This is a genomic window from Nonomuraea sp. NPDC051941, assembly GCF_044593615.1.
In genome coordinates this window covers 147,806-204,268 of record NZ_JBIUCF010000008.1, presented here as the reverse complement: position 1 = coordinate 204,268, position 56,463 = coordinate 147,806, and the positions used below count along the sequence as shown (strand labels likewise).

The window sequence follows — 56,463 nt, the reverse complement described above, 5'->3', positions numbered from 1 at the left end:
CACCTGCCCACCACGCCCGCCAGGCGGGGCACCATGCCTGGCCAGCACGCCCGTCTGGCGGCCAGGCGGAGCGCCGGACCTGGCCGCAGTATCCAAAGCACCCGTCAGGCCGCGAAGAGCGCTACGTCTGACCGTCGCCGCCGAAATCAGTACGGCCACTGCAGCCGAAACACCCGTCGGGCCGCATAGCGTGCCGCATCCGACGGCCGAAGCCACACCAGGCCGCGGCGGGCATGTGAACGTTGGGTCCGCAGTACCCGGCTGGCTGAGCGGCCGCCGGCTTCGGTGATCCCGACGCGTATCCCCCGTCCGCCCACGACCCTCGGCCGGAGGGAAGCCGCAGGTGGACGTTGCGAGCGACTTTCCTGCCCTGGCGGCCACCCCAGAGGAGTGCGGCGGCCGTTACGCTCGCCCAGCTTCCAAAGGTGAGCCCGGCTGCGCTCGGTTGCCCCGGTCATGTTGCAAGGCTTCTACTAGGACAGTTCGATCTGGTATCTGATGAAACCTCGATTCTCAGCCACCTTGTCGTACAAGCGGCGTGCTGTCGCGTTGGACTCATGCGTGTTCCAGTACACGCGGGAGCAGCCGCGCTCCCGGGCCCAAGCGGTCACAGCCTCGATCAGCGCGCGAGCCACGCCTCTGCCTCGCGCTTCTGGAGCGGTGAACAGGTCCTGCAGGTAGCAGACGTCGGTGTCAGGCGCCGAGGTGTTCGCGTGGGTGAAGAAGTGCGTGATGCCGACGAGCCTGCCGTCCAGCCTCGCGCCGAAGGCGTGCAGACGGGTGTCCGCCTGGAACTCCTGCCATGCGCGGTCGTACATCTTGTCCGGTTCGACACGCTGGTAGAAGTCGATGTACGCGCGGAACAAGTCCTCCCAGACATCCCGGTCGGATGGAAGGAGCTTGCCTATGTCGATCATGAAGCTTCCTCATGCTTGGACATCTCCGAGGAGCACAGGCCTGCTGTGACTTGGTGGGGCAGTGCGGGATATGTCCTGGAGAGTGATTGATGTCGGAGTCGGTGCCACCAACTTAGGGAAAAGTGGCCCAGTGAGGTACGGCCACTCGGCGGTGATATCAGAAGACCACTTGCGCCTGATGGTTGGTCGCCACGCGCACTGACGTGGATGGCAATGCGCGGTACAACAGTGCGCCCCATCGCGCCGCAGCGAACAGCAGTGCATCCGTCGCGCGCCTCGAATGGCAGCGCACCCATCGCACGCGGCCGGTCGAAAAACTGCAGTCCACTGCACGGCTCGAACGGCAAGGCGCCTGTTGCACGCCTGCAAGGTGAAGGGTCAGTGCACGTCCCGAACGGCGACGTATCCGCCCGCTCTCAACGACCACGCCGCTATCAGGCCCCTTAAAGCATCGCGGCCGGCCAGGCCGCCTCAACCAGGCAACGCGGCCATCCCGCCTCCAAAGCTCACGTTGACCGCAAGCCTCGCACGGCAGCGACCAGCCTCCACCTCACTAGCAAGGCTGCCTTGAGAGACATCGCGGCCACCATGGACCTCGACAGCCCGCCCATCGCATGCCCCACAAGAGAGCCTTCCAGCGGACTCAGCCGCCGACCAGCCAGGCCGTTTCACGCACGCAACGCAGCCACCGCAGCTCCAGGGCCGCATCCACCACTGGACTCAAACGACTGCGTACCCGAGCGACAGTGCAGGCGCCGCTCGTTTCGAAATCCCGCGCCCATCGCGGGCCTCACGAGGTAACGTGCGACCAGGAGCCTCACTGATCAGGACCGCTCAAGGGGCAGCGCACTCACCGGACTTCCGAGGTCTGTGCCCATCGCAGACGCCGGACGGTGCGGATGCGTCCAAAGACCGGGTCGGCAGCCGCGTTCGGCCAGGTCAAACCACTGGTCAGGGCGCTGCCGCAGTCCCAAGTACGCGAATTGGAAGAGGTCGCCGATATGTGCTCGGGGGTACACACATCGACGACCTCTACCGGAGAATCGGTCCCTCTTACACCGGCGTTACAGGGTTTCTCCGATAATTTTCTGCCATCGCAAAGTTGGGGCTCCAACGACCATCGATGACGGTCGGTTACCTGCCGAATACGGCAACATGGGGCAACGCCTCACACGAACCCCCAGGGATGGACTAGTGGCCACCTCAGATCCGGTCTACCTGCGTGTCGTCGAAGACATTCGGCGGCAGATCACCGACGGCACCCTTCCCCCCGGCGCGCCGATCCCATCACGAGCGCAGCTGACCCGTAAATATCAGGTCGGAGAGACCGCCGCCCGGCACGCGCTACGCGTGCTCGCGGGTGAAGGCCTCATCATCGGCCGCGTGGGCTCGGGCCATTACGTCAGGGAACGCCCCGACCTCACCCCGCTCTACCGATGGCGCTTTCTCGATCACCCCGCCCCGTTCGCGGCCGATCTGCAGTCACAGGGCAGACGCGTGACATGGGACTGGCACAGCGAACCAACCGAAGCGGGGCCCGACATCGCCAAACGCCTGCGCCTCAGCGAGTCGACCACGCTGACCAGAACGCACTACATCTTTCGCGGCGAGGGCAAACCACTGCAGCTCGCCACGTCGTACGAGCCGCTGGAGTTCACCCCCCACTCCGAGGAGGAGCGGCGGAGCCTGGTCGCCAGGATGTACGCGCACGGCATAAAGATCACTGAAGTCGTCGAGAGCGTGCACACCCGGGTTCCGCGCCCCGCGGAGAGCGACGCGCTCGATCTGGCGGCTGGCGTCCACGTGCTGCACATCGAGCGCACCCACTGGGCAGGTGACCGTCCCGTCGAGACGAGCGACATCGTCGTTCCAGGCGACCGGTTCAGAGTCACGTACAGCATGCCCGTCTGAGCTCTCGGACGCGGGCGTCTCCGGGCGAAGCCCCTTCTCGCCCGGAGCCCCTCAGCCCGGGCATTGCGGATATCACCTCCTTTCGGACGGACAGGCCGGTTCCGATGGTGCGGTGAGCCTCCTCAAGGCTCACCAGCGAGTCAATCCGGTCCACAATCGGGCGTATTTGCCCTGATCTACGAATTCTGCGAGCACGGTGGGAGCGGGCGCACACGCCGGGTCCGTCGGCAGCTCGAACCTCATCCCATCCGCAGACCCGGTCACGCTCCGGCCTCCGCGAGGGAGCAAGTGACGACGGTACGCACCCAGCGAACCGCCGTAGGCGTTGAGGATCGCATCGAAGTCCTCGTCCGGCCTGCCGCGAGCCGCATCGTCACTCAGGTAGGCGGCGCCGAGATCGCGGCGGCACTGCGCGTTTACGGCGCCGGCAGTGACCTTGGTGCCCGTGGCCTGGCTGAGTTGGAGCAGGAGGCTGCCCACACCGTCGCCGACGAGCAGCGGACCGCAGGCGTACAGCGCTGATGCGCCCACGGCAACGATGGGCTGGGCGGCGCCGACCAGGATGAGACCAATCCATGGCGGAGGCCTCGCTGAGGTGACAGTGACGTAGTCGGGGCGGCGGTGCCCGCTGCTACGGGACGCGCTGGTCGATCTCATCGAGGAACGCGGGTTCGAACGCCCCACCGTGGGCGAGATCACCGAGCGAGCGATGGCGAGCCGTGTCGCTTTTTATCGGAACTATCGCGGTAAATACCACCTCGTGGAGCAAATCTTCGACGAGGCCATTGCGGCGCTGCTGGGCAGTATGGGCGATGACGGCGAGCGGCCCTCGATCGAGCACTGGGCCGCGTTCTTTGAATATGTCGCCGAATATCAGCCTTTGTTCGGCGCATTGTTCGGCAAAAAAGGCGGCCCGTGGTTCGCGGCGAAGAAGCGGTCCTCGCTCTCGAACATGGTCGCCCAGCACCTGGTCCCGCTCCCCACGTCGAGCGGCCTGGTCGCAACGCTGGCCGGCGGGATGTTCGTACAGGCGATCACGTGGTGGCCGGAGAACGGGCGGCCGATGTCACCGTACGAGATCGCCACGCGGGCGGGGCGACTCGCCTCCACCTTGATCACCGAGGTCGACCGCGCGCCGGGCTGACACATTTATCCCATCCGGCGACAAACGCTGGATTCCCGGCAAAAGCCCAGGTCAGAGATTGTCGGTGCGCGCTGATACAACGGACGCGGAGGTTGCCGATGCGAGTCAAAGACCTGTCCAAGAGCGACCGGCCACGCGAACGGCTCATGTCCAGCGGCGCCGCCGCGCTGGCGGACCGCGAGCTGTTGGCCGTGCTGCTCGGCTCGGGATTTCGCGGGTCGAGTGCCCTGGATCTCGCCAGCCAGGTGATCAAGCACTGCGGAGATCTCGATGGCCTCCGCCGTTCGGACCCGCATCGGTTACTCGCCGTGCCCGGAGTGGGCCCCGCCAAGGCCGCGCGAGTCGCCGCGGCCTTCCATCTCGTACGCCGTGCGGACGCGTGGCCGGAGCGCGAGCGGATCACCAGCACATCCGACCTCGCCAACCACTGCGCCCCGCTGCTCCGGGGCCGCAAGCAGGAGCGGCTCGTCCTGGTGGTGTGCGACACCCGTGGCAGGGTGCTGAAGCATTCGATCCTGACCGAAGGCGCGTCCGACCACACGGCGGTGCCGATCCGGGAGGTGATCACGGAGGTGCTCACCGCGAGCGGGGCCATGTTCGGCCTCGCCCACAACCACCCGGCCGGCTCCCTCGAACCGAGCCAATCCGACCTCGAGGCCACCGCCCAACTCATCCGAGCCGCCGAGACGGTGGGGCTACGGCTCCTCGACCACCTGATCATCACGGATGCCGCCTGGCGGCGAATCCCTACATAAATCAATTCCTCTAGGGACCATGAACCCACCGAACACCAAAGGGAATCATCCTGTGTATAGCGCCGAACTACAGTTTTCCAAGGGACGGCCATGAGAATCTAATACCGCGGGTAGGCCGTTACGGACGTCAGCCGGCCATTACTCGCAGCGGCATGGTCCCTTGCCTCCGGAGGGCTCGGGACCATGCCCGACACTCGCACCGATCCCAGGCGAAGCCCGGCGCTCTTCGGCGGGCGTTCGGGCAGGCGCGTCGCCTGGGATCGCAAGGTGCGCCCCCGATGGCACCTGCGTTGTGCCATCACCTAGGGTGTCCGGTTCGCGCGCTCGGCGGCCAAAGCGCGAACCGGACACCTGTCCATCCTCTCCAGGCCCGCGGCAAGCGCTGAGAGCCCTATCCGCTGGGTGTGGCGTGACGGGCAAGGCCATCCCGTACGGCATTTACGACCTGACCTCCGGCAGCGGCCAGGTCGACGTCGGCGCTGACCACGACACCGCCGCGTCCACCATGGAGTCCATCCGCGACACCGCCGACGTCCTAGATGCCTGGCTGCGCGCTCACCCGACGTGCAGGTCGTCCGCCGGGACAGCTCGGACGCCTACGCCGAAGCGATCCGCCGCGCACCTCCGGATGCCATCCAGGTCGCTGGTCGGGGGCACCTGCGGCACAACTTCGGCGAGGCGGTTCTGAAAGAAGTCACCGCCCAAAGCAGGGCCGAAGCGTACTCATGTGGTGAGACCGAGTAGTTGAAGACCGTCGGCAGGGTGGCTGCGGTAGTGGTCGATGGCTGCGGTGATGTTGGTCCAGCCGATGAGGCGGGTCAGGCCGACGGCCAGGTTGCGGAGGCCGGCCAGGATCCAGGGCGCGCCGCCGGTGCGGACCTTGCAGGCGTCTTCGCGGTGGGTGACGTCGCGGATGTGGTGCAGGGCCTCGACGCTCCAGTGCCCGCGGATCAGCGCGGCGAGCTGGGCATGGGTGATGCGGCCCGGTGGCAGGCTGGTGATGGCGTGGATCGTGATGATGGTGGTCTTGCCGGTTTTGAGGTCGGTGCGGCGGCGTTTGATCTGGATGGCCTGGGCGGCATGGGGAAAGGGCAGGTCGGGGCGGGTGGTGCAGATCTTCAAGCGGCGGATCTCGCGGCGGCCGTGCCCGCGCTCGTCGGTGCGGTCGTTGAGGACCGTTTCGCGCCAGGGCAGCGCCTTGAGCCTGCGGTGGAGCGTGGGCTGGTTGGCCTTGACGATGAACAGGAAGTGGCCGCCGGCGGCGACGATCTGCCGGGCATGCTCGTGCTGGGTGTGCAGGGCATCGGCGGTGATGACCATCGCGGACAGGTCCAGGCCGGACAGCAGGGGTGTGAAGGCGGGGATCTCGTTGCTCTTGGCCTCGACCTGCCGCTGGGCGAGCACGGTCTGGGTGTCGTGCCGGACGGCGGCCAGCAGGTGAGTGACACCGTCGCAGGTGCGGCTGCCGCGCAGGGTCTTGCCGTCCACGGCCAGGCCGAGCAGGGGTGTTCTGGCGGCAGTGGTCGTCTGGGTAGTCGTTTCTGGCGGGTGGCAGATGGTGATCGCGGCGAGGTAGGCGCAGGTCGCGGTGTCGAAGGCATCGCCGTCCAGGCGGGCCAGCAGCCGCCCAAGGGTGCTGGCGGCCAGCCGGATGGTGGCTGGGAGCCCGAGCTGGATGCGCAGGTCGGGGTCGTATCCGGCGATGAATCGGGTGATCTTCGCCAGGGATGTCGCTCTGCTGAGGACGGCGAGCAGGGATAACGCGAGCAGTGGGCCGAGTCGGTAGCGACGTCCTCGGCGGTGGCGTGGGTCGGGTACGGCATCCAGCACCTCGGCCAGGGTGGGCAGGTCGGAGACGGGGTAGGTGAGGGCGACGTGCTCCAAGTGGCGGGAGAGCACGTCGATCGTGGATGATGGCACGCGAACGCGGCCCCTGTTCTTGATCGACTGGCTAGACACCGACGATCATCAGGGGTCGCGTTTGTCATCTCCGCACTGGGGCGCCCCTACTTGCCCACCCGGCTCAGGGGTACAGCAGTCTCACCAGCCGAGAACGCAACGGCCCTGCCGCCCAAAGCGCCTGCTGCGGCCAAGACCGGACCGCCCCTGCAGAACGGGTAAGCACCTCTCTACCGCTACATTCACCCAAGGCCGCAGCGTCGAAGTCGACCGCCTGCCCATCTCCCCTCGCCGCTTTGCCCGGCTGCTGCTCACCCGGCCCGGCACCCTCAGCGAAGAGCACCGGAGCCTGCTGGACGGCCCCACCGTCGCCTGCCCGGAGATGATCGACCTGGCGGGACCCATCCGCAGTTTCGCCGACCTGCTCCGGCCACGCGAAGGCAATGTTGACCGTCTCGATGCGTGGATCCCCGCAGCCAGCGCCACCCATCTGCCTCACCTGCACTCCTTCATCCGCGGCCTTGACCAGGACCACGATGCCGCCACCTTGCCCTTTCACAACGGTGCGCCCGAGAGTGTGAACACCAAGACCAAGAGCATCATGTGACAGATGCACGGCCGTGGCGGGTTCGACCTTCTGCGCCCCCGCATCCTGCTGCAATGGAGCACCCAGCGCCACCACCGATTACGGGACAGAACCGTTGTTCTTACCGTCCCGTGCCGTCCAACAGGCTGGTCCAGATAGCCAGCACGCTTGCCTGGGTGTTCCAGAGGCTTTCCTCGATCACCACCTTTTGACGAAAGCGACGAGTTCTGCGGATGAAGTACTGGCCGCCGCTCTGGCACAGCTCGTAGAACGTCGGCTTACAAGCGCACGTGTAATCCCGGACCCTCACACGTACGGCGCGCGGCGACGAGGGATACCACTTGATGACGGCGTGATCGGGCTGTGGGTCCGGCACGTGGACCGCAATCTGGCAGCAGGGCCAGTCGAGGGGCTTGGGCACGGTTGAACAGTACGTCTGGTCGTCTCCTCTTGTCTAGCAAGTAGGGATGCTCTGTCTATATAGACAGCACAATATGGGAGGTCTTGCACCTGTTGGTCTAAGTTGCAGGCGTGCTCGACTATGACGGGGACACCCACATCTACCTCCAGATCGCCGAGATCCTTCGGCGACGAGTCTCCGGGCTCGCGTCCGGACACCCGGTGCCGAGCGAGGCGGACATCCAGCAGGAGTTCGGCGTCGCCAGGACCACTGCCAGGCGGGCGGTGCACGTACTTCGCGAGGAAGGGCTCATCTACACCGTTCAGGGCGAAGGGACTTTTGTCGGCGGACCAGACGAAGCGCCTCGTAAGCAGCGGAAAGTTCCCCTATACCAACAGATCGCGACGGACATCGCCGAGCAGATCAAGGAGGGACATTTCTTGCCTCGGCGCTCCATACCGGGTGAGTCGGCGTTGGTGGAGCAGTACGACGTGGCTCGGGAGACTGTGCGGCGCGCGATGGCGCTCCTGCGGGAGCAAGGGTGGATCTATACCGTTGCGCAGCGGGGCAGTTACGTGTCGCCGAAGGAGTCGTGGCCCCAGGGCTGACTGTGCTCGCCTGCTTGTATCCAGACGTCTACGCTGTGAGCATGCTCGACCGCGACGGGCCGGTCCCGATCTACGTACAGATTGCCGACGCGATCCAGGAGCAGATCGTCGGCGGGCGGTTGCGAGCCGGCGAGGCCGTGCCGAGTGAGGCGGCGTTGGAGGCGGGGTTCGGTGTCGCGCGATCGACCGCACGCAACGTGGTTCGGGAGCTGCGCGAGCGTCGTCTTGTCCACACCGTGCAAGGCGAAGGCACCTTTGTTGGGCCTGTCGGTGTTCCTCGGGTAAGGGCGAAGAGGGCCCTCTATCTGGATATCGCTCATGATATCGCTGCGAAAATCAGGCGCGGTAAGCTCCGGCCGAACTGTTCGATAGCGAGTGATGCGACCTTGATGCTGCGGCATGGGGTTGCCAGGATCACGGTCCGGAAGGCCATTGCGCATCTCAGGGAGCAGGGTTGGGTGTTCACTGTTCCTTATAGAGGGACTTATGTGAATGAGCCCGGAAAGTGGCCCTCGCACGAGAGCGTCCGATAGCCCCACTGCGGCTTGTGCTCCGCTGCGCATTGTGCCCTACTGCGCCTTGTGCCTCGCTGCGTCCTTGGGTAGGTGCGGCGCCTCACTAGGCGAGGGAGGTCGCCGGGGGCATGTTGCCGGCGTCATGGAGGAGGGGCGCCTTGTGACTGGACCCAGTGAGCGATGTCGGGGACGGGGGACGGGCTCATACGGCGGCGAGTGAGGGAACCGATCTCCGCTCATACGACAGTGGACGGGGGAAGGGATCTTCGCCGCGGCTGGCCCAGCGAGTCGCCGGGGGCGCGTTGCCGACGGAATGGAAGAGGGTGGCGTTGCAGCGGGCCCAGCGGGTCGCCGTGGATGCCCAGCGAGTCGCCGCAGCTGCCAGCAAGCCCCCGCTGCCGATAAGTCCCCCTACTGGCAAGTCCCCTGGCGGCAGGCCCCCTGGCGGCAAGCCCACACTGCCAGCAAGTCCCCACTGACGATGAGTGCCCGAGTCCGACGAGTGCTCATGTCCAGCAAGTGCCTGCGTCCCGTGAGTGCCCACTGCCGGCGAATGCCCGGTGCCGGCGAGTCGCCACCCAGCTGAGTTGCTTCGATTTCGTGATGCGCGATCCGGAGTCACCGGTTTCTGTTGCTTGGTGGTAAGGCCGGGCGTGGCGATCGAGGAGGCACCGGCCGGAGTCACCGATAGTGCTTCCCGGATAGCCGTCGGTTCTCGCGTCATGCTGGGTCCGTATGTTTAGAGCACGTATCCACCCTTCCACTAGACGTTTTCCTTGTGCAGGTCTGTACGGTTTCGTCTACGATCCGTACCGTGTTAGATCGCGAAGGTCCCGTGCCTATCTACAAGCAGGTCGCTGACCTGGTCCGCGATCAGATCGAGCGGGGTGAACTCAAAGCCGGCGATCCGGTGCCCAGTGAGGCGACGCTCGAGAAGGATTACGACATCGCCCGCACCACAGCCCGGCGGGTGGCTCGTGAACTGCGGGAGCAGGGGCTGGCGCACACCATTCAGGGCGAGGGGACGTTCGTCGGCCGGCCGGGGACGCCGCGTTCACCCAGGAAGGTGCCGCTGTATCAGCAGATCTCCACGGAGGTCTCCACGCGTATCGTCCAGGGCGAGCTCTCGCCGAACCGGGCTATTCCCGGCGAGAAAGTGATGATGCGGCAATACGGCGTAGCCAAGGTGACGGTGCGGCAGGCGGTCGCGCATCTCAGGGAGCAGGGATGGGTGTTCACCGTCCCTTATAGGGGCACTTTTGTGAATGAGCCGGAAAAGTGGCCCAGGAATAGGGATTCTTAATCCCCCTCCCATGTCAGGCCGCTTGTATATCATTGAAACGTGCTGGATCGCTCGGGGGACACGTACCTCTATCTTCAGATCAGCGAAGTCCTCAAGTCACGCATAACCGGCAAGCTCTCCCCAGGGGATCTCGTGATCAGCGAGGCGGGGATCCAGCGGGAGTTCCGGGTGGCCCGGACCACGGCGCGCCGGGCGATTCGGGTGCTGCGCAACCAAGGGCTGGTCCACACTCGCCAAGGCGAGGGCACATTCGTCAGCTCCCCCGGCGAAGGGGCCGAGCAGATTCCGCTCTACCAGCAGATCGCCGACGAAATCAGGAAACGCATCAAGGCCGGCGAGCTGGCCGCGCACCGGCCGCTGCCGCGCGAGGTGACGCTGGTGCGCCAGTACGGCGCCGCCCGCGAGACCGTACGGCGGGCCATAGCGCTGCTGCGGGAGCAGGGATGGGTGTTCACCGTCCCGCACCGCGGCAGTTACGTCGCGCCCGAGGAGCGCCGGCCGCCTTCCTGATCCACGACGCGAAACCACAGGCACACCACCATGGTCGAGTCGTCCACCTCGTACCCCTGGCTCTTCCAGTAGCGGCGGTGCCCCTCGCGCCAGTGTTCCACCGAGCGGAAGCCCTCGCCTTCGGCCTGGGCGAACTCCCAGGTGACCGCCGCGAACGGGGTCAGCTCCACCCGCGTCATCTCTATCTCGGCCACCCGCGCACCCGCGTCGTCCACGAGGACCAGGCGCTCGCCGACGTGCTCCACCTCCTCCCCCTCGGCGTGGTAGTCGAGGGGCAGCAGACCGGCCGTGGCCGTTTTCTCGCCCGCCAAAGTAAGGTCGGTCAACTGGGTACGGAACTCGCCGGGCGTGCCCAATTCCAGAACCCTGAGTCCGTCGATGCGTGGCCACATAGGACGCATATTAGAAGACCGGGATGATGTCCTCCGGATCGATGAAGTCCACTTCTACGCCTTCCAGGTCCAGCTCGGGAATGGCGGGGAAGGCGATGCCCCAGCGTTCCACGATCGCGCGGATCCTGGCCATGGCCACGCGCCAGTTCTCCGCCTGTTCCTCGTAGGACAGCACGCCCAGGCCCGCCTGCCTGGCGTGGTCCATGAGAACGCGGTGGTTGGGCAGGAAGTACGGCGGCAACTCCCAGAAACCCCCGGGCGGCTCCCACAGAATCATGCTGAGGAACACGAAGCCCGCTCTGAGCTGGCGGGTGATGAGGGTGCGGGTCTCGTCGGTGAGCCCCGGCCATTCGTTCTCCAGAATGGTCATGCAGATTTGCAGATGGCGGGACTCGTCCCTGCCTATTCGCTGGAACATCTCGCTGAAGACCGGATGTTGCGTGCCCGAGGACATTCCTCTGAACAGCGTCGAGGCGGCCATTTCCCCCATCATGAAGCTGGTGAAGAGGACCGGCAGCGAATATTTGCCGACGGCGGAGGTGTAGCCGGTCCAGTAGCGGCCGCCGTTGTGATAGAGCCAGCCGATGTTGTTGTGGGCGGCCCTTTCGAGATCGTCCGATGGGGTCCAGTCGAGCGGGCCGCCGGGCCACAGTTTGGCGATGGTGCGCTGGCAGCATTCCTCGTGGTTCATCTCGTCACGGGTGATCGAGAAGAAGCACTTCCTGACCGGGTCCTCTTCGTGCTTTTCGAAGGCCTGGATCGTGGCGCGGGCGAACACCGCCGGCCCCGAAGCGTCGAAGTTCGCCAGGACCGCGAACCAGTACATGATTCCCAGCCGCTGCTCCCGGGTGAAGTCGTCCGGGTCCAGGCCGTCCCAGGGCAGGTCGGCCGGGTTCCAGACCACGCGCTTGGACTTCTCGTAGATCGCGGCGAGTTTCTCGGTCTCTACCCGCCACTCCATGGGATAGATGTTGGGCTGCGGGATCTCCGGCGCGGGCCAGAAGCCGCCCTCTGGGATTGTGAGGTCCGCCATTGGTGTGACACCTCCTCTCCCATCCTGCGTGCAGGCGTCACGCCTTTCAAGTACGGGCACGCTGGGTGACGGCCACGCACACGAGCACGGCCAGTGCGGTGGCCACCGTGGCCGGGCCGAACCGCTCCCCCATCAGGAACCAGGCCCAGAGCAGGGTGAGGAGGGGCTGGGTGAGCTGGGTCTGCCCGGCCCGGGCGATGCCGCCCCGCGCCAGACCCGCGTACCAGGGGATGAAGCCGAGGAACATCGAGATCAGGGACACGTACGCGAAGCCCGCTATCGCGTGGGGAGTCGGGGTGATGGGGGTGAGGAGGGCCAGCGCGACGGTCACGGGGACGGTGAGGGGGAGCGAGAGGACGAGGGTGTGGGAGATGACCTGCCAGCCCGGGGTCCGCCTGGACAGCCGCCCGCCCTCCGTGTAGCCGATCGCGGCCGACAGCAGCGCGCCCACCAGGAGCAGGTCGGGCCAGGTGGGCGTGCCCTGGTGCTGGGTGAGCGTGAAGGCCGTGATGGCCAGGGCGCCCGCCGCGCAGGCCACCCAGAAGAGGGGACGGGGGCGTTCCGCCGCCCGGACGACGGCGCAGGCGGCGGTGGCGGCCGGGAGGAGGGCTATCACGACGGCGGCGTGCGACGTGCTGGCGCCCAGGGCCAGGGCCAGGCCGCTGAAGACGGGGAAGCCGAAGACCACACCCAGCGAGATAAGCGCGTACGACGGCCAATCACGCTTTTGCGGAATTATCGGGATTTTTGCAAATTTAAGGCAAATCAGCGCGATAAATCCGGCTACGCCTGCGCGGCCGATCGCCACCAGCCACGGATGGAAGCCCTCCATGGCAAAAACGGTGGCGGGGAAGGAGCCGGAGAAGGCCAGAACGCCCAGGAAAGCCAGCGAGGTGCCCTGCGCGGCGCGATCCAGAACGGGAGGGAGTGCTACTCCATCAGGAGCAGTAGCGCTATTCTGTCTCTTCATGGACAACGATAGCAGTATCGCCCAGATCGCCGCGATACTGCGCGAAGAGGCCGGCCGGGCGGGGCCCGGGGCGCGGCTGCCGTCCAGCCGGGAGATCATGCGGCGGCACAACGTCTCCCCCGTCACCGTGTCCAGGGCCATCGGGCAGCTGGCCGCCGAGGGCAGGGTGGTCGCGCGGCCCGGCAGCGGGGTGTTCGTGACCCCTCAGATGGCCGCCGCGCAGGAGCCGGTCGACCTCTCGTGGCAGACGGTGGCGCTCGGGGATCGGGTGGTCGACGAGGAGCCCGTGGCGACGCTGCTGGGGGCGGCGGCCGAAGGGGTCGTACCCCTCACCGGCGGGTATCTGCCGGCGGGCATGCGGCCGGACAGGCAGCTGGGGGCCGCGGCGGCGCGGGCGGTGCGCAGGCCGGACGCGTGGGCCATGCCTCCCCTGGCGGGGCTTCAGGAGCTGCGAAGGTGGTTCGCCAGGCAGACCGGGGGCGACGTGACCGCGGCCGACGCGCTGATCGTGAGCGGGGGGCAGGCGGCGCTCACCCATGCGTTCCGGGCGCTGGCGGCTCCGGGCACGCCGGTGCTGGTCGAGACGCCCACCTACCCGGGCGCGCTCGCGGCGGCCAGGGCGGCCGGGCTGCGGCCCACGGCCGTGCCCGTCGACCGGGACGGCGTACGTCCTGAGCTGCTGGCCGAGGCGTTCGCCGTTACGGGGGCGAGGGTCTTCTTCTGCCAGCCCACCCTGCAGAACCCGACGGGGGCCACCCTGCCGGTGGAGCGCAGGGAGCAGGTGTTGCAGGTGGCCAGGGCGGCGGGGGCGTTCGTGGTCGAGGACGACTTCGCGCGGTACCTGACCGAGCAGGCGCCGGCATCCCTGGCCTCCATGGACCAGCACGGCACCGTCGTCCACGTGAGATCGCTGACGAAGATCCTGTCGCCGAGCATGCGGGTGGCGGCCGTGATCGCCAGGGGGCCGGCCGCGCGCCGGCTGCGGGCGAGCCAGCTCGTGGAGTCGTTCTTCGTGGCACGGCCGCTGCAGGAGACGGCGCTGGAGTTCGTGGGGTCGCCGGCCTGGCAGCGGCATCTGGCGGCCGTGCACAGCGAGATCAGGACCAGGCGCGACGCTCTCGCGGCGGCGCTCGCCACCCACCTGCCACGGGCGGAGGTGCACCTGCTGCCCATCGGCGGGATGCACCTGTGGGTGCGCCTGCCCGCCGAGGTCGACGAGAACGCGCTGGTCGAGGCCGCCAGGCGGAACGGCGCGCTGGTGAGTCCGGGCAGGCTGTACTACCCGTCGGAGCCGCCGGGGCCGAGGATCCGGGTGACGCACATCGCCGCCGCCCATCTGGCCGAGTTGCACGAGGGGGTGCGGCGACTCGCCGTGGCGTTGGCTGAGGTGACTCGAACCGGCTGAGGAAGCTCTGGGCGAGATCGGCGGCGAAGAGGGGTTCGCGTCGTCTCCAAGGGTCAAACACCGATACGGTGTAACTCGTGCCTTGTGGCATGGACGGCAGGCGAAGGAGCGGGCCGAGATGGCAGACGTAGGCGTCCGGGCGGCCCGGCGCGAGGATGTGCTCCAGGTTGCGAATTGTCAGATCCGCGCCTGGCGCTATGGCTATCGGGATTTCCTTCCCGAGGGGCCACTCGAGCAGATGACAGGCGCGGCGGCCGAGAAGATGTGGCTGCGCCAGTGGGACGAGGCGATCGTGGCCCCGCCCACCCCCAGGCACCGGGTGCTGGTGGCGGTGGAGACCATCCTCGACACCGAGGGCTTCCCTGCCCTGGGCGCGGGTGGCAGCGCCGCCCTGACCACCCCGCGGGGTGGCGAACGCGTGGTGGGGCTGGCCTCACACGCTCCCGCCGAGGATCCCGACCTGGATCCCACCGTGGTGGCCGAGATGCTGACGCTGCTGGTCGACCCCGATTTCGTACGCCGGGGCCACGGCAGCCGGCTGCTCAACGCGACCGTCGACTACCTGCGTGAGGACGGCTTCCGGCAGATCGTCACCTGGGTGTTCGCCGACAACTACGCGGTGCTGGGCTTCCTGGAGTCGGCCGGCTGGGGCGAGGACATGGCCGAACGCGTGCTCGACATGGGCCGTCCGATCCGGATGATCAGGCTCACGACGGACATCAGCTAGAGGACGAACGACAGACATGGCAACCCCTGGCCAGTGGATCGCGGGCGCCCGCCCGCGCACCCTCCCGAACGCCGTCGTGCCCGTCATGGTGGGCACGGGCGTGGCGATCGGCGAGGGCGGCTTCGTGTGGTGGCGGGCGGTCCTGGCGCTGTTCGTGGCGCTGTCGCTGCAGATCGGCGTCAACTACGCCAACGACTACAGCGACGGCGTCCGCGGCACCGACGACCAGCGGGTCGGCCCGATGCGGCTGGTGGGCTCGCGGGCGGCGAGCCCCCGTGACGTGCTGGTCGCCGCGCTGGGCTGCTTCGCGGTCGCGGCGGTGCTGGGGCTGATCCTGGTCGTCGTCACGCGGGCGTGGTGGATCCTGCTGGTGGGAGCGGCGTGCATCGCGGCCGCCTGGTTCTACACCGGCGGCAAGCGCCCGTACGGCTACCGCGGGCTCGGCGAGATAGCCGTGTTCGTGTTCTTCGGGATCGTCCCCGTGGTGGGCACGGCATATGTGCAGACCGAGTCGCTGAGCTGGCCGGCGTTCTTCGCCTCGATCCCGGTGGGGCTGCTCTCGTGCTCGATGCTCGTGGTCAACAACCTGCGCGACGTCGGCACGGACGGCCAGGCCGGCAAGCGCACGCTGGCCGTGGTGCTGGGGGCCGAGCGCACCCGGGCGCTCTATGTGGCCTGCCAGGTGGTGCCGTTCGTGGTGGCGCTGGCGATGATCCCGGTGACGCCGTGGGCCGCGCTCGTGCTGCTGGCCGCGCCGCTGGCGATCCCCCCGATCAGGACCGTGCTGGGCAAGGCCGTCGGCCCCGCGCTGATCGCGGTGCTGCAGCAGACGGGCAAGCTGCAGATGGCGTACGGGCTCCTGTTCGCCGTGGGGCTGGCGATCGTCTTCTAAGCTTGGGCGTGTGAAGGACTTCATCGCGGGACTGCCCAAGTGCGAGCTGCATCTGCACATCGAGGGCACACTGGAGCCCGAGCTCAAGTTCGAGCTGGCCGGTCGCAACGGCCTGGAGCTGCCGTACTCGTCCGTCGAGGAGATGCGGGCCGCCTACGCCTTCGACAGCCTGCCGTCCTTCCTCACGGTGTACTACGAGGGCATGCAGGTCCTGCGCACCGAGCCCGACTTCTACGACCTGGCCATGGCCTACCTGCGCAAGGCCGCCGAGCAGAACGTCCGCTACGCCGAGATCTTCTTCGACCCGCAGGCCCACACCTCTCGCGGCGTGCCGTTCGACGTGGTGATCCGCGGGCTGCGGCGGGCGCTGATGGACGCGGAGGCGCGTCTCGGGGTGCGGGCGCAGCTCATCATGTGCTTCCTGCGTGACTTCCAGGCCGAATACGCGATGGCGACGCTGCTGGAGTCGCTGCCGTACAAGGAGTGGATCGCGGGCGTGGGGCTCGACTCCGACGAGAAGGGCAACCCGCCGGTCAAGTTCGCGGCCGTGTACGAGCGCGCCAGGCAGGAGGGCTACCTCCTGACCATGCACTGCGACGTCGACCAGGAAAACTCGATCGAGCACATCCGCCAGGCCGTCGAGGACATCGGCGTCAACCGCATCGACCACGGCGTCAACATCCTGGAGGACCAGCGGCTCGTGGAGGTCGTCCTGGAGCGGGGCATGGGGCTGACCTGCTGCCCGATCTCCAACGGCTACGTCACCGACTCGATGAAGGCCGAGGGCATCCGCAAGCTGATGGACCTGGGCGTGCGCGTGACGATCAACTCCGACGATCCCGCCTATTTCGCCGGTTACGTGGGGGAAAACCTCGAGGCGCTGCACGGCGCGCTCCAGCTCAACCGCGAGGAGCTGGCCCAGCTCGAACGGAACGCCTTCGAGATCACCTGGCTCCCCCGGCACCTCAAGGACGCCTATCTGGCCGAGGTGGACGCGTACGTCGCCGCGACCGGCTGACCAATCCTCAATCGGGAAACGGGAAAGCGGGAAAGCGGGAAATGGTCACGGCGCACGAAAGTTAAGCTGACGCGGTGCCCGGTCAATGTGCTCCCCAAAAGGGAATGTCATGGTGAATTATGCCCGCATAAGTCGGGATTTCTCCGCTCTGGGTGTTAAGCCGGGGCAGGTCGTGCTGCTGCATTCCTCACTCAGCAGCATCGGCCGGGTCGAGGGCGGGGAGCACACGGTGGTCGCGGCCCTCAGGGAGTCGCTGGGTCCGGACGGCACGCTCACAGTCCCCACCGGCACCTCGGCCAACTCCGACACCTCTCCGGTCTACCGCGCCGCCGTGGCCGGGATGACGACGGAGGAGATCGAGGCCTTCCGGTCGAGGATGCCCGCCTACGACCCCGGCTCCACCCCGTCCGTACGGATGGGCCGGATCCCCGAGTGCGTCCGCACCGCACCGGACGCCCGCCGCAGCGCGCACCCGCAGACGTCCTTCGCCGCCGTGGGCCCGCAGGCGGCGCACATCATCGGGGATCACGCCCGCGACTGCCTCCTGGGCGAGCGATCTCCGCTGGCCAGGCTCTACGAGGCCGGCGCACTCGTCCTGCTGCTCGGCGTCGGCTACGACAGGTGCACCGCGTTCCACCTGGCCGAATACCGCTGCCACCCGGACCCGCCGCGCCGCAGCTACCGCGCCGTGGTGGACGACGGGGAGGGGCGGGCGTGGTGCGAGTTCGAGGATGTGCGGGTGGACGACAGCGACTTCGCGCGCCTGGGGGCCGACTTCGAGCGGGCCGTTGACGTACGGTGTGGGCCGGTCGGCGCGGCGCAGGCCCGGTTGTTCCCGCTGGCCGCCGCCGTCGACTACGCCGCCGCCTGGTTCGCCGCCAACCGCACGCCCTCCCCCTGATCAAAGCCTGCCTAGTGGCGCATCACCACGCGGGGCGCGATCTCGATGCCCAACTCCCGCTCGTGTTCCACCAGCGCGCGCAACTCCGGGCCCCACTCCTCCTCGGGCAGCACCGAGAAGCCGTGCCGCGTGTACCACGGCGCGTTCCAGGGCACGTCGCGGTAGGTCGTCAGCGTCACGGCAGGCGCTCCGGCGGCCCGCGCGTGGTCGAGCACCGCCGCGACCAGCCGCCCGCCGATGCCCTGGCGCATGTGGCCGGGATGCACGGCGAGCTGGTCCAGGTGCAGGTTGCCGTCCACCCACCCGATCAGCGCGAACCCCGTGGGAGGTGTCCCCTCGACCAGGACCCTGAGGGGGTCGTCGACCTCTTCGATCATGGTGGTGCCGGGCGGGAAAACGATGTCGACCTGCTCGAAGAGCTTGTCCGCCGCCAGCTCGATCGCGGTCAGCCCGGGGAGCTCATCTGTTTCGGCCCATCGCACCATGCCGACACGATCTCATGGTGGAGCCGGATCCCGCCGCTCATATTTTAATGTTGATGATCGTAAGGCCCGGCTGTGCGGAGCCGGAACCCTCTCCTCACGACGTGCCCGCGACCGTACGGTTGTGGGCACGTCGTGTGCGGCCCCAACCGAGGTCGCTGGCGAGGTCCCTGCCGAGGTCAGGAAGGTCAGAGGTCGAGGAGCGGTTCGAGGCCCACGGTGAGGCCTGGGAGCTCGCGTACGCGGCGCACCCCGAGCAGCACGCCCGGCGTGAACGACGCCCTGGTCATCGAGTCGTGCCGGATCGTGAGGATCTCGCCCTCACCGCCCAGCAGCACCTCCTGGTGCGCGATGAGCCCGGACAGCCGCACGGAGTGCACGGGGACACCGCCGACGTCGGCCCCTCGGGCGCCGTCGAGCGCCGTGCTCGTGGCGTCGGGCATCTGGCCGAGCCCCGCCTTGGCGCGCGCCTCGGACACCAGCTCCGCCGTGCGGCGGGCCGTGCCGGACGGCGCGTCGGCCTTGTTGGGGTGGTGCAGCTCGACGATCTCGACCGACTCGAAGTAGCGGGCCGCCTGCTGCGCGAAGTGCATCATGAGCACGGCCGCGATGCCGAAGTTGGGCGCGATCAGGCAGTGGGTGCCCGGTGACTCGGCCAGCCAGCCGCGCACGGTCTCCAGCCGCCCCGCGTCGAACCCGGTCGTGCCCACCACCGGGTGGATGCCGTGCCGGATCGCCCATTCGAGGTTGCCCATGACGACATCGGGATGGGTGAAGTCGACCACCACCTCGGCGCCTTCGAGGCCCTCGATGGGGTCGTCCTTGTCGATCGCGGCCACCAGCTCCATGTCGGAGGCCGCCTCGACCGCCTTGCACACTTCGACGCCGACGCGCCCGCGGGCGCCCAGCACACCTACCCTGATCACAGGCCAACCCTATACCAGCGGGAAAACCCGCCCATGGGACCGCCGGCTCACTGTCGTGGCCGTTCAGGACCCATGTGGCGGGTTCATCCTTACGGGCGGACGGCCTCGGTGAAGTCCTTGTCACCGTACGGGCCGATCACGGCGAGCGTGAGCGGCCGCTTGAGCACGTCCCGCGCCACCTCGTCGATCTCGTCGGGAGTGACCGCCTCGATGCGGGCCAGCACCTCGTCCACCGACATCAGCTCGTCGTAGACGAGCTCGTTCTTGCCGATGCGCGACATGCGCGAGCCGGTGTCCTCCAGGCCGAGCACGAGCCCGCCGCGCATCTGGCCCTTGCCGCGCATGATCTCGTCGGCGCTCAGGCCGTCGGCCACCACCCTGGACACCTCGTCCCGGCAGATCTTGAGCACGTCGTCGATCTTCGACGGCAGGCAGCCCACGTAGATCCCGAACTGGCCGGTGTCGGCGTAGGCGGAGGTGTAGCTGTAGGCGGAGTAGGCCAGGCCGCGCTTCTCCCTGATCTCCTGGAAGAGCCTGGACGACATGCCGCCGCCCAGTGCCGCGTTGAGCACGCCCAGCGCGAACCTGCGGTCGTCCGTACGGGACAGGCCGGTCGTGCCGAGCACCAGGTTGGCCTGCTCGGTCGGCCGGTCGAGCACCCGCACGCCGGAACGCATCTCGGCCCCGGGACCGCTGGTGCGCGGGGCCGCGAACTCGGCCGGGCCGCCCAGCGCGCCCGCCCGCTCGTACGCCCTGGTGACCAGCTCGACGACCTCTTCGTGCCGGATGTTGCCCGCGACGGACACGACCGTGCGGCGGGGCCGGTAGTAGCGGTGGTAGTACTCGGCGATCCGCTCGCGCCCAAGGGCGTTGATCGACTCGACCGTGCCCAGGATGGGCCGGCCGATGGCCGAGTCGCCGTAGAGCGCGGCGGCGAACTGCTCGTGCACCACGTCAGAGGGGTCGTCGTCGTGCATGGCGATCTCTTCGAGGATCACGCCGCGCTCGGACTCGACGTCCTCCTCGGTCACCAGCGAGCTGGTCACCACGTCGGCCAGCACGTCGACCGCGACCGGCAGGTCCTCGTCGAGCACGCGTGCGTAGTAGCACGTGTACTCCTTGGCGGTGAAGGCGTTGATCTCACCGCCGATGCCCTCGATGGAGGCGGAGATCTCCATGGCGTCGCGCGTCGGGGTGCCCTTGAACAGCAGGTGTTCGAGGAAGTGGGTGGCCCCCGTGTGCTCGGGGGCCTCGTCACGCGAGCCGATGCCGACCCACATGCCGACCGCGACGCTACGCACGGTCGGCATGGTCTCGGTCACCACGCGCAGCCCACCTGGGAGGACGGTGCGCCTCACCACCCCGGCTCCGTCCCGGCCGGGGTGCAACGTGGTGGTCGTCACGAGTTCCGGTCGTCCCCGTCGGAGCTGCTGCCACGCGTGCGGACGCGGGTGCGGGTGCGGCGGGGCCGCTCCGCCTTGTCCTCGGCGGGCGCGGCGGCGGCCTCCTCGGCCTGCGGGGCCTCGGCGTCGTCGTCGCCCTCGGCGGCGGGAGCGGCGGCCGCCTTCGCCTCCTTCTCCGCGGCCTCCTTCTCGATGACCTCGACGGGCACCAGCGAGAGCTTGCCCCGGGCGTCGATCTCGGCGATCTCGACCTGGATCTTCTCGCCGACGCTCATGACGTCCTCGACGTTCTCGATGCGCTTGCCGCCGTGCAGCTTGCGGATCTGGGAGACGTGCAGCAGGCCGTCCTTGCCGGGCAGGAGCGAGATGAACGCGCCGAAGGCCGCGATCTTGACGACCGTGCCGATGTAGCGCTCACCGACCTCCGGCATGTGCGGGTTGGCGATGGCGTTGATCGCCGAACGGGCCGCCTCGGCCGACGGGCCGTCGGTGGCGCCGATGTAGATCGTGCCGTCGTCCTCGATGGTGATCTCGGCGCCCGTGTCGTCCTGGATCTGGTTGATCATCTTGCCCTTCGGGCCGATGACCTCGCCGATCTTGTCGACCGGGACCTTGATGGTGATGATGCGCGGCGCGGTCGGGTTCATCTCCGCCGGAGAGTTGATCGCCTCCTGCATCACGTCGAGGATCGCCAGGCGCGCGCCCTTGGCCTGCTTGAGGGCGGCCGCGAGCACGCTCGCGGGGATGCCGTCGAGCTTGGTGTCGAGCTGCAGGGCGGTGATGACGTCCTTGGTGCCGGCGACCTTGAAGTCCATGTCGCCCATGGCGTCCTCGGCGCCGAGGATGTCGGTCAGGGTGACGTACGTGTCGCCCTCACCGATCAGGCCCATCGCGATGCCCGCGACCATCTCCTTGAGCGGCACACCCGCGTCCAGCAGCGCCATCGTGGACGCGCAGACCGAGCCCATCGAGGTGGAGCCGTTGGAGCCGAGCGCCTCGGAGACCTGGCGGATGGCGTACGGGAACTCCTCGCGGGTCGGGAGCACCGGGATCAGCGCCCGCTCGGCCAGCGCGCCGTGACCGATCTCGCGGCGCTTGGGCGAGCCCACCCGGCCGGTCTCACCGGTGGAGTAGGGCGGGAAGTTGTAGTTGTGCATGTAGCGCTTGGTCCGCTCAGGGTTGAGCGTGTCGATGACCTGCTCCATGCGCAGCATGTTGAGCGTGGTGATGCCCAGGATCTGGGTCTCGCCGCGCTCGAACAGCGCCGAGCCGTGCACCCGGGGCACCACGTGGACCTCGGCCGAAAGGGCGCGGATGTCCTTGGTGCCGCGGCCGTCGATGCGGATGCCCTCCTTGACGACCCGCTCGCGCATGAGCTTCTTCATCACCGAGCGGAACGCGGCGGAGATCTCCTTCTCGCGCCCCTCGAACTCGGGCAGGAGCTTCTCGGCGGCCAGCGCCTTGACCTTGTCCAGCTCGTTCTCGCGCTCCTGCTTGCCAGCGATGGTCAGCGCGGCGGTCACCTCGGTCTTCACCGCGGCCTCGACCGCGGCGTAGACGTCCTCCTGGTAGTCGAGGAAGACCGGGTATTCGGCCGTCTCCTTGGCCGCGACCTGCGCGATGCGCGACTGGGCCTCGCACAGCACCTTGATGAACGGCTTGGCGGCGTCCAGGCCCTGGGCGACGGTCTCCTCGGTGGGCGCGACGGCCCCGTCGGCGACCAGCTTCAGCGTGTCCCTGGTGGACTCGGCCTCGACCATCATGATCGCGACGTCGCCGTCCTCGAGCACGCGGCCCGCGACGACCATGTCGAACGTGGCCCGCTCCAGCTCGTGGTGCGTCGGGAACGCCACCCACTGGCCGTCGATCAGGGCGACGCGCACGCCGCCGATCGGGCCGGAGAACGGCAGCCCGGCGAGCTGGGTGGACAGCGACGCGGCGTTGATCGCCACCACGTCGTAGAGGTGGTCGGGGTTGAGCGCCATCACCGTGGCGACGACCTGGATCTCGTTGCGCAGACCCTTGACGAACGACGGGCGCAGCGGCCGGTCGATCAGGCGGCAGGTGAGGATCGCGTCCTCGGAGGGACGGCCCTCACGCCGGAAGAACGAACCGGGGATGCGGCCCGCGGCGTACATGCGCTCTTCGACGTCGACGGTGAGCGGGAAGAAGTCGAAGTTCTCCTTCGGGGACTTCGACGCGGTGGTGGCTGAGAGCACCATCGTGTCGTTGTCGAGGTAGGCGACGGCGGAGCCAGCCGCCTGGCGCGCGAGACGACCGGTTTCGAACCGGATCGTGCGCGTGCCGAATGAGCCGTTGTCTATGACGGCTTCAGCGGTGTGGACACCCTCCACGGGGGACCTCCTTGTGGTCGGTCTCCCGCGCCCTTTTTCTCACCGGCACCCTCGTTAGGTGCAGCGCCGGTCTTCGATCGAAGCGCCCGGTCTCACTGTCAAATTCCTACCGGAAGCCACTACCGAGGACCGGCCCGCAGGCGTCGCGGGTCGCATGGTGCTGAACGGACGCGGGGGCTGTGTGTCTCGGATCTTCAGTTGTAGGTCAGATGTGACAACGTATCCACATCGCCACATATCCGACCATATGGCTCTACCCATATGAGAAGGGAGCGGCGCGTTCGCCGCTCCCTTTCATGCTATCGGCGCAGGCCCAGCCGCTCGATGAGCGAACGGTAGCGCTGGATGTCGACCTTCTGCAGGTACTTCAGCAGGCGGCGCCGGCGACCGACGAGCAGAAGCAGGCCACGACGGCTGTGGTGGTCGTGCTTGTGCGTCTTCAGGTGCTCGGTGAGCTCGCTGATGCGCTTGCTCAGCAGTGCGATCTGCACCTCGGGCGACCCGGTGTCGCCTTCGGCCGTCGCGTATTCGCCGATGATGGACTTCTTGGCAGCGGTGTCGAGGGACACGGCTCTCCTTTGAGCTACGGGCACGCGTGAACGATGATGAAAGATGCGAACGACCGTGCGTGCCTACAGTCGCCGCGTGAAGGCCGTCATGGGCAGCGCGCAGCGGCGCCGCTACTGAGCCGACATGCAAGGTTACCACTTCACGCGCAGTGCTCGGGCGCTCCTTTCCCGGGCTTTAACCGCGTCGCGATTTCGCGGATTTTCAGCTCGTGAGGCGGCGGGCGGCGTCGACATCGGCGTGAATCTGCTCGATCAACGCGTCGATGGAGTCGAATCGCGTGTTGCCACGTAGCCGGGCGTGGAATTCGACCGCCACATGCACCCCGTAAAGCTCTAGATCATCCCGATCAAGCGCATAAGCCTCGACCGTCCGCGGCACTCCCTCGAACGTCGGATTCGTACCGACCGAGATCGCCGCCGGCCACCGCTCCCCCTGGTAGAGCGCGGGCAGATTGGCCATCGCCACGCACTCCAGCCACCCCGCGTAGACCCCGTCGGCCGGGATCGCGGTGTGCTGGGCGGTCTCGACGTTCGCCGTCGGGAAGCCGAGCTGGCGTCCGCGCTGGTAGCCGCGTACGACGACGCCTTCCACCCGGTGCGGCCGCCCGAGCTGCTCACCGGCGCCCTCGACGTCGCCCGTGACGATCCGCGCGCGGATCGAGGCCGAGGAGACGGCGTCGAGCAGGGGCACAGCCTCCACCTCGAAGTCGTACTTGTCGCCCAGCGTCCGCAAAGTCTCGACGTCCCCGCTGGCCTCGTGGCCGAACAGGAAGTCCTCGCCCACCACGACGACGGCCGCCGCCAGCCGCTCGGCCAGCACGGCCTGGACGAAGTCGTCCGGGCTCGTCCGCGACAGGTCGAGCGTGAACTCCACCACGTCGATCTCGTCCACCCCCAGCCCGGCCAGCAGTTCGGCCCTGCGCCGCGGGCTGGTGAGCCGCAGCGGATGCGTCCCGGGCCGCACGACCTCGTCGGGGTGCGGCTCGAACGTGACGGCCACGCTGCGCAGCCCCCGCTCGCGGGCGATGGCGACAGCGCGTTCGACCACCCGCCGGTGCCCGCGGTGGACCCCGTCGTACACGCCGATGGTGACGACAGACCTTCCCGAACCCTGCACGCTAGGCCCCATTCGCTTGTGGCGGATCAATCCCCCACAAGCCTGCCACGCGCGTCACCGTTCGCTCCAATCGAGGGCGATAGGATCGGGCATCATGCCTCGTTACGCGCTTCTGATCCTGCCTGCCTTCAACCGGGTCTACGGGGAGAGCTCCATCCGGCTGACCAGGAGTGAGCTGGCGGTCTTCAGCAGGTACGGCTTGGACGGGAAGGTCCTCGCCAGCGAGGAGACCACCATCGGCGGTGTGCCGTATGTGACTTTCGAGACATCCGAGCCGCTGACGCAGCCGGATATTTCTCTTTTGTCGAATCTTTCCTCTGTTTATGCGATTTTCGGGGTTGAAGGGGAGCTGCTCCGGCCGCTCTCCATGTCGTCGCTCGACCGGCTGAGCAGCGACCTGATCACCATCCAGAAATACGCCGGCAAGACCAACGAGCACTTCACCAAGCTGCTGCTCAACGTCACCCTGCTGGCCGGGGCCAAGGGGCTGGGCGAGCGGCTCTCGGTCTTCGACCCGCTGTGCGGGCGCGGCACGACGCTCAACCAGGCCCTCATGTACGGCTACGACGCGTACGGGCTCGACGTCGACGGCAAGGACTTCGAGGCGTACTCCGGGTTCATCAAGACCTGGCTGCGCAACAAGCGGCTCAAGCACACCGCCGAGACCGTGCCGGTGCGGCGCGAGCGGGCCCTGGTCGGGCGGCGGCTCAACGTCACCTTCGGGCTGTCGAAGGAGGCGGTCAAGGCCGGCGACGTGCAGCACCTGGCCGTGGTCAACGCCGACACCCTCAAGAGCAGGGACTTCTTCAAGCCGCGTTCGTTCGACGTCCTGGTGACCGACACCCCGTACGGGGTCCAGCACGGCAGCAAGGGCGGCGGCGGGCTGTCGCGCAGCCCGATGGAGCTGCTGCGACAGGCCGTGCCCGGCTGGGCCGAGCTGCTGCGGCCCGGCGGGGCCATGGGGATCTCGTGGAACACCTACGGCGGCAAGAGCTCGGAGCTGGCCCAGATCCTCGAGGGGGCGGGGCTCCAGGTGATGGACTACCCCGACTTCGAGCACTGGGTCGACCAGGCGATCGTCCGCGACATCATCGTCGCCCGCAAACCCGTATAACCCCTTACGAAGCCCTCAGAGGGGTCTAGGAGACGAAGACGGCGAGGGGCTTGGCCACTCGGCCCTGCTCCTCCATCAGCGCCAGCAGCTCGCCCTCAGGCCCGAACACGCCGATCGGCCCCTTGCCCAGCCCGGCGGCCGCCAGCCGTCCCCCGTGCCCGATGACGCGTGCCTCCTCGGCCGTCACGTCCCGGCGCGGGAAGGCCGCCGCCACCGCCTCGCCGATGGGCAGGATCACGCACTCCTCGGTGAGCTGGTCGATGGTCCTGGCCAGCGACAGGCCGTAGGGCCCCACGCGGGTGCGCCGCAGCGCCGTCAGATGTCCTCCGACCCCGAGCGCCGCGCCCAGGTCGCGGGCCAGCGCGCGGATGTAGGTGCCGCTGGAGCAGGTCACGACCGCGTCCACGTCCACGACGTCGTCGTGCGCCCGGATGTCGAGCACGTCGAACGTCCGCACGGTGACGGGCCGGGCCCGCAGCTCGACCTCTTCGCCCGCGCGGGCCATCTTGTAGGCGCGCTGCCCGTTCACCTTGATGGCGCTCACCTGCGGCGGGATCTGCATGATCTCCCCGGTGAGCGCCGCGACGCCCTTGTGGATCTCGGCCGCCGTGACGCCGGACGCCGGGGCCGTGGCGGTGACCTCGCCCTCGGCATCGTCGGTGTTCGTGCTCACGCCGAGCCTGATCGTGGCCTCGTACACCTTCTCGGTCAGCGTCAGGTGGCCGAGCAGCCTGGTGGCCTTCTCCACGCCGACCACCAGCACGCCCGTCGCCATCGGGTCGAGCGTGCCCGCGTGTCCCACACGGCGGGTGCCCGCGATGCGCCGCATCTTGGCCACCACGTCGTGGGACGTCCACTCGCCCGGCTTGTCGACGATGATCAGCCCGCTCTCGACCATCCAACCTTCCCAAGTTCGCGCCGGAAGGCGTCCATGGTCGCCTCCACGGTCTCGTGCGAGGTGTAACCGGCCGCGTTGTGGTGCCCGCCGCCGCCCAGGGCCGCGCACGCGGCCCCGACGTCGGCCTTGCCCTTGGATCGGGTGGACACCTGCCAGTCGCCCTGGTCGTCCTCCTTGAGCACGACCGCGACCTCGGCCTCGTCCGTGCGCCGGACGATGTCGATGATGCCTTCCAGCTCCGCGTACGGGAGCCCGTGCGCGGCCCGGTCGACCCGCGTCACGTACGTCCAGACCAGCCCGTCCTCCAGCGCCGCCCGGTCGAGGGCGGCGGCCAGCACCTTGAGGTAGCCGAACGGGGAACGGTCCCACAGCTCACGGGCGATCTCGTCGGTGCGCAGCCCGGTCGCCACGAGCCTGGCCGCCATCTGGTGCACGGCGGGCGTGGTCGAGGAGTGCCGGAACGACCCCGTGTCGGTCACCAGCCCGGTGTAGAGGCAGACGGCGATGTCGCGGTCGAGCCCTCCGCCGAGCCGGTACATCAGCTGCTCGGCCAGCACGGCCGTCGCGGCGGCCGTGGAGTCGATGAGGCTGAGCGTGCCGAACCCCTCGTTCGAGGGGTGGTGGTCGACGACGATGACCTCTCGGGCCCTGGCGGTGTTCTCGCGCAGGAGCCCGAGGCGTTCGAACGTCGAGACGTCGAAGGTGATCATCAGCTCCGGCGCCGCCGGATAGTCCGCCGGCGGCACCAGCATGTCCTGGCCGGGCAGGAAGCGCAGCAGCCGCGGCACCACGAAGTGATGGTCGCCGAACGACGCGACGACCCGCTTGCCCAGCGACCGCAGCACGAACCCCACGGCCAGCATCGACCCGAGGGCGTCGCCGTCGGGCGTCACGTGACAGGCCAGCGCGATCTCGTCGGCCCGGCCGATCAGCCGCAGGGCCCGGTCCCATGCGGCCTCGGGGATCGCGCCGCCGGTGACCGTACGGGAGTCCGCACGGAACGGGCGATCCGCTCTGTCGCGCACGTCGGGCGTCACGCCTGGTCGTCCTCGCTCAGGTCCGCTTCGCCCTCCTCGGGCTTGCGGTAGGGGTCGGACTCGCCGGCGTAGGAGGCGTTCTCGGCCCGGCGCGCCACCTCCGCGTCCCGGGACCGGGCGGCGGTGATCAGGTCGTCGAGGTGACGCGCGGAGTCGGGCAGCGGGTCGTGCTTGAACGTCAGCGTCGGGGCGAAGCGCACGCCCGTCTGGCGGCCCACCTCGGAGCGGATGATCCCCTTGGCGCTCTCGAGGGCGGCCGCGCTGTCGGACCGCTCGGCCTCGGAGCCGTACACGGTGTAGAACACGGTCGCCTCGCGCAGGTCGGCGGTGACGCGCGTGTCGGTCACGGTGACGAAGCCCAGGCGCGGGTCCTTGATCCGGCGCTCCAGCATCTCGGCGACGATCTGCTGGATGCGGTCGGCGAGCTTCCGCGCTCGTGCGGCATCCACCATGTTCGCTCCCCCTCACGCACGATCTGACCGTGCAGTCGTTCAATCTTCGTCGTTGTAGAGCCGGTGCCTGGCCGACAGCAGCTCGATCTCCGGGCGGAAGGCCACCATCCGCTCGCAGGCGTCCATGATCTCGTTGCAGTTACCCGCGGAGGAGGAGACCACCGCGACGCCGACCTCGGCCCTGCGGTGCAGGTCGAGATGGCCGACCTCGGCCACCGCGATGCTGGGATAACGGCGCTGCAGCTCGGCGATCAGCGGCCGTACGACAGAGCGCTTCTGCTTCAGCGACCTGACGTCGCCGAGCAGGATGTCCAGGGTCAGAGCACCCACATACATCGTTGGTAACCACCGCTTGATCTGGTGTGGTGAACGCACGCCCGGCCTGCTGCGGTGGGGACCAGGCCAGGACGTGCGAGAGGCGCCCGGCGGATCTCCCGCCGGGCGCCGCGCCGCGCGTTAGTCTCGCGGCTTCTCCCGCATCTCGAAGGTTTCGATGACGTCGCCTTCCTTGAGATCGTTGTAGCCGATGCCGATACCGCACTCGAAGCCCTCGCGGACCTCGGTGACATCGTCCTTCTCCCGCCGCAGCGAAGAGACGGTGAGGTTGTCGGTCACGACGACACCGTCGCGGATGAGGCGGGCCTTGCTGTTGCGCACGATCCGGCCCGAGCGGACCAGCGAACCGGCGATGTTGCCGATCTTCGGCACCTTGAAGATCGCGCGGATCTCCGCCGTGCCCAGCTGGACCTCTTCGAACTCGGGCTTGAGCATGCCCTTGAGCGCCGCTTCGATCTCCTCGATCGCCTGGTAGATGACCGAGTAGTAGCGGATGTCGACGCCCTCGCGCTCGGCCAGGTCGCGCGCCCGGGGCTCGGGGCGGACGTTGAAGCCGATGATGACCGCGTTGTCGTCGGCCACAGCCAGGTTGACGTCGTACTCGGTGATCGCGCCGACCGCGCGGTGCAGGACACGGAGCCTGACCTCGTCGCCGACGTCGATCTTGAGCAGGGCGTCTTCCAGGGCCTCGACCGAACCGGACACGTCACCCTTGATGATGAGCTTGAGCTCGTCGACGCTGCCCTTCTCGAGGTCCTTGAAGATGTCCTCGAGGCTGCGGCGACGGCTCGACTTCGCCATGTCGGCGCTGCGCTTGCGCGCCGCGCGCTGCTGGGCGATCTGGCGGGCCATCCGGTCGTCGGTGACGACGATGAAGTTGTCACCGGCGCTCGGCACGGCCGTCAGACCCATCACCAGGACGGGACGGGACGGCGTGGCCTCATCGACCGGCTCGCCGTTGTCGTCGAGCAGCGCCCGGACGCGGCCGAAGGCCTCGCCACAGACGATGGAGTCGCCGACGCGCAGCGTGCCGCGCTGGACCAGGACGGTCGCGACGGGGCCGCGGCCACGGTCGAGGTGAGCCTCGATCGCGATGCCCTGGGCGTCCATCGTCGGGTTGGCCCGCAGGTCGAGCTCGGCGTCCGCGGTCAGCAGGATGGCCTCGAGGAGGTTGTCGATGCCCGTGCCGTTCTTCGCCGAGATGTCGACGAACAGCGTGGAACCGCCGTACTCCTCCGCCACCAGACCGTACTCGGTGAGCTGGGCCCGCACCTTGTTGGGGTCGGCGCCCTCCTTGTCGATCTTGTTGACCGCGACCACGATCGGCACGTCGGCCGCCTGGGCGTGGTTGAGAGCCTCGATCGTCTGCGGCTTCACACCGTCGTCGGCCGCGACCACCAGCACCGCGATGTCGGTGGACTTGGCGCCTCGGGCACGCATGGCGGTGAACGCCTCGTGACCCGGGGTGTCGATGAAGGTGATCTTCCGGTCGATGCCCTCGTGCTCGGCGGCGACCTGGTAAGCACCGATGTGCTGGGTGATGCCACCCGCCTCGCGCGCCACCACGTTGGTCTTGCGGATGGCGTCGAGCAGCTTGGTCTTACCGTGGTCGACGTGACCCATGACGGTCACGACCGGCGGACGCGCGGCGAGGTCGTCCTCGTCGCCCTCGTCCTCGCCGAACTCGATGTCGAAGGCCTCGAGAAGCTCGCGGTCCTCCTCCTCCGGGCTGACGACCTGGATGTTGTAGTCGAGCTCGTTGCCGAGCACCTGCAGCGTCTCTTCGTTGACCGACTGCGTCGCGGTGACCATCTCGCCGAGGTGCAGCATGATCTGCACGAGCGAGGCGGGGTTCGCGCCGATGCGGTCGGCGAAGTCGGACAGCGACGCGCCGCGCGGAAGGCGGATCGTCGCGCCGTTGCCGCGAGCGACCTGCACACCACCGATCGCCGGCGCCGACATGTTGTCGAACTCCTGGCGCCTCTGCCGCTTCGACTTGCGCCCGCGGGCCGGACGGCCGCCGGGACGCCCGAAGGCTCCCGCGGTGCCGCCGCCGCGACCGCGACCGCCGCCACCGGGACGACCGGCGAAACCACCGCCGCCGCCACCGGGACCACCGGTGCCGGTGCGCTGGCCGGTGCCACCGCCGCCGCCGGGACGACCGGCGAAGCCGCCGCCGCCACCGGGACGACCGCCGCCGCCACCGCCGGGACGGCCACCGCCGCCACCGCCGGGACGACCGCCACCGCCGCCACCGCCGGGACGGCCACCGCCGCCACCACCGGGACCGGCAGGACGACCCTGCGGCATCATCATCGGGTTGGGACGCGGACCGCCGGGACGGGGACCACCCGCACCGGGACCCGGACGCGGACCGCCCGCACCGGGCGGGCCCGGACGCGGACCGGGACGGGGACCGGCGTCACCGGTGCCACCGCGGCCCTGCGGCGGGCGCGGCATCGCGCCGTCGCGCGGCGGGCCGTCGCGGCGCTCGCGGCGGTCGGGACCGCCGCCGTCGCGCTGGCCGCCGGGACGCGGCGGACGGGACTGGCCCATGCCGCTGGCGGTCGAGGAGAACGGGTTGTTACCGGGACGCGGACCACGCGGGCCCGGCTTGGGACCCGGACCGGGGCGGGGACCGCCACCGGTGGGCGCGCCGGGACGCGGCGCCTGCCGGTCGCCCCGATCGCCGCGATCGCCGCGATCGCCGCCGCCGTCCCTGGGGCCCGGACGGGGCGCGGGACCCGGCTTGGGGCCGGGACGGCCACCGCCGCCGCCACCACCAGGGCCGGGACGCGGACCCGGAGTCGGGCGCGCGGGCGCGCCGCTCTCGAACCGTGCCTGAGGAGCCCCGGACGTCTCACCGCGAGCAGCCTCGGGCTGCTGCGGCTGCTGGTGAGGCATGGGCACCGGCGGGCGCGGCTGACCGCCGCCCGCGGGACCCGGACGCGGACCCGGACCGGGCCTGGGGCCCGGCCCCGGACGCGGGGCTGAGGGGACCGGCGCCTGTGCGGCGCCGTTTCCGGCCTGGCCTTCTGCCGGCCGGGGGGCAGCCTTGGGCGGCTGCGGCCTGTTGGACGGCTGTCCGCCGCCTCTGGAGGGCCCACCCTTCGATGCGCCCAGAGCTTCGGTGAGCCTGCGGACCACCGGCGCCTCGATGGTCGAGGACGCCGAGCGGACGAACTCTCCCATCTCCTGGAGCTTGGCCATGACGACCTTGCTCTCTACGCCGAACTCCTTAGCGAGCTCGTATACCCGGACCTTCGCCACTGCACTCCCTTACTCGGCCCGGGAGGCTGGCTATGCCGTCCGGACCGTCGCTAACTTGACGTCTTCATCGCCGCGTGCTCATCAGGCGCTCATAGCAATCTGACTCCGCCCATCAACTCGGCGTCCTACATGACATTTGCGTGGTCTCCCTCCAGTTGCGCCCGCACGCGCGAGACGTCAAGCGGCCCCGCCACGCGGAAAGCGCGCGGAAACGCTCGGCGACGCTCGGCAAGCTCCAGACAGCTCAAGGACGGATGCAGCGATGCACCGCGGCCAGGAAGCCGTCCTCGCAGGTCAGGGACCACATGGTCCTCGATCCGCACCAGACGGAGCAGCTCGGACTTAGCCGTACGAACCCTGCAGCCCACACAGGTGCGCTGTGGGGTCGCTTGGCCACCATATTCCAGCTTACCGTGTTGACGCATCTACGGAACCGGCGGCATCTTCGGCCTGAGTATCCGGCCGGATGTCGATCCGCCATCCGGTGAGTCTCGCGGCAAGCCGGGCGTTCTGGCCCTCTTTCCCGATGGCCAGCGAAAGCTGGTAGTCGGGCACGGTCACCCGTGCGACGCGCCCCTCGAGATCGAGCACCTCGACATGGGAAACGCGCGCTGGTGACAGAGCATTCCCCACGAACTCGGCCGGATCTTCCGACCAGTCGATGATGTCGATCTTCTCGCCGTGCAGCTCGGTCATCACGTTGCGCACCCGCGAGCCCATCGGCCCGATGCAGGCGCCCTTGGCATTGACGCCGGGCTTGCGCGACCTGACCGCGATCTTCGTCCGGTGGCCCGCCTCGCGCGCCACCGCGGCGATCTCCACGGTGCCGTCGGCGATCTCGGGCACCTCCAGCGCGAACAGCTTCTTCACCAGCCCGGGATGCGTGCGCGACAAGGTGACGGAGGGGCCCTTGTGGCCCTTCTTCACCTGCACGACGTAGACGCGGATGCGCTCTCCGTGCACGTAGTCCTCGCCGGGGACCTGCTCGGGGTGCGGCAGCACGGCCTCGATCTTGCCGAGGTCGACCAGCACCACCCGCGGGTCCTTGCCCTGCTGGATGACGCCGGAGACCAGCTCGCCCTCGCGGCTGGCGAACTCGCCGAAGTTGATCTCGTCCTCGGCGTCGCGCAGCTGCTGCAGGATGACCTGCTTGGCGGTGGTGGCGGCGATCCGGCTGAAGTTGCTGGGCGTGTCGTCGTACTCCCTGACGACCTCGCCCTCCTCGTCCAGCTCGGCGGCCCAGATCGTGACGTGACCGCTGCTGCGGTCGAGCTCGGCGCGCGCCTTGGAGGCGGCGCCGTCGGTGCGGAAGTAGGCGATCAGCAGCGCGTCCTCGATCGCCTTGACGACCAGGTCGAAGGAGATGTCCTTTTCTCGCTCGAGGCTGCGCAGGACGCTCATGTCGATGTCCACGACGGCTCCCCCTTAGCCTTCGTCGCCGTCGACGTCGTCGATCCGGCGGAACTCCACCTGTACCCGTCCCCGGGTCAGGTCCTCGTAATCAAGTCTGCGTGCGGCGCCCTCGACGTCGAGGTCGACACCGGCCTCGTCCGCGGCCAGAATGCGGCCCTCCACCACCGTGCCGTCTCGCATCTCGGCCTTCACCAGGCGTTTCGCGGCGCGGCGCCAGTGGCGTGGCTCGGTGAGCGGGCGGTCGACGCCCGGCGAGGAGACTTCCAGCGTGTAGGCCGCCTGGCCCATCGAGTCGTCGTCGTCGAGGGCCGTGGAGACCGCCTGGCTCACGTCGGCCACGTCGTCGAGGCTCACGCCGCCGTCGCGATCGACGATCACGCGCAGCAGCCGTCTCTTGCCGGCCTGGGTGACCGTGATGTCCTCAAGATCGAGGCCCTCCGCGCTGACCACAGGCTCAAGGAGCTTCATCAGGTGGTCGCGGGGTGATGCGCTGCCCATATCGACCTCCCCTATTGTCATGTCTCAGCCGGGCGGACCTCGCCTCTGGCTCTCCGCCGTCTGGCCGCTCAGCCAGCGACGACAGTTGACACCCTATCTGTATGGGGGCACGGAAAGAGCGCCACTCGTCATGGTCGAATGGCGGAGCGTCGCCTGACAGCGATCGCGGGCACCAGCCCGTACGATGCTACCGACGAGGAAGCCCCCGAAGGGCCCGCCGCCGCGGCGTCGATCGGGTGCGCCTGCCCATGGGCGGCTTTCCCGTCGGTCGGCTCCACCGTCACTGGAGGTTCTAGCCCGTGCGCCCGCGTCACCTCTCCCGGCGAGCCTTGCTGGCGGGCGGAGCGGCCGCTCTCACCGCCTGCAGCGCCACCGGCCCGCCGCAGCCGTCCGTCCGGGCCTCCGACTCCCCTGAGACCACGCTGCTGAAGGACCTGATCGCGGAGAAGGAGCGGACGATCGCGCTCTATTCGGCGCTGATCTCCAGTGGGGCGCAGAAACTGGTGCCATTCCGTGATCGTCACCAGGCCCACGTGAACGAGCTTCGCAAATACGTCACCCTGGCCTCGGCCCCGCCTGTCACCTCCACCCCGACCTCCGCCCCCAAGCCGTCCCTGTCGCGCCTGCGCGATCTGGAGCGCAAGGCGGCGGCCCTGCGGATCCGCCAGCTCGACCGCGTCTCACCGGGCGTGGCCCAGCTCATCGCCAGCATCGGGGCCTGCGAGGCGGCCCACGTACTCGCTCTGCCGAGGTCGCTGTGAACCCCGACGACGTCGAGAAACTCCGCAAGGCGCTGGCCGCCGAGCATGCCGTGCTGTTCGCGTACGGGCTGCTGGGGGCGCGGACGTCGGGGCCGCTGCGGGCCAGGATGAGCGCGGCCTTCGACGCCCACCGGACGCAGCGCGACCAGCTCCGCACGTTGATCACGGCGCGGGGCGGGCGGCCGGCCGAGCCCGACGCGTCCTACGCGCTGCCGTTCTTCCCCTCCGGGCCGGCGCTGGCGGTCAAGCTGGCGGTGCACCTGGAGACCGGCGTCACGGCCGCCTACCTCGAGCTGGCCGCCGCGCAGGATGTCTCGCTGCGCCGCTACGCCGCGCAGGCCATGCAGGAGGCGACGACCCGCTCGTACGCCTTCCGCCCCGCCCAGCCCCCGGCCTTCCCCGGCATGCCCGCGGCGGCGCCGCCCCCGTCCCCGCCCTCGTCGCCCTCGGCGTCGCAGGAGGGCGGCTGACCCTCCGCACTGCGCGGGCTCTTCACCGGTACAGGACGGAGAGCAGGTCGGGGCCGAGGCGTTCGACGGCGTCGGCGTCGAGCTGGTAGTAGACGACCGAGCCGCGCCGGTGGGTGTGCACGAGCTGGGCCTCCCTGAGCCTGCGCAGGTGCCTGGAGACCTGGGGCGCGGTCATGCCGAGCTGGATGGCCAGCTCGGAGGTGGCGACGGGGTTGCGCAGGATCGCGTACGCCAGCCGCAGCCTGGTCGGATCCTGGAGCGCGGCGAGCCGGCGCCTGGCCGTCTCCAGCGTCGGCGTGGTGGCGCCGTCGGCGCTGTACTGGATGACGACCGGGTAGCCGGGATAGTGCTTGATCACGAAGTGCGGCCGGCCGTGGACGGTCGGGACGAGCAGGCAGGGCCGCCCCTCGTCCACGCGGGCGGTGGCGTTGTAGAGCTTGTCGAACACGATGCGCAGCGGCCCTCGCGCGCCGGACGACGTGGACGCGGTCGGGAGGTCGGCCAGGACCAGGGCGCCACGCCGGTGCAGGTCGCGTACGCGTTCGGCGCGGTCGCGGTCGAGGGCCGGCCGCAGCGACGGCCATTCGGCGTCGAAGGCCGCGGCGGCGAAGTCGGCGAGGAAGCCGAGCAGCTCGCCGCGGAACGCCTCGGGGTCGGCGCGCAGCCGGGCGCCGATCTCCATGCGGCTGGTGGAGATCAGCCGCAGCCGCTGCAGCACCTCGTCGCTGAGCCTGGGCGCCAGCTCGGTGTCGTTCTTGCCGATGAGGGCCTGCACGGTCATCGCCACGAAGTCGCCGATGGGCAGCCCCGCCACCTCCCGCAGCTCGCCGGCCAGCGTACGCGCCGGTCCCGCCGACAGCGGCAGCAGGTAGCGGGCGCGGAAGGCACTCCAGAGCGGCGCCCAGGCGGCGGCCGTGGCCAGCAGTTCGCTGTCCAGCCCGGCGTGCGCCCTGGCCACCCAGCTCGCGCTGCCGGGGTGGTGGCCGGGCTCGTCGAGGACGTGGAGGCAGGCGCACAGCTCGGCCAGCGGCGACCGCTGGACGGCGACGGATCCGGTGCCGGGGGAGTCGAGGAGGAGCGTGACGGCCACCCTGCACATTACCGCGTTGACGACAATCTGCTTGAGAGTCACCCGGCGTTTGCCCAGGCTGTGGCGTCATGGCTGAGGAACTGCACGTGGTCAAGCATCCGACCGGCTTCTATTCGGCGGGTGCGACGACCGTATTCGCGTCGAGGTACGACCAGAGGCTCTCCTACTGCTTGTACGTCCCGTCGGCGCACGACCAGGACGGCGCTCCCCTGCCGCTGGCGGTTCTGCAGCACGGCACGGGACGGCGCGGCCCGCAGTACCGGGACAACTTCGCCGAGTGGGCCGAGAAGCACGGCTGCCTCGTCCTGGCCCCCCTCTTCCCCGCCGGCATCGGCGACGACCCCTACGACCTGCACAGCTTCAAGTTCCTCAAATACGGCGACATCCGCTTCGACCACGCGCTGCTGGCCATGGTCGAGGAGATCGGCGAGCGCTTCAACGTACGGACCGAGCGGTTCCTCCTGCACGGGTTCTCCGGCGGCGGCCAGTTCGTGCACCGCTTCGCCTACCTGCACCCCGACCGGCTCACCGGATTGTCAATCGGTGCACCAGGGCGGATAACGTACATCGATCACAGCAGCCCGTGGTGGATCGGGCTGGAGGGGTTCGAGGAGGAGTTCGGCAGCGCTCCCAGATTCGAGGAGCTTCGTGACGTGCCGGTGCAGATGGTCGTGGGCAGTGCGGACGTGGAGACCTGGGAGATCAACAACCAGGGCGACTCCAACTGGATGGACGGCGCCGACGCCCACGGGGTCACCCGCATCGAAAGGCTCAAGGCGCTGCGCGACAACTTCAAGGCCCATGGCATCGACGTGCGGTTCGACGTCGTGCCTGGCGTGGGTCACGACCCTATGTCGGTGCTCGAGCCGGTCAAGGACTTCTTCGCATCGATCCTCACCCCCCGGGAGTCATCATGAAGATCAAGCTGTTGGCCGCCGCCGCGGTGGCCGTGACGCTCAGCGGCTGCGCCGTGGGCGAGGCCACCGACTCGGGTGGCGGCTATCCCAGCAAGCCCTTGTCGATCATGGCGCCGGGCAGCCCCGGCGGCGGCTGGGACACGCGGGCGCGCGGCATCGCCAGCACGCTCAGCGAGTGCAAGGTGGCCGACGTGGACACCACGGTCACGAACGTGCCCGGCGCGGGCGGCACCATCGGGCTGGCCCAGTTCGCCAAGAAGAAGGGCGACCCGTACCAGCTCATGGTCATGGACAGCGTGACCATGCTGGGCGGCATCGTGAACAACAAGTCGCCGGTCGACCTGGCCACCCTCACCCCCGTGGCCGGGCTGAGCCGGGGGCCGACCGCGATCGTGGTGGCGGCGAAGTCGCCGTACAAGGACCTGAAGTCGCTGCTGGACGCCATGGAGGCCAAGCCCCACAGCGTGAAGTGGACGGGCGGCTCGCTCGGCGGTCCCGGCCAGATGACGGTGGCGGGCCTCGCCAAGGAGCGGAACGTCGCCGCCAAGGACGTCAACTTCGTGCCCACGGCGGGCGGCGGCGAGTCCCTGAACCTGCTGCTCAGCGGCGCCGCCACGGCCGGCATCGACACCGTCGCCGAGCTGCGCGCGCAGATCTCCGCGGGCGAGCTGCGGGTGCTGTCGGTGGACTCCGAGCAACGGGTCGCGGGCATCGACGCGCCCACGATGAAGGAGCTCGGCCTGGCCAACGCGGCGATCTCCACGCTGGCCGGCGTGCTCGCTCCCGCCGGGCTGACCAAGGAGCAGCAGCAGGACGTCATCGGACTGCTGGACAAGGTGCGCCAGACCCCCTGCTGGAAGAAGGTGCTCGAGCGCAACAACTGGGTCGAGGACTGGCGGCCGGGCGACCAGTTCGGCCAGGTGCTGGCCCAGCAGCGGACCCAGGTCACCACCATCCTGGGCGAACTGGGGCTCGGCAAGTGACCCAGCGGATCGTCTCGCTCGGCTTCCTAGCGGCGGCCGTGGTGGTGCTGGCCCAGGCGTTCGCGATCCCGCAGGGCGAGGGCTACCAGGCGGTGGGGCCGCGCGCGTTCCCGCTGCTGGTGGGGGTCGGGCTGGCGGTGGTGTCGGTCATCGGGGTCGTCCAGGCCTTCAGACCGGGTACGCGGGAGCCGGCCCCCGCCACCACCGATGCCGGCGGTGAGGTGGCGGAGAAGCCGCACTGGCCCTCCGTCCTCCTCCTGATCGGCAGCCTGGCCGCGTACGCGATCCTCCTGGTCCCGGCCGGCTACTGGCAGGCGACCACCGCCTTCTTCGTCGCCGTCGCCAGGGTGCTGGGCAGCAGGAGGCTGGTGCGCGACGTGCTCGTGGGGCTGGCGCTGGCGCTGGCCACGTACTTCCTGTTCGACCGGCTCCTCGGCATCTCGCTGCCGCCGGGCCTGGTCAGATTGGCGATCTGAGATGGACGTGCTCGGCAACCTGCTGGACGGCTTCGGCCACGCGCTGAGCCTGCAGAACCTGCTGCTCGCCATGCTCGGCGTCACCGTCGGCACGCTGGTCGGCGTGCTTCCCGGGCTCGGGCCCGCCACGACGATCGCGTTGCTGCTGCCGCTGACGTTCGTGTTCGATCCGGTGGGGGCGTTCGTGATGTTCGCCGGGATCTACTACGGCGGCATGTACGGCGGCTCGACGACCGCGATCCTGCTCAACATCCCGGGCGAGACGGCCTCGATCCCCACGACGCTCGAGGGTTATCCGATGGCCAGGCGCGGCCGGGCGGGGGCGGCTCTGGCCACGGCGGCGATCGGGTCGTTCGTGGCGGGCACGATCTCGACCGTCGTCATCACATTCCTGGCCCCCGGCATGTCGAACATCGCCAAGCTGATCCAGCCGGCCGAGTACTTCTCGATCATGGTGCTCGCGTTCGTGACGGTGACCTCGCTCATGGGGGACTCGATCGTACGAGGGTTGTCGAGCCTGTTCCTCGGCCTGACGATCGGGATGGTGGGGATCGACCAGATGACCGGGCAGCCGCGGTTCGCGTTCGGCGTTCCGGACCTCTACGAGGGGCTGTCGGTGGTGGCGGTCGCCGTGGGGCTGTTCGCGGTGGCGGAGGCGATCTCCACGGCCGCCTCCCGGCACCAGCCGGCGCAACCTCCGGTCACGGTCTCCGGGAAAGTGGGGATGACCCGCGAGGACTGGCGCAGGTCGTGGAAGCCCTGGCTGCGCGGGACCCTGTTCGGCCTGCCGATCGGGTCACTGCCCGCCGGGGGCGCCGAGCTTCCCACGTTCCTGAGCTACAACGTCGAGAAGCGGCTGTCCAAGCACAAGGAGGAGTTCGGCCAGGGTGCGATCGAGGGCGTGGCCGGGCCCGAGGCGGCCAACAACGCGGCGTTCTCCGGGGTCCTGGTGCCGCTGCTGACGCTGGGCATCCCGACGTCGGCCACGGCGAGCATGCTGCTGATCGCGTTCCAGATCTACAACGTGCAGCCCGGGCCGCAGCTCTTCGACCAGCAACCGGTGCTGGTGTGGACGCTGATCGCCAGCCTCTACATCGGGAACGTGATGCTGCTGGTGCTCAACCTGCCGCTGATCCGGGTCTGGGTGAAGCTCCTCACCGTCCCCGCGGCCCTCCTCACGGCCGCCATCCTGACCTTCGCCACGCTGGGGGTCTACTCGATCTCCCAGAGCGTCTTCGAGGTGCTGGTGGCGTACGGGTTCGGGCTGCTGGGCTGGATCCTGCACCGGGCCCGGTACCCGGTGGCGCCGCTGATCCTGGGAGCGGTGCTGGGGCCGCTGATGGAGGTCCAGTTCCGCCGCGCCCTGGCCTTCAGCGAGGGCGACCCCTCGATCTTCGTCACCCGCCCGGTCTCCCTGGCCATCCTGCTCATCGCAGCCGCCTGCCTCATCGGCCCACCCCTGCTCCGCCGCCGCACCAAAACCCCCGCGCCCATCGCCTGACGCTTCGAGCCTGTCACTCGCGTGCCTCCCCGCATCACCCGGCCGGAACGGCACGCGACGACGTCTGACCACAGCGCCGTTCAAGGGAAGCGCCGTCCACCGGAAGCGGAGCGGGACGGCGCAACGGCGTAGCGGGCCGCGACGGCGCAAGAGGCCCGACGGCGGTGGCGGCGGCGCGATGGGCGGAGCGATGGGGCGGTGGTCGGCACGACGCAACGCGGCATCGCAGTGGGAGACGTCCCCAATCGCAGCAACCGTGGGGAGACTCCCCCAAAAGCGCCGCGTCGGCGAGACGACGTGCGGCGGAGGTGCGTTACCCCCGGAGGCGGGTCGACGCGCCGAGCCCCGTGGGGCCCGGCGCGAAGGCGTGGGTCAGGCGAGGACGGCGATGATGCGGTCGGCGGCCTCGGACAGGGGGATCTCCGACTTCTCACCGGAGACCCGGTCCCGAAGCTCCACGACCCCCTGCGACAGCCCGCGCCCGACCACCACGATGGTCGGCAGCCCCAGCAGCTCGGCGTCCTTGAACTTCACCCCCGGCGAGACGGAAGGCCGGTCGTCCACGAGCACCCGCACCCCGCGCGACTCCAGCTCGGCTCCCAGCTCCAGGGCCGCCTCCACCTGGTTTTCCTTGCCGGTCCCGACGATGTGCACGTCCGCGGGAGCGACCTCGCGGGGCCACACGAGCCCGAGCGCGTCGTGGGCCTGCTCGGCGATGACCGCCACGGCCCGGGAGACGCCGATGCCGTAGGAGCCCATCGTGATGCGGATCGGCTTGCCGTCGGGGCCCAGGGCGTCGAGGCCGGCCGCGTCGGCGTACTTGCGGCCGAGCTGGAAGATGTGGCCGATCTCGATGCCGCGGTCGATGGACAGGCCGGAGCCGCACCGGGGGCAGGGGTCGCCGGCGCGTACCTCGGCGGCCTCGATCGTGCCGTCGGGGGTGAAGTCGCGCCCGGCCACCACGTTGGCGGCGTGCTTGCCCGGCTCGTTGGCGCCGGTCACCCAGGACGTGCCGGTGACGACCCGGGGGTCGACGAGGTAGCGGATGCCGAGCGAGCTCAGGACCTGCGGCCCGATGTAGCCGCGTACGAGCCCGGGGTGCTTGGCGAAGTCGGCGGCCTCGAAGATGGCGGGCTCGCCGGGCGCCAGCACCGCCTCCAGGCGCTTGAAGTCGACCTCGCGGTCTCCGGGCACGCCGATGATCAGGGTCTCGACCTTGTCGGAGCCCGGCGTGGTGACCTTGACCACGACGTTCTTGAGCGTGTCGGCGGCGGTGACGGACAGGCCGTGGTGCTCGTTGACGTACGACACCAGCGTCTCGATGGTCGGGGTGTCGGGCGTGTCCATGACCTGCAGCGGCGCCGCGTCCTCGACCGGACGGGCGGCGGGCGCGGTCGTGACGACGGCCTCGGCGTTGGCCGCGTAACCGCACGAGTGGCAGGCCACGAACGTGTCCTCGCCCGTGGGCGTGGGCGCCAGGAACTCCTCCGACGCCGACCCGCCCATCGCCCCCGACTGGGCGAACACGATCTTGTAGTCGATGCCGAGCCGGTCGAACGTGCGAATGTAGGTGTCGCGGTGCTGCTCGTAGGAGTGCTTGAGCCCGTCGTCGTCGAGGTCGAACGAGTACGAGTCCTTCATCAGGAACTCGCGCCCGCGCAGGATGCCCGCCCTGGGCCGGGCCTCGTCGCGGTATTTGGTCTGGATCTGGTAGAGAGTGACCGGATAGTCCTTGTACGAGGAGTATTCGCCCTTGACCATGTCGGTGAAGAGCTCCTCGTGCGTGGGACCGAGGAGGTAGTCGGCGCCCTTGCGGTCCTGGAGCCGGAAGAGCGTGTCACCGTATTCGGTCCACCGGCCGGTGGCCTCGTAATATTCGCGGGGCAGCAGGGCGGGGAAGAGCACCTCCTGACCGCCCATCCGGTTCATCTCCTCGCGGACGATCCTGGCGACGTTTTCCAGCACCATCTTGCCGAGGGGCAGCCAGGAGTAGATGCCGGGTGCCACCCGGCGAACGTAGCCGGCGCGGACCAGGAGCTTGTGGCTCGGCACTTCCGCGTCTGCCGGGTCGTCCCGCAGGGTGCGAAGAAACAACGACGACATGCGCAGCAACACGGCTACTCCTTGCTCGAACCTGGATGTGAAGGATTACAGGCTATCGACTCCGGGTGGCGTCGCGCGCGAGCTTATCCACAGGTCCCGCAGGACTCAGACCGTCAACGGGATCCAGCCGGACACGAAGGCGGCCAGAAACGCCGTGAACAGAGCGGAGAACACCGCCGACAGCGCCAGCGCGCGCACCCGGCCCCAGGCGTTCCTGCGCAGCATGAACACCAGCGCGACGGACAGCAAACCGATCAACAGCGCCGGGACCGGCCAGAAGGACCGCTCACTGTCGATGAACCCCGGCGTCGCCCGGTCCACCACGTCCGCGATCAGCGCCGCGCCGACCGCGCCCGCCGCGAGGTCGCCCCAGACGTCCTCCCTGCGGGTGGTGAACGCCAGCAGGCCCAAGGCGACGAGCAGGGCGAGCGTCCAGTTGAGCCCGGCGGCGCTGCCTCCGACGACGTCGAAGGCCATACTGCCGCTCAGCGCGCTCGTACCCATGGCCGCGACCAGCGTGGACGCCACGGCCAGGAACGTCGTCAGCAACGCCCACCCGAACCCCGACGCCGTGGCGCCCACGGCCAGCGACAGGCCGAGGTAGACGTACGGGTCGTAGATCTGACCGACCCAGGCGGGACCCTTGCCGGCGAGGAGCATGCCGACGAGCCCGACGGCGAGTCCTCCGAAGAAAGCCGACAGAAGGTGACGTTCGATGCCGCGCTGTCGCCGGTCGTACTCGGCGAGGTCGGCGTAGTCGATGCTGGTGTCGTCCATATCCATTTCCCTGGTCAACCCTTTCCCGGGTAACCCTTGGGATGACCAGTGCCAGATTATGTGACTGTACAAAAAAGGCAAATTTCGGTCACCCGAATGCCAAACAAACAATCGCTTGGTTAGTATTGTCTCGTGGCACTCCCCGATGAGCTCCGCGCCGTCGTCCGCGACTACCTCGCCGACCGGCCGGACGCACCGTGGCAGGCTTTCGCGCACGACGTGGGGATCGCGGGGCTGCTCGTCCCCGAAGAACACGGCGGCGCGGGATGCGGTCCGGCCGAAATGGCCGCCGTGAGCGAGGAACTGGGCCGGGCGCTGTCGCCCCACCCCTTCCTGCAGACGGCGGTGATGGCCGTCGAGGCGCTCACGGCGAGCGGGGCGTACGACCTCCTCCCGGCGCTGGCCGACGGCGCCACGACCGCGACCGTGGTGCCGCCGGGCGAGGGCGCCCTCCGGCTGGAGTCCGGCCTGCTCACGGGCGTGGTCCCGTACGCGTTGGCGGGCGAGCTGGCGCTGGTCTACGTGGACGGGCTGCTGGTGGCGGCCGTGCCCACCCGGGCGAGGACGTACCGGACCATGGACGAGAGCCGGCCGCTGCAGGAGCTCTCCTTCCAGGACACCCCGGTACGGCGGCTCGGCGACGGCTCTTCGTGGCCCCGCGTACGCGACCTCGGGATCGCGACGCTGGCCGCCGAGCAGGTGGGCGGGGCTCAGCGATGCCTGGAGATGGCGGTGGAGCACGCGAAGCGGCGGCGGCAGTTCGGGCGGCCGATCGGGTCGTTCCAGGCGATCAAGCACAAGCTCGCCGATCTGCTGCTGGTGGTGGAGTCGGCCAGGTCGGCGGCGGGGGCGGCGGCGATCGACGAGGTGTACGCGGCGATCGCGGGGTCGTACTGCACGGAGGCGTATCTGGCGGCGGCAGGCGAGAACATCCAGGTGCACGGCGGGATCGGAATCACCTGGGAGCATCCGGCGCACCGCTACCTCAAGCGGGCCACCTCGGATGCTCAGCTTTTCGGGCCGCCGCAAGCCCATCGCGCCCGTTTGGCGGCCCACGCCCTCGCCTAGCGCTCCCGCATCCCGCCGCACTCCGGCGAAGGTCCCTTTGGAGGAGGGGGAAGTAGTGGGGAGCGGGGTCAGCCGCCGAGCAGTTCTTCCCAGGGGTGGCGGGTGTTGCTGCGGCGGGTGGTGTCGAGGGCTTCGGCCAGGCGCCAGAAGCCGGGCCGCTCCCGTACGGTGGCCCGCCCGATCGGGTCGATGGCGCGCAGCTCGAACCGCACGCCCATCACGTCGAGCACGGCCGAACCGCTGCTCCCCGGACCGGCCTCGGCGACGAGCGGGCCGTCGTAGTCGGGGTCGCGCACCTGCTGGACCAGCAGTGAGGCCACCTCGGACGCGTACGGCCCGTCGCGCCACTCGATGTGCCAGCTGTGATCGGCCCCTCGCCACCACGTCAGGTCGCGGCACGACTCGATGAAGTCGGCCTCGGTCGCCAGCGCGGCCATCACCCGGCCGAACGCCTCATACCTGCGGGCGCTGGTGAGCGAGAGGTCGTCGTCGGCGGAATCGGGGTACGGGCCGGGCCGCCGCAGCGCGCGCTTTCGCTTCACAGCCATCCACTCTGATCGGGCACGCGCCCTTCCCGCAAGTCTTCGCTGCTGATACGCTCTACCAAGCGAGCGCTTGGTTCACTACTTCGGAGGCGCGATGACGTCCCTACGGATCAGCCTGGGGTATGAGCTGGAGGTTCGCGGTCGCACCCGCGAAGTGGAGCAGCAGACCTTCCAGAACGTGGTCGACCAGGTCGTGCTGGGCGACCGGCTGGGGTTCGACACGGCCTGGTTCGTGGAGCACCACTTCACCAGGGGCTTCTCCCACTCCTCCGCGCCCGACCTGGTCCTGGCCGCCATTTCGCAGCGCACCGAGCGCATCCATCTGGGGCTCGGCGTGGTGCTGCTGCCGTTCCAGTCCCCGATCCGCACGGCGGAGCGCGTCGCCACGCTGGACGTGCTGAGCGGCGGCCGGGTGGAGTTCGGCACGGGACGGGGGGCCTCGCCCCTGGAGTACCAGGCGTTCCAGCGGCCGTTCGAGAAGTCGCGGCAGATCTGGGAGGACTCGCTGGAGGCGACGCTGGCCATCTGGCAGGCCGACGGCGAGCCGATCAGCCGGTCGAACGAGTTCTTCGAGATCCCCGACGTGGCCGTCTACCCGCGCCCGGCCCAGCGGCCGCACCCGCCGGTGTGGGTGGCGTCGACCTCGCTGGAGGGCTATCTGGCGGCGGCCAAGCACGGGTACAACCTGCTCGGTATGACGATGCTCAAGGGCATCGACGACGTGGCCTCCGACATCACGAAATATCGGGAATGTCTGGCGGAGCACGGCTTCGACCCCGCGAGCCGCCGCGTCGCCCTGATGATCCCCTGGTACGTCGCCCCCACCCGCGACGAGGCGACCGCCTCGGCCGCCGACGCCGTCCTGTGGTACATCCGCCGCCAGGTCAACCTCGTCACCCCGCCCGACTACTACGACGCCCGCCACGCCACCCACCGGGTGCTGGGGCAGCTCGCGGCCGGGATGCCGCCCGACGAGTCCATGGCCACGCTGCGCGAGCACCTGATGGTGGTGGTCGACGACGTGGAGGGCTCGCGCAAGGCTCTGGCCAGGATCGCCGAGGCGGGCGCGACGGACCTCATCATCCAGGCACAGGTGGGCGGGCTGGCGCATGACCGGGTCTGCGACTCGATGACGCTGTTCATGACCGAGGTGGCACGTTGACGGCGCGCCCGACGCCCCGGACGCCCGACCGTACGGAGATGGTGCTTTGATGGCCCGCTGGCTCACCCGTGACGACCTCGGCGCCGCCGCGCGGTCCGCCACCGGGCTCCTGCTCGTCTCCCCCGACCTGTCGAGCGCCGTCCCGCTGGACCCCCGCGACCACGTACTGACCGTGAAGGCCCTGCGTGAGTGCGGGATCGGCGAGCGCGAGCGCGTCGTGGTGGCACTCGCCGAACCCGCCGGCGCGCTCTGGACGGCCGCCGCGGCCGACGTGGCCGAGGCCGCCGCCGACGTGAGCCCGCGCGGCCGGATGCGCCTGCACCACGCGCTGACCGCCCTCAAGGCCTCCACCCTGGTCAGCACCCCGACGGGCGCGATGGACTTCCTGGCCCGCCTGCATCTGGAGTTCCTGCTGGACCCGCTGGACCTCGGGATCAGGAACATCGTCCTCACCGGCGAGATCGCCTCCAAACGGACGATCGCCCACCTGGCGGGAGAGTTCGAGGCCAGGGTGACGGAGGTGTTCGCGAGCCCGTACACCGGCGGCGCCCTGGCGTGGCGGGCGTCGGAGGACGAGCCGCTCACCCCGCTCGCCGACGACGTGCTGGGCCTGGCGGCGCTGACCAAGGACGACTCCCCCGACCCCGCGGCCGAGCTCGCCGAGCTGGTCGTCACCTCCGCGGACGGCGACACCGTGTTCAGGACCGGCCAGGTCGCCCGGCTGGGCGGTGCGGGCATGCCCGCACCGGCCCACACGGTGGGCGACCACGTGCTGGTCAGAGGCGTGTGGCTGGCGCTGCCACGCATCGAGAAGGCGCTGTCCAAGATCGACGGCGTGTCCGGCTGGGACCTGTCGATCAGCCGCCAGGGGACGCTGGACGCGGCCGTGCTCACGGTCACGTTCAGCCGGGAGAGCCTGGTCCGCAACCCCATGTGGAAGTCGCGGATCCAGCAGGCCGTCCAGGCGCTGACGCCCATCTCGATCGACGTGGAGATCGCCCAGGACGTCTCCGAGAGCCCCGCGCCGGGCACGGTGAACGACCTGCGCGGCCACCACCTCGGAAGGGACCGCGCTCTCATCACCTAGGGGCAACATGGCACCGATGCCGGACTGGGGAACGCTCCCCCGCATGCTTCGCGACCAGGCAGAGAACCACCCCGGCGCCGTCGTGGTCGCCGAGGGCGGCACGCGGACGACACTGTCCGAGCTGCGGGCCTCGGCGGCCGAGATCGCCCGCGGCCTCATCGCCCTCGGCGTCGGACCCGGTGACCGGGTGGCGATGTGGGGGGTGAATTCGGCGTTCTGGGTGCGGCACGCGTTCGGGATCTGGGACGCGGGGGCGGTCATCGTGCCGCTCTCGTCCCGTTTCAAGGGCATCGAGGCCGCCCAGCTGATCGAGAAGACCGGCGCCAAGGTGCTCATCACCGGAGCGGGCCCGTCGGCCGCCCCCCTCGCCGACCTGCTGCCGCCCCTTTCCGGCCTGCACCGCCCGGACGACTTACGCGCCCTGGGCACGCGGGTCTCCGCCCGGGAGGCCGAGGGGCGGGCGCTCGCCGTACGCCCTGACGACCTGTGCGAGATCATGTCCACGTCGGGCACCACGGGCGTGCCCAAGGGCGTCATGATCGACCACGCCCAGGTCCTGCGCGGCTACTGGGACTGGTCCGAGATCGTCACCCTCGACGAGCGCGACCGCTATCCGATCGTCGCCCCGTTCAGCCACGGGTTCGGGCTGAACGCGGGGCTCATCGCCTGCGTCCTGCGCCGGGCCACGATGATGCCGATCCCCGTCTTCACGCCCGACGCCGTGATGTCGCTGATCTCCTCCGAGCGGATCACGGTGCTGGCCGGCCCGCCGACGCTCTTCCACCGGATACTGGACGAGCTGGAGCGCGGGCCCTGGGACGTGTCCTCGCTGCGCGTGGCCATCTGCGGCGCCGCCGCCGTCCCCGCCCGCCTGATCACGCGGCTGGTGGAACGGGTCGGGCTGGAGCGGATGATCAACGCGTACGGGCTGATGGAGGGCACGGTCGTCTCCATGACCCGCGCCGGTGACCCCATCGACGTCATCGCCAACACCACCGGCAGGACCGTGCCCGGGATCGAGGTGCGGATCGTGGACGACGACGGCAAGGAGGTCGCGGCCGGGGAGCGCGGGGAGATCCTGCAGCGGGGCTACGGGGTGATGCGGGGGTACTGGGGCGAGCCCGCGCGGACGGCGGAGGTCGTGGACGGCGACGGGTGGCTGCATACGGGGGACGTGGGGGTGCTGGACCCGGCGGGCAACCTGGCCATCGTGGACCGCAAGAAGGAGCTCTACATCGTCAACGGGTTCAACGTCTCGCCGGCCGAGGTGGAGTCGCTGCTGCTGCGGGAGGGTTCGCTGGCGCAGGCGGCGGTCGTGGGCGTGCCGGACCCGGCCAGGGGGGAGGCGGGGGTGGCGTACGTCGTCCCGAGGCCCGGGGCCGCCGTCGATCCGGCGGGGCTGATCGGCTGGGCCAGGGACAACATGTCCAACTACAAGGTGCCCAGGCGGGTCGTGGTGGTGGACTCGCTGCCGGTGAACGTGAACGGCAAGGTGGACAAGCTGACGCTCCGCACGTCGGCCGAGGCTCTCTTGAGGGAGTGAACTCCCTTTCCGGCAAGGTGAGAACGTCTGCCGGGGCTCCAGGGCGGGTAGGGTCAAATTAGCGCCATCTGCCCCAGGAGCTGCCATGTTGCGCCTGTTGGCCGGGGAGGCCGCACGTAGATTCGGGGGGCGCGCCGCTGTCGTCACCGGCTCCGCCGTGCTGACCTTCGCCGACCTGGATCGGCTCTCCGACCAGGTGGCCGCCGGGCTGGCCCATCGGGGGATGCGCGTCGGCGACGTCGTGGCGCTGGCGCTCCCGGACGGGCCCGAGTTCGTGATCTGCTACGTGGCGGCCGCGAAGATCGACGCGGTGACGGCCGGCATCGGGACCGAGCGGCCGGAACTGCTGGCCCGGCTGGACCCGGCCATCGTCATCACCGCCCCCGGGGTGCTCCCGCCGCTGCCCGGGCTCGACGTGGTGACGCTGCCCATCGAGCGCGGCGGCCCCGTCCGGCTCGGGGGCCTGTGCAGGCGGGAGCCGCCCCCGCCGCCGTTCCCGCCGGACCCCGCACGACCGGTCGTGATCACGTTCACCTCGGGCAGGACGGGACCGCCCAAAGGGGTCGTGTTCGGCAACAAGCAGCTGGAGGCGATCAGAGCCCACGGGGCGGGGACGCGCTGGGGGACGGGCGATGCGCGGCTGGTGCCGCATCCGCTGGGCCGGCTCGGGTTCGCCACGCGGCTGCCGATGTTCCTGCAGACCGGGCGGACCTGTCACGTCCTGCCCGAATGGAGCCCGGATGCCGCGGTCAAGGTGATCCGCGAGCACGGGATCGAGGTGCTCCACGCCACCCCGTACCAGCTCTCGCGCATCCTGGCCTGCGGCGGGGACCTGCCGGACCTGGCCCTCGTCCTGTCCGCCGGCGCGCCCGCCCCGCCCAAGCTGATCAGGGCGTTGCGGGACAGATACCGCGTGCCCGTGTGCAACCGCTACATCTGCCCCGAAGCCGGGCTGGGGCTCGGCACCCGGCCGGACGACCCGCCCGAGGACGCCGAGGTCTGTGTCGGCAGGCCACGAGGCGGTGTGGACGTGTCGATCAGAAGCGACGACGGACGCGTAGTGTCAGATGAGGACGAAGGCGAGGTACTCCTCCGCTCCGAGGCTGTGATGAGCGGCTACGTTGGCAAGAACACCGATCATGCGGTGTTCGCGAGAGACGGGTTCATCCGGACCGGCGATCGGGGATACCTGGATCACACCGGCCGGTTACATCTGGTGGGACGCGTGTAACCGAGTCTTAGGAGGCAGCGTGGCGTTGCACGTGGCGGTCATCGGGTCGGGCCCTGCCGGGATCTACACGGCCGAGGCTCTGGTGAAGCAGTCGGCCGAGCCCGTCGAGGTCGATGTCCTCGAACGCCTGCCGACCCCGTACGGGCTGGTCAGGTACGGCGTCGCGCCCGACCACACGTCGATCAAGTCGATCGCGAACTACCTGCGGAAAGTGCTCGAACTGCCCGAGGTCCGCTTCCTCGGCGGCGTCACGCTGGGCGAGCACGTCTCCGTCGAGGACCTGCTGGGCGCCTACGACGCGGTCGTCTACTGCACGGGCGCGATGGTCGACAGGAAGCTCGGCATCCCCGGCGAGGACCTGCCCGGCAGCGTGGCGGCGACCGACTTCGTCAACTGGTACTGCGGGCACCCCGACGTCGATCCTGGGCGGTTCACGCTCGACAGCTCCGAGGTCGCGGTGATCGGCGTCGGCAACGTGGCGGTCGACGTCGTACGCGTCCTGGCCAAGACCCACGAGGAGCTGCGCTCCACGGACGTGCCGCATGACGTGCTCGAACGCCTCGAGGCGAGCCAGGTCAAGGCCATCCACATGATCGGCCGCCGCGGCCCCGAGCACGCCAAGTTCACCCTGAAGGAGCTGCGCGAGCTGGGCGAGCTGGCCAACGCCGACGTCTGCGTCCGCCCCGACGAGGCCGTCGTCCTGGGCGTCGACTTCCCGCGCCAGGTCCAGGGCAACATCAAGGTCCTGCAGTCGTGGGCCGCCCGCAACCCGGTGGGCCGCCCGCGCCGCCTCGACGTGCGCTTCTGGCTGCGGCCCGTGGAGATCCTCGGCACCGAGCGGGTGGAGGGCCTCAAGCTCGAACGCACCCGCCTGTCGGAGGAGGGGCGCGTGGTCGGCACGGGCGAGTTCGAGACGCTGCCGGTCGGCATGGTGCTGCGTTCGGTCGGCTACCAGAGCGTGCCGCTGCCCGGGGTGCCGTTCTCGGAGAAGACCATGACCGTGCCGAACGAGGCCGGGCGGGTGCGCGACCGCGAATACGTGGCAGGCTGGCTCAAACGCGGTCCCACCGGGGTGATCGGCACCAACAAGTCCGACGCGGCGGAAACGGTCCGCACGCTCCTCGCCGACCTCTCGGATCGCCCGCGGGTGAGCGGCGGGGCCATCGACGCGCTGCTGGCCGCGCGCGGGGTGCGACCCGTGACGTACGACGACTGGCTGGCGATCGAGGCGGCCGAGGCCGAGCTGGCCAGGTCGCTGGGCCGGGGCGAACGCGTCAAGCTGGTCGGCCTGGAGGCAATGCTCCGTGCGTTCCGTTCCTGAGGGGTTCGACGAGGCCTACCGGGTCCAGCAGGCCCGCTATCCCTCCGCCGGCGCGGGCCGGCAGCCGGTCCACACCGTCTACGTCCCGGCCGACCGCTTCTCGATCCGCACCCTCTCCGAGTGGCGCGATCAGGCGCTGTCCCTGGTCAAGGCGCACCTGCCCGATCCCGCCGCGCTGGCGGAGGTCTTCGGGGTGCCCGGCGGGCTGGCCGCCGCCCTGCACCCCAAGGTGATCCAGAAGCTCTCCTCGGAGCCGATCGAGGACCTGCGCATCGACTTCGAGGACGGGTACGGCGTACGTCCCGACCTGGTGGAGGACGATCACGTGGCGCAGGCCGTCGAGGCGGTGGCCACGATGCACGCGGCGGGCACGCTGCCGCGGCGGTGGGGGCCTCGGGTGAAGTCGTTCGCCGACGGGGATCCCGCGCGGTCGGTGCGCACGCTCGACCTGTTCCTCTCGGGGCTGATGGGGCGGGCCGGCGAGCTGCCGCCCGGCTTCACGGTGACCTTTCCCAAGATCCTCATGGAGGCCTACCTCGGTCAGTTCACGGAGGTGCTGGCCCGGCTGGAGGACGAGTTGGGGGTGCGGCTGCGGTTCGAGATGCAGGTGGAGGCGCCGCAGACGCTGCACTTCCTGCGCGGGGACCTGGCGGAGTCGCTGGGCGGGCGGCTCGCGGCGGCGCATTTCGGGGTCTTCGACTACACGGCCGCGATCGGGCTGCCGCCGCACGAGCAGCGGCTGGACCATCCGGCGTGCGATCATGCCCGGCACGTGATGCAGACGGCGTTCGCGGGCACGAGGGTGGAGCTGTCGGACGGGTCGCTGGCCGCCTCTCCGGCCTCCGGGCTCACCCGTGACGTGCACGCGCTGTGGCGGCGGCACGCCGAGCTGGTCAGGCATTCGCTGGGGCACGGCTTCTACCAGGGATGGGACATGCATCCTTCCCATCTGGTGAGCCGCTTCGCCACCGTTTACGCCTTCCATCTGGAGCGCTATGACGCGTACCAGGAGCGGGTGAGAGCGTGGGAGGAGCAGCGGGAGGCGGGGGGCGGCGTCATGGACGAGCCCGCCACGATCCGGACGCTGGTGGCCGCTCTCAGGCGCGCGGACGCGGCCCTGCCCTGACGTGAGGGGCGGGGTCAGTCGCGTTCGACCAGGGACCGCCACTGGCGTACCAGGCGCCACTCCACCGGGTCGGACCAGCTCGCTCGCACGGCGGAGCCCATGTGGAAGGCGCGGATGCCGTAGTCGAGCAGCGCCGGCACGTGCGCCGGCTTCAGCCCGCCCCCGGCCAGGATGATCGAGCCGTCACCGGCGTCGGCGCGCGCCCTCAGCACGGGCAGCCCCTCCCCCACCCCGTTGGGCGAGCCCGAGGTGAGCACGGTGGCCAGGTTGGGCAGCAGCCGCACGGCCCGCCAGGACGCCTGGACGTCGGCGGCGTGATCGACCGCCCGGTGGAACGTCCACGGGAGCGGCGAGACGGCGTGGATGAGCGCCTCGGTCGCCGTGAGGTCGACCTTCCCCGAGCCGTCGAGGAACCCGAACACGAACCCCGCCGCCCCCGCCTGCGCCAACGCCTTGGCGTCCCGCCTCAGGCGGTCGAGCACGTCGGAGTCGGCGATGAAGTTGGCGTCACAGCGGAGCATCACCATCTGAGGGAGGGGGCACTCCGCGGCGATCGCGGCAACCGTGTCCGGGGAGGGGGTCAGCCCGTCGGCCGCCATGTCGGCGACGACCTCCAGCCGGTCGGCTCCACCCTGTTCAGCTGCCACGGCGTCACGCACGTTGAGGGCGATCACCTCGAGCAGGGATCCGGTCATGGAGGAGAGGTTATATGGTGCTCTGCACCGTTCCGCCGCTGATCACACCAAAAAGTCCCCGCCAACGGCCTCCCCGCCGCCGCAGGGCCCGTTTCAGGCCCTCAAACGCTCCCACAGCGCCCGCGCGACCGGAACCCCCTGCCAGGCCCCACCGGACAAGCCCGCAGCCCGCCACGTGCCCTGTGGGGCGGGGCGCCGGGAGGCGCGCTTGGCCCCGATCCCGGTGGGACCGGGGCCATGAGTGCGGGGTGTCAGGCGGAGATGAGTTCGGCCATGGTCAGGTCACGGAAGGCCGTTGTGGTCTGGTCCCGCGACGCGCGCTCGAAGAGGGCGCCGGACGCGCGGTGGGGAAGGTCCACCGTACGGACGTGGCGGAACCCGCGCCTGCGGTAGTACTCCTGCAGCCGCCAGTTCCCCTTGGCGCAGTCCAGGCGCAGCCACGGCAGCCCGGCCGCGTGGGCGTAGGTGCAGGCCCAGTCCAGGAGGGCGTCCCCGAGGCCGCTGCCGGACCAGGGACGGGCCACGGCGAGCTTGTGGACATAAAGGGCAGCCCCGGGGTCGTCGTCGAGTGTCCAGAACTCGGGGTCGGCGTTGTCGTCGACGGCTATCGTGGCCACCGGCGGGGCCGATTCGTCGGGGTCCAGGTATCTGAGCTCGTCTTCGAGCAGGAACAGCACCCGCTCCTCGATGAGCGGCACGATGCGCTCGGGGCCGAAGCCCCCGCGCGGCCACTGCCGCACTCCTTGCGAGTAGAGCCACTCGGAGGCGTCCGCGAGCAGCGTGAGTATGCCGGGAAGGTCCTCGGGCTCAGCTCTGCGGAGCGCGAGCGGGTGAAGAAGCGTGTTGGTGTGCATAATACAACTCCCGTTGCGTAGGGTTTACGCGCATACGCAAAGCGTGATGAAGCAATGGTGCGCGTAGCCGAAAATGGGGCCTCAACCCGATATATATGGATAAATGGCGATTTAGGGGAGTATGCACGACTCCCCTAGGCCAGCGAGGCGGCTAATTTCTCGCTGCGCCCGGCCCCAGCCGGCGGGATCACCCCTTCAACCGAGCTCGTTAGCGGCCATCGAGCTCGTATCTGATCAAATGTTTGTCGGCGGGCAGCACCGACACCGCGACACGCACTGGCATGTCGGCCCCGTCGTATCCAACTCGGACATACACCATGACTGGTGTGCCGAGCTCGAGCTGGAGGCGCTCGGCCTCCTCCTGGTTGGGCATACGGGCCCAGATGTCGTCGGTGACGCGCACCTGCGCATGCCCCAGCTCCTCCAGCACCCGGTTCGCCCCTCGCGCGATGTCTCCGGGCCTGGCGATCTCGGAGTCGGCAACCATGTCACGAGGGAAGTAGGAATCGTTGGTGTTGTACGGCTGGCCGTCCACGAAACGCAGACGGCGTCGCACCACCGCCAATTCCCCGTCCGCCAGCTCCAGTCTGCTGGCGATCTCCTCGACGGGAGAAACCGTCAGCACCTCGATGTACTGGCTTGGCTCGCGGCCTTCCTGCGCCACGGCATAGGCGAAGGCTTCCCGCAGTTCCCCAGAAGGTTGTGGCTCCAGCTCCCGCTGCGGATAGATCAGCAGCGGTCGGCGGTCTCTGACCACGGTTCCGCGCCGCGGCGTGCGCGTAACGAGCCCCTCATTGACGAGCTCTCCCAGGGCCAGCCTTACGGTGTTCCTGCTCACCCCATGGTCTTCCATGAGCTGCGCCTCGGTCGGCAGCTGTGACCCCGGGCCGAGGACGCCCGAGTAGATGGCCCGACGCAACTCCGCAGCCACCTGCTGATACAGCACCGACCTTGCCACTTTCACCCCTTTTGTTCCAACAATTTAGACGATCTGGTTCTAGCAGGCCACAACCCCTTGACCGAACCGCCTCCACCGGCCCATCATCCATTCGTTGGTACAAATCCATCTAAAGGCCGGTGAGGGGGTGAAGGCCAGTGTTGCCGGTCCGCACGGGTACGCCGTACCTGCCCTGGCATTCCCCTTGCGAAGCAACACGTTTACTGCGTTACGGGTTGCGTCGCCAGGGGTTCACCCACACCTACCAGAGCATGGGCATCGGTGTGCGCGAGCTATCGGTGTTGACTGAGCTGACCGTGTGGTGCAATGACGGATCCTTTGTCTGGAATGAGGAGGGTGGCGCCCCCGTCACGCACCCCATTGATGACCCGGTTGGTGCAGCTCAACGCATCGCCGCACGTTACCGGCAACGGGAGCTTTCACACTCCCCCATCGACTCCGTGCGCGAACCAACGGTCTAGGACTCCATCCCTCGCCGGAGTCCTGGCGCCGTCGCGCACGGGACAGGAAGCGCGTCCTGGCGGGTCCCCCACGCCCGCCAGGGCGCGTTTTCCTCCAAGGGACCAACGCAGGGCCTCGCGCCTTCCCGCCATGGGCGGGGGCCGCGCCCTTCCAGGCGGATCCCGCGCCCCAGGCGCGTGAGTGACCGCCGTCCGCGCCGATTCCCGGGCGCTCGCCGGCCTTCGGGTCCTCGCCGATCCCCAGGTGCCCGCCGCCCTCCGGATGCGCACGTCACCAAGGTTCCTCGCCGACCCCGAAGCACTCGCCGCCGCCCAGAACGGCGCACCCCATCTTTTACGGTCGCCACGGGCGACCCCACCCGCCGACCACGGCCGGGCCCCGTCCAGGGAGACGCTTCTCCGGTGTGCGGGGCCGGGCGCCGTCACGGCACGGCACGACCGGCTGGGTGGTTCCGTCGAGGACCGGCGGGCAGGCGGGATCGCGACTCGTGACCCGCAGGTCACGCGTGTCACCGAGATCCCATCAGTCATCGTTCGCCGCCAGTCCGAGCCGTCCGCGTCGACGCCTTCTGACATCATCATCAACCCTCGGAGCCGAACCTGTGGGCCCCTTCGTGATGGTGGGACTGGTGGGATTTTCCGGTACCAATCCAATTTCCGGAACAAGGTCAACTAGCGGGAGGATTTGCGCTGGACCGGATGATCATCCAGATTCCCGTCATCCTCCACCGGCACCCAGTCCACCAGGGTCAACCGCTCGTCGACCCGGCGGTAGGCGGCCCGCACCCGCCGGCCGCGCTCCGGAGAGCCGTCGCCGCACCAGTTCCCGTACACGAAGCACCCCGGCACCGCCGCCAGCCGGACCATCACCACCACGTACGGCACCCCGAACCCCGGCATGAACGGCTGATGGTTGACGATCCAGCTCTCGACCACCCCCTCGGGCTCCACGTCCCGCCAGTGCCACGCCTCCGTGCGGCACTCGGGACAGAACGCCCGCGCCGGGAAACGCACCGCCCCGCACCCGTCGCACTCCTGCACGGCGAACTCCTGCCCGGCGACCCGCTCCCACCACTGCCTGGAGTCCCGGTCGGGTTCGGGCCGGTAGGCCGTCATCATGATCTCCTCAAGATCAGGGCGGAGGTGGCCGGCAGGATGTAGCCGGGCTGGGCCGTGGACAGCGCGACCTCGGCTCCGGGCACCTGGCGGTCCCCGGCGTCGCCTCTGAGCTGGGATACCGCCTCGGCGATGTGGTTGATGCCGTGGACGTAGCCTTCGGACAGGAAGCCGCCGTGGGTGTTGACCGGGAGCGGACCGTCCGGCGCCGTCGCGCCCGAGGCCACGTACGGGCCGCCCTCGCCCTTCTCGCAGAAGCCGTAGTCCTCGAGCTGGACGATCACCGAGTACGTGAAGCAGTCGTACAGCTCGGCCACGTCGATGTCCGCCGGTCCCAGCCCGGCCTGCGCGTAGAGGCGCGGGGCCAGGGCGGCGGCCGCGGTCACCGTGGGGTCGGCGGACGGGCCCGAGAGGTGGGACGTGCCGCCGCCCCAGGCCGCGGCCGAGATCAGCACCGGAGGGC

General features: G+C 69.4%; 56 protein-coding genes and 2 pseudogenes (1 of these 58 running past the window's edge). 29 read left to right on the top strand and 29 right to left on the bottom strand.

Going from position 1 to position 56,463, the window contains the following annotated elements:
- Positions 1-473: 473 nt before the first annotated feature.
- Positions 474-917, bottom strand: coding sequence for a GNAT family N-acetyltransferase (locus ACIHFD_RS16760; RefSeq protein ID WP_397367625.1), 444 nt, complete (start codon positions 915-917; stop codon positions 474-476).
- 1,194 nt (positions 918-2,111) lie between these two features.
- On the opposite strand from ACIHFD_RS16760, the gene ACIHFD_RS16755 reads away from it, so the two are divergent.
- The 5 genes and pseudogenes from ACIHFD_RS16755 to ACIHFD_RS16735 all read left to right on the top strand — a co-directional run.
- A complete protein-coding gene (locus ACIHFD_RS16755) occupies positions 2,112-2,828 on the top strand; it encodes a GntR family transcriptional regulator (protein ID WP_350724688.1) in 717 nt (238 codons plus the stop codon).
- 288 nt (positions 2,829-3,116) lie between these two features.
- A complete protein-coding gene (locus ACIHFD_RS16750) occupies positions 3,117-3,350 on the top strand; it encodes a hypothetical protein (RefSeq protein ID WP_397367624.1) in 234 nt (77 codons plus the stop codon).
- A 106-nt stretch (positions 3,351-3,456) separates the two neighbouring features.
- Positions 3,457-3,972, top strand: coding sequence for a TetR/AcrR family transcriptional regulator (locus ACIHFD_RS16745; protein WP_397367685.1), 516 nt, complete (start codon positions 3,457-3,459; stop codon positions 3,970-3,972).
- 98 nt (positions 3,973-4,070) lie between these two features.
- Positions 4,071-4,727 (top strand): DNA repair protein RadC, encoded by a 657-nt coding sequence (gene radC / locus ACIHFD_RS16740; protein ID WP_363967676.1) that lies wholly within the window; start codon positions 4,071-4,073, stop codon positions 4,725-4,727.
- Between the two features lie 415 nt (positions 4,728-5,142).
- Positions 5,143-5,247, top strand: a pseudogene (locus ACIHFD_RS16735) (hypothetical protein); the annotation flags it as partial.
- Positions 5,248-5,450: 203 nt separating this feature from the next.
- Here ACIHFD_RS16735 and ACIHFD_RS16730 read toward each other — a convergent pair.
- Positions 5,451-6,647, bottom strand: a complete 1,197-nt coding sequence (locus tag ACIHFD_RS16730; RefSeq protein WP_397367623.1) for an ISAs1 family transposase — start codon at positions 6,645-6,647, stop codon at positions 5,451-5,453.
- Positions 6,648-6,873: 226 nt separating this feature from the next.
- Between ACIHFD_RS16730 and ACIHFD_RS16725 the strand changes: the two are divergent.
- Positions 6,874-7,233, top strand: a pseudogene (locus ACIHFD_RS16725) (ISL3 family transposase); the annotation flags it as partial.
- 100 nt (positions 7,234-7,333) lie between these two features.
- Here the strand turns inward: ACIHFD_RS16725 and ACIHFD_RS16720 are convergent.
- Complete coding sequence (locus tag ACIHFD_RS16720; protein ID WP_397367622.1) at positions 7,334-7,633, bottom strand: hypothetical protein; 300 nt, start codon at positions 7,631-7,633, stop codon at positions 7,334-7,336.
- Between the two features lie 110 nt (positions 7,634-7,743).
- On the opposite strand from ACIHFD_RS16720, the gene ACIHFD_RS16715 reads away from it, so the two are divergent.
- The 4 genes from ACIHFD_RS16715 (at position 7,744) to ACIHFD_RS16700 (ending at position 10,548) form a co-directional block, all read left to right on the top strand.
- Entirely contained in the window at positions 7,744-8,220 is a 477-nt protein-coding gene (locus tag ACIHFD_RS16715; RefSeq protein WP_350724680.1) for a GntR family transcriptional regulator, read from the top strand.
- A 41-nt stretch (positions 8,221-8,261) separates the two neighbouring features.
- Positions 8,262-8,753, top strand: a complete 492-nt coding sequence (locus ACIHFD_RS16710; RefSeq protein ID WP_397367621.1) for a GntR family transcriptional regulator — start codon at positions 8,262-8,264, stop codon at positions 8,751-8,753.
- Between the two features lie 796 nt (positions 8,754-9,549).
- The gene (locus ACIHFD_RS16705; RefSeq protein WP_350724676.1) at positions 9,550-10,038 is read left to right on the top strand and encodes a GntR family transcriptional regulator; all 489 of its coding nucleotides are present in this window, start codon (positions 9,550-9,552) and stop codon (positions 10,036-10,038) included.
- 39 nt (positions 10,039-10,077) lie between these two features.
- Entirely contained in the window at positions 10,078-10,548 is a 471-nt protein-coding gene (locus ACIHFD_RS16700) for a GntR family transcriptional regulator (RefSeq protein ID WP_350724674.1), read from the top strand.
- Here the strand turns inward: ACIHFD_RS16700 and ACIHFD_RS16695 are convergent.
- From ACIHFD_RS16695 to ACIHFD_RS16685, 3 genes are read right to left on the bottom strand one after another with little or no spacing between them, the layout of a single operon-like run.
- Positions 10,512-10,940, bottom strand: a complete 429-nt coding sequence (locus tag ACIHFD_RS16695; protein WP_355201610.1) for an ASCH domain-containing protein — start codon at positions 10,938-10,940, stop codon at positions 10,512-10,514. The genes ACIHFD_RS16700 and ACIHFD_RS16695 overlap by 37 nt on opposite strands.
- A gap of 10 nt (positions 10,941-10,950) precedes the next feature.
- Positions 10,951-11,973: a hypothetical protein gene (locus ACIHFD_RS16690; protein ID WP_350724671.1), complete on the bottom strand. Its 1,023-nt coding sequence runs from the start codon at positions 11,971-11,973 to the stop codon at positions 10,951-10,953.
- A 46-nt stretch (positions 11,974-12,019) separates the two neighbouring features.
- Positions 12,020-12,943 carry a DMT family transporter gene (locus ACIHFD_RS16685; RefSeq protein WP_350724669.1) on the bottom strand — a complete coding sequence of 308 codons (924 nt, stop codon included), beginning with the start codon at positions 12,941-12,943 and terminating at the stop codon, positions 12,020-12,022.
- On the opposite strand from ACIHFD_RS16685, the gene ACIHFD_RS16680 reads away from it, so the two are divergent.
- From ACIHFD_RS16680 to ACIHFD_RS16660, 5 genes are all read left to right on the top strand, one after another.
- Positions 12,942-14,348 carry a PLP-dependent aminotransferase family protein gene (locus tag ACIHFD_RS16680; protein WP_397367620.1) on the top strand — a complete coding sequence of 469 codons (1,407 nt, stop codon included), beginning with the start codon at positions 12,942-12,944 and terminating at the stop codon, positions 14,346-14,348. The genes ACIHFD_RS16685 and ACIHFD_RS16680 overlap by 2 nt on opposite strands.
- A 118-nt stretch (positions 14,349-14,466) precedes the next feature.
- Positions 14,467-15,075 (top strand): GNAT family N-acetyltransferase, encoded by a 609-nt coding sequence (locus ACIHFD_RS16675; protein WP_192790985.1) that lies wholly within the window; start codon positions 14,467-14,469, stop codon positions 15,073-15,075.
- A gap of 16 nt (positions 15,076-15,091) precedes the next feature.
- Positions 15,092-15,967, top strand: coding sequence for a 1,4-dihydroxy-2-naphthoate polyprenyltransferase (locus tag ACIHFD_RS16670; RefSeq protein WP_397367618.1), 876 nt, complete (start codon positions 15,092-15,094; stop codon positions 15,965-15,967).
- A 10-nt stretch (positions 15,968-15,977) separates the two neighbouring features.
- The gene (locus tag ACIHFD_RS16665; RefSeq protein ID WP_397367617.1) at positions 15,978-16,985 is read left to right on the top strand and encodes an adenosine deaminase; all 1,008 of its coding nucleotides are present in this window, start codon (positions 15,978-15,980) and stop codon (positions 16,983-16,985) included.
- A gap of 172 nt (positions 16,986-17,157) precedes the next feature.
- Positions 17,158-17,886, top strand: coding sequence for an aminoglycoside N(3)-acetyltransferase (locus tag ACIHFD_RS16660; protein ID WP_397367616.1), 729 nt, complete (start codon positions 17,158-17,160; stop codon positions 17,884-17,886).
- Between the two features lie 11 nt (positions 17,887-17,897).
- Here the strand turns inward: ACIHFD_RS16660 and ACIHFD_RS16655 are convergent, their stop codons facing one another.
- The 6 genes from ACIHFD_RS16655 to ACIHFD_RS16630 form a co-directional block, all read right to left on the bottom strand.
- Complete coding sequence (locus ACIHFD_RS16655; RefSeq protein ID WP_397367615.1) at positions 17,898-18,371, bottom strand: GNAT family N-acetyltransferase; 474 nt, start codon at positions 18,369-18,371, stop codon at positions 17,898-17,900.
- A 185-nt stretch (positions 18,372-18,556) separates the two neighbouring features.
- On the bottom strand, positions 18,557-19,294 hold the full coding sequence (dapB, locus tag ACIHFD_RS16650) for a 4-hydroxy-tetrahydrodipicolinate reductase (RefSeq protein ID WP_397367613.1): 738 nt from the start codon (positions 19,292-19,294) through the stop codon (positions 18,557-18,559).
- Between the two features lie 89 nt (positions 19,295-19,383).
- A complete protein-coding gene (locus ACIHFD_RS16645) occupies positions 19,384-20,697 on the bottom strand; it encodes a pitrilysin family protein (protein ID WP_355201599.1) in 1,314 nt (437 codons plus the stop codon).
- On the bottom strand, positions 20,694-23,051 hold the full coding sequence (locus tag ACIHFD_RS16640; protein ID WP_397367612.1) for a polyribonucleotide nucleotidyltransferase: 2,358 nt from the start codon (positions 23,049-23,051) through the stop codon (positions 20,694-20,696). Before ACIHFD_RS16640 ends, ACIHFD_RS16645 begins: the two co-directional genes overlap by 4 nt.
- 299 nt (positions 23,052-23,350) lie before the next feature.
- Positions 23,351-23,620, bottom strand: coding sequence for a 30S ribosomal protein S15 (gene rpsO / locus ACIHFD_RS16635; RefSeq protein ID WP_185071789.1), 270 nt, complete (start codon positions 23,618-23,620; stop codon positions 23,351-23,353).
- 202 nt (positions 23,621-23,822) lie between these two features.
- Complete coding sequence (locus tag ACIHFD_RS16630) at positions 23,823-24,749, bottom strand: bifunctional riboflavin kinase/FAD synthetase (protein ID WP_397367610.1); 927 nt, start codon at positions 24,747-24,749, stop codon at positions 23,823-23,825.
- Between the two features lie 82 nt (positions 24,750-24,831).
- Between ACIHFD_RS16630 and ACIHFD_RS16625 the strand changes: the two genes are divergently transcribed.
- On the top strand, positions 24,832-25,851 hold the full coding sequence (locus ACIHFD_RS16625; protein WP_397367609.1) for a TRM11 family SAM-dependent methyltransferase: 1,020 nt from the start codon (positions 24,832-24,834) through the stop codon (positions 25,849-25,851).
- Between the two features lie 25 nt (positions 25,852-25,876).
- Here ACIHFD_RS16625 and truB read toward each other — a convergent pair whose 3' ends face one another.
- The 8 genes from truB to rimP form a co-directional block, all read right to left on the bottom strand.
- Positions 25,877-26,749, bottom strand: coding sequence for a tRNA pseudouridine(55) synthase TruB (truB, locus tag ACIHFD_RS16620; RefSeq protein WP_397367608.1), 873 nt, complete (start codon positions 26,747-26,749; stop codon positions 25,877-25,879).
- Complete coding sequence (locus ACIHFD_RS16615; protein ID WP_397367607.1) at positions 26,731-27,786, bottom strand: bifunctional oligoribonuclease/PAP phosphatase NrnA; 1,056 nt, start codon at positions 27,784-27,786, stop codon at positions 26,731-26,733. The genes truB and ACIHFD_RS16615 overlap by 19 nt, the downstream gene beginning before the upstream one ends.
- Positions 27,783-28,238: a 30S ribosome-binding factor RbfA gene (gene rbfA / locus ACIHFD_RS16610; RefSeq protein WP_350724643.1), complete on the bottom strand. Its 456-nt coding sequence runs from the start codon at positions 28,236-28,238 to the stop codon at positions 27,783-27,785. Before rbfA ends, ACIHFD_RS16615 begins: the two co-directional genes overlap by 4 nt.
- 39 nt (positions 28,239-28,277) lie before the next feature.
- Positions 28,278-28,574: a DUF503 domain-containing protein gene (locus tag ACIHFD_RS16605; RefSeq protein ID WP_350724641.1), complete on the bottom strand. Its 297-nt coding sequence runs from the start codon at positions 28,572-28,574 to the stop codon at positions 28,278-28,280.
- 120 nt (positions 28,575-28,694) lie between these two features.
- Entirely contained in the window at positions 28,695-31,844 is a 3,150-nt protein-coding gene (infB, locus tag ACIHFD_RS16600) for a translation initiation factor IF-2 (RefSeq protein WP_397367606.1), read from the bottom strand.
- Positions 31,845-31,969: 125 nt separating this feature from the next.
- Complete coding sequence (locus ACIHFD_RS16595) at positions 31,970-32,269, bottom strand: YlxR family protein (RefSeq protein WP_397367605.1); 300 nt, start codon at positions 32,267-32,269, stop codon at positions 31,970-31,972.
- Positions 32,253-33,257, bottom strand: coding sequence for a transcription termination factor NusA (nusA, locus tag ACIHFD_RS16590; RefSeq protein WP_397367604.1), 1,005 nt, complete (start codon positions 33,255-33,257; stop codon positions 32,253-32,255). The genes ACIHFD_RS16595 and nusA overlap by 17 nt, the downstream gene beginning before the upstream one ends.
- 12 nt (positions 33,258-33,269) lie before the next feature.
- Positions 33,270-33,755 carry a ribosome maturation factor RimP gene (rimP, locus tag ACIHFD_RS16585; protein ID WP_355201583.1) on the bottom strand — a complete coding sequence of 162 codons (486 nt, stop codon included), beginning with the start codon at positions 33,753-33,755 and terminating at the stop codon, positions 33,270-33,272.
- Positions 33,756-34,054: 299 nt separating this feature from the next.
- Between rimP and ACIHFD_RS16580 the strand changes: the two genes are divergently transcribed.
- Complete coding sequence (locus tag ACIHFD_RS16580; protein ID WP_397367603.1) at positions 34,055-34,516, top strand: hypothetical protein; 462 nt, start codon at positions 34,055-34,057, stop codon at positions 34,514-34,516.
- Positions 34,513-34,986, top strand: a complete 474-nt coding sequence (locus ACIHFD_RS16575; protein WP_397367602.1) for a ferritin-like domain-containing protein — start codon at positions 34,513-34,515, stop codon at positions 34,984-34,986. The genes ACIHFD_RS16580 and ACIHFD_RS16575 overlap by 4 nt, the downstream gene beginning before the upstream one ends.
- 22 nt (positions 34,987-35,008) lie before the next feature.
- Here ACIHFD_RS16575 and ACIHFD_RS16570 read toward each other — a convergent pair whose 3' ends face one another.
- Positions 35,009-36,076: a DUF5937 family protein gene (locus ACIHFD_RS16570; RefSeq protein WP_397367601.1), complete on the bottom strand. Its 1,068-nt coding sequence runs from the start codon at positions 36,074-36,076 to the stop codon at positions 35,009-35,011.
- Positions 36,077-36,144: 68 nt separating this feature from the next.
- Between ACIHFD_RS16570 and ACIHFD_RS16565 the strand changes: the two genes are divergently transcribed.
- From ACIHFD_RS16565 to ACIHFD_RS16550, 4 genes are read left to right on the top strand one after another with little or no spacing between them, the layout of a single operon-like run.
- Positions 36,145-36,993 carry a hypothetical protein gene (locus ACIHFD_RS16565; protein ID WP_397367600.1) on the top strand — a complete coding sequence of 283 codons (849 nt, stop codon included), beginning with the start codon at positions 36,145-36,147 and terminating at the stop codon, positions 36,991-36,993.
- A complete protein-coding gene (locus ACIHFD_RS16560) occupies positions 36,990-37,976 on the top strand; it encodes a Bug family tripartite tricarboxylate transporter substrate binding protein (RefSeq protein ID WP_397367599.1) in 987 nt (328 codons plus the stop codon). Before ACIHFD_RS16565 ends, ACIHFD_RS16560 begins: the two co-directional genes overlap by 4 nt.
- Positions 37,973-38,452, top strand: coding sequence for a tripartite tricarboxylate transporter TctB family protein (locus ACIHFD_RS16555; protein WP_397367598.1), 480 nt, complete (start codon positions 37,973-37,975; stop codon positions 38,450-38,452). The genes ACIHFD_RS16560 and ACIHFD_RS16555 overlap by 4 nt, the downstream gene beginning before the upstream one ends.
- A gap of 1 nt (position 38,453) precedes the next feature.
- Positions 38,454-39,953 carry a tripartite tricarboxylate transporter permease gene (locus tag ACIHFD_RS16550; RefSeq protein ID WP_397367597.1) on the top strand — a complete coding sequence of 500 codons (1,500 nt, stop codon included), beginning with the start codon at positions 38,454-38,456 and terminating at the stop codon, positions 39,951-39,953.
- Between the two features lie 372 nt (positions 39,954-40,325).
- On the opposite strand, the gene ACIHFD_RS16545 is transcribed toward ACIHFD_RS16550, so the two are convergent.
- The gene (locus ACIHFD_RS16545) at positions 40,326-42,068 is read right to left on the bottom strand and encodes a proline--tRNA ligase (protein WP_397367596.1); all 1,743 of its coding nucleotides are present in this window, start codon (positions 42,066-42,068) and stop codon (positions 40,326-40,328) included.
- Between the two features lie 93 nt (positions 42,069-42,161).
- A complete protein-coding gene (locus ACIHFD_RS16540) occupies positions 42,162-42,833 on the bottom strand; it encodes a hypothetical protein (protein WP_363967727.1) in 672 nt (223 codons plus the stop codon).
- A 132-nt stretch (positions 42,834-42,965) separates the two neighbouring features.
- Here ACIHFD_RS16540 and ACIHFD_RS16535 point away from each other — a divergent pair, with 132 nt between their 5' ends.
- Positions 42,966-43,901 (top strand): acyl-CoA dehydrogenase family protein, encoded by a 936-nt coding sequence (locus ACIHFD_RS16535; RefSeq protein ID WP_397367595.1) that lies wholly within the window; start codon positions 42,966-42,968, stop codon positions 43,899-43,901.
- A 68-nt stretch (positions 43,902-43,969) separates the two neighbouring features.
- Here ACIHFD_RS16535 and ACIHFD_RS16530 read toward each other — a convergent pair whose 3' ends face one another.
- A complete protein-coding gene (locus ACIHFD_RS16530; RefSeq protein WP_397367594.1) occupies positions 43,970-44,449 on the bottom strand; it encodes a hypothetical protein in 480 nt (159 codons plus the stop codon).
- A 91-nt stretch (positions 44,450-44,540) separates the two neighbouring features.
- Between ACIHFD_RS16530 and ACIHFD_RS16525 the strand changes: the two genes are divergently transcribed.
- The 6 genes from ACIHFD_RS16525 to ACIHFD_RS16500 all read left to right on the top strand — a co-directional run bounded on the left by ACIHFD_RS16525 (position 44,541) and on the right by ACIHFD_RS16500 (position 51,916).
- Positions 44,541-45,608 carry an LLM class flavin-dependent oxidoreductase gene (locus ACIHFD_RS16525; protein WP_350724612.1) on the top strand — a complete coding sequence of 356 codons (1,068 nt, stop codon included), beginning with the start codon at positions 44,541-44,543 and terminating at the stop codon, positions 45,606-45,608.
- Between the two features lie 49 nt (positions 45,609-45,657).
- Positions 45,658-46,695, top strand: a complete 1,038-nt coding sequence (locus ACIHFD_RS16520; protein ID WP_397367593.1) for a hypothetical protein — start codon at positions 45,658-45,660, stop codon at positions 46,693-46,695.
- A gap of 16 nt (positions 46,696-46,711) precedes the next feature.
- Entirely contained in the window at positions 46,712-48,238 is a 1,527-nt protein-coding gene (locus ACIHFD_RS16515; protein ID WP_397367592.1) for an AMP-binding protein, read from the top strand.
- Between the two features lie 85 nt (positions 48,239-48,323).
- Entirely contained in the window at positions 48,324-49,469 is a 1,146-nt protein-coding gene (locus tag ACIHFD_RS16510) for a class I adenylate-forming enzyme family protein (RefSeq protein WP_397367591.1), read from the top strand.
- A 19-nt stretch (positions 49,470-49,488) separates the two neighbouring features.
- Complete coding sequence (locus tag ACIHFD_RS16505; RefSeq protein WP_397367590.1) at positions 49,489-50,790, top strand: FAD-dependent oxidoreductase; 1,302 nt, start codon at positions 49,489-49,491, stop codon at positions 50,788-50,790.
- Complete coding sequence (locus ACIHFD_RS16500) at positions 50,774-51,916, top strand: DUF6986 family protein (RefSeq protein WP_397367589.1); 1,143 nt, start codon at positions 50,774-50,776, stop codon at positions 51,914-51,916. The genes ACIHFD_RS16505 and ACIHFD_RS16500 overlap by 17 nt, the downstream gene beginning before the upstream one ends.
- A 14-nt stretch (positions 51,917-51,930) precedes the next feature.
- Here the strand turns inward: ACIHFD_RS16500 and ACIHFD_RS16495 are convergent, their stop codons facing one another.
- From ACIHFD_RS16495 to ACIHFD_RS16475, 5 genes are all read right to left on the bottom strand, one after another.
- Positions 51,931-52,611 (bottom strand): copper homeostasis protein CutC, encoded by a 681-nt coding sequence (locus ACIHFD_RS16495; protein ID WP_397367588.1) that lies wholly within the window; start codon positions 52,609-52,611, stop codon positions 51,931-51,933.
- A gap of 251 nt (positions 52,612-52,862) precedes the next feature.
- Entirely contained in the window at positions 52,863-53,465 is a 603-nt protein-coding gene (locus tag ACIHFD_RS16490; protein ID WP_397367587.1) for a GNAT family N-acetyltransferase, read from the bottom strand.
- Between the two features lie 208 nt (positions 53,466-53,673).
- On the bottom strand, positions 53,674-54,411 hold the full coding sequence (locus tag ACIHFD_RS16485; protein ID WP_350724598.1) for a GntR family transcriptional regulator: 738 nt from the start codon (positions 54,409-54,411) through the stop codon (positions 53,674-53,676).
- 1,145 nt (positions 54,412-55,556) lie between these two features.
- Positions 55,557-56,003 carry a Zn-ribbon domain-containing OB-fold protein gene (locus tag ACIHFD_RS16480; protein WP_397367586.1) on the bottom strand — a complete coding sequence of 149 codons (447 nt, stop codon included), beginning with the start codon at positions 56,001-56,003 and terminating at the stop codon, positions 55,557-55,559.
- Positions 56,000-56,463 carry the final stretch of a thiolase C-terminal domain-containing protein gene (locus tag ACIHFD_RS16475; protein ID WP_355201545.1) on the bottom strand. The gene runs 706 nt beyond the window's last position, so the window shows 464 of its 1,170 coding nt (coding positions 707-1,170); its start codon lies off the right edge, out of view; the stop codon is at positions 56,000-56,002. The genes ACIHFD_RS16480 and ACIHFD_RS16475 overlap by 4 nt, the downstream gene beginning before the upstream one ends.

Coding starts and splice junctions, on each gene's coding strand:
- ACIHFD_RS16760 (WP_397367625.1), bottom strand. CDS start 917: ATGATCGACATAGGCAAGCTCCTTCCATCCGACCGGGATGTCTGGGAG.
- radC (WP_363967676.1), top strand. CDS start 4,071: ATGCGAGTCAAAGACCTGTCCAAGAGCGACCGGCCACGCGAACGGCTC.
- ACIHFD_RS16710 (WP_397367621.1), top strand. CDS start 8,262: ATGCTCGACCGCGACGGGCCGGTCCCGATCTACGTACAGATTGCCGAC.
- ACIHFD_RS16695 (WP_355201610.1), bottom strand. CDS start 10,940: ATGTGGCCACGCATCGACGGACTCAGGGTTCTGGAATTGGGCACGCCC.
- ACIHFD_RS16690 (WP_350724671.1), bottom strand. CDS start 11,973: ATGGCGGACCTCACAATCCCAGAGGGCGGCTTCTGGCCCGCGCCGGAG.
- ACIHFD_RS16680 (WP_397367620.1), top strand. CDS start 12,942: ATGGACAACGATAGCAGTATCGCCCAGATCGCCGCGATACTGCGCGAA.
- ACIHFD_RS16685 (WP_350724669.1), bottom strand. CDS start 12,943: ATGAAGAGACAGAATAGCGCTACTGCTCCTGATGGAGTAGCACTCCCT.
- ACIHFD_RS16675 (WP_192790985.1), top strand. CDS start 14,467: ATGGCAGACGTAGGCGTCCGGGCGGCCCGGCGCGAGGATGTGCTCCAG.
- ACIHFD_RS16670 (WP_397367618.1), top strand. CDS start 15,092: ATGGCAACCCCTGGCCAGTGGATCGCGGGCGCCCGCCCGCGCACCCTC.
- ACIHFD_RS16655 (WP_397367615.1), bottom strand. CDS start 18,371: ATGGTGCGATGGGCCGAAACAGATGAGCTCCCCGGGCTGACCGCGATC.
- ACIHFD_RS16630 (WP_397367610.1), bottom strand. CDS start 24,749: ATGGGGCCTAGCGTGCAGGGTTCGGGAAGGTCTGTCGTCACCATCGGC.
- ACIHFD_RS16625 (WP_397367609.1), top strand. CDS start 24,832: ATGCCTCGTTACGCGCTTCTGATCCTGCCTGCCTTCAACCGGGTCTAC.
- truB (WP_397367608.1), bottom strand. CDS start 26,749: ATGGTCGAGAGCGGGCTGATCATCGTCGACAAGCCGGGCGAGTGGACG.
- rbfA (WP_350724643.1), bottom strand. CDS start 28,238: ATGGTGGATGCCGCACGAGCGCGGAAGCTCGCCGACCGCATCCAGCAG.
- ACIHFD_RS16605 (WP_350724641.1), bottom strand. CDS start 28,574: ATGTATGTGGGTGCTCTGACCCTGGACATCCTGCTCGGCGACGTCAGG.
- ACIHFD_RS16595 (WP_397367605.1), bottom strand. CDS start 32,269: ATGCGTCAACACGGTAAGCTGGAATATGGTGGCCAAGCGACCCCACAG.
- rimP (WP_355201583.1), bottom strand. CDS start 33,755: ATGGGCAGCGCATCACCCCGCGACCACCTGATGAAGCTCCTTGAGCCT.
- ACIHFD_RS16565 (WP_397367600.1), top strand. CDS start 36,145: ATGGCTGAGGAACTGCACGTGGTCAAGCATCCGACCGGCTTCTATTCG.
- ACIHFD_RS16560 (WP_397367599.1), top strand. CDS start 36,990: ATGAAGATCAAGCTGTTGGCCGCCGCCGCGGTGGCCGTGACGCTCAGC.
- ACIHFD_RS16550 (WP_397367597.1), top strand. CDS start 38,454: ATGGACGTGCTCGGCAACCTGCTGGACGGCTTCGGCCACGCGCTGAGC.
- ACIHFD_RS16540 (WP_363967727.1), bottom strand. CDS start 42,833: ATGGACGACACCAGCATCGACTACGCCGACCTCGCCGAGTACGACCGG.
- ACIHFD_RS16530 (WP_397367594.1), bottom strand. CDS start 44,449: ATGGCTGTGAAGCGAAAGCGCGCGCTGCGGCGGCCCGGCCCGTACCCC.
- ACIHFD_RS16525 (WP_350724612.1), top strand. CDS start 44,541: ATGACGTCCCTACGGATCAGCCTGGGGTATGAGCTGGAGGTTCGCGGT.
- ACIHFD_RS16520 (WP_397367593.1), top strand. CDS start 45,658: ATGGCCCGCTGGCTCACCCGTGACGACCTCGGCGCCGCCGCGCGGTCC.
- ACIHFD_RS16515 (WP_397367592.1), top strand. CDS start 46,712: ATGCCGGACTGGGGAACGCTCCCCCGCATGCTTCGCGACCAGGCAGAG.
- ACIHFD_RS16510 (WP_397367591.1), top strand. CDS start 48,324: ATGTTGCGCCTGTTGGCCGGGGAGGCCGCACGTAGATTCGGGGGGCGC.
- ACIHFD_RS16495 (WP_397367588.1), bottom strand. CDS start 52,611: ATGACCGGATCCCTGCTCGAGGTGATCGCCCTCAACGTGCGTGACGCC.
- ACIHFD_RS16490 (WP_397367587.1), bottom strand. CDS start 53,465: ATGCACACCAACACGCTTCTTCACCCGCTCGCGCTCCGCAGAGCTGAG.
- ACIHFD_RS16480 (WP_397367586.1), bottom strand. CDS start 56,003: ATGATGACGGCCTACCGGCCCGAACCCGACCGGGACTCCAGGCAGTGG.